The sequence below is a fragment of the Clostridium peptidivorans genome (genome assembly GCF_900205925.1).
In the GTDB taxonomy this organism is placed as follows: Bacteria; Bacillota; Clostridia; order Clostridiales; family Clostridiaceae; genus Clostridium_AK; species Clostridium_AK peptidivorans.
The window spans coordinates 1-43363 of record NZ_OAOD01000024.1 but is presented as its reverse complement, the minus strand read 5'-3'; the positions used below and the strand labels follow the sequence as shown (position 1 = coordinate 43363).

The following is a 43363-nucleotide window of genomic DNA, read 5'->3' as shown; positions in this document are numbered from 1 at the left end:
CCGGCACTCTAACCAACTGAGCCACTGGGCCATAATGTGGTGGGAACAACAGGGATCGAACCTGTGACCCTCTGCTTGTAAGGCAGATGCTCTCCCAGCTGAGCTATGCTCCCACATTAATGGTGACCCCTACGAGACTCGAACTCGTGTTACCACCGTGAAAGGGTGGTGTCTTAACCGCTTGACCAAGGGGCCTTATTTGCCGGGCGCTTCGCTTTGTTGTGTTAGCCACCCGACATAGAATATAATACAGGAAAGTCTCATAAGTGTCAACAACTTTTTCAAACTTTTTTTATATATTTTTTTATTTTTTGTTTTTATCCTGTTAAAGTGCTGATTTTACTATATTTCTACAGGTCCATATTTCTACAAAATTACACTTATTAAAATAAATTAATGATCTTTTGTTCCAATATAACCTATAGATTCCATTATTAAAAGTGCCGTATCTTCTATAGCTCTTTTTGTTACATCTATAACTTTACATCTTAATCTCCTCATTACTTTATCTGCAAATTCCAATTCTTGAAGTACTCTTTCCGCATTTGCATATTGTATTTCGGATGAAAGTTTGGCGAATTTATCCATTCTATGTTTTCTTATTTCTATTAATCTCATAGGTTCTATAGTAAGTCCCACTATCTTTTTATTATCTATTTCAAGTAACTCTTGGGGCATTGGGACTTCAGGCATTAAGGGAACATTTAACGCTTTTATACCCTTGTTAGCTAAATACATACATAATGGTGTTTTTGATGTTCTTGATAATCCAACTAATACTACATCTGCATGTTTTATACCACTATTGTCTTTGCTATCATCATATTGCATTGCAAATTCCATAGCCTCAATTTTTTTAAAATATTTAGCATCCATATCTCTAACTGCCCCTGGCTTGTAATCAGGAAGCTTATTTAAAATTCTAGAAGCAGTACTAATACAAGGTCCTAGTATATTTACAATACGTATTCCCTTTTCTATACACCTCTCAACCAAAAATTCTCTTACATCAACTAAAACTATAGTATTTATTATCATGCTATATTCAGGATCATTTATACTATCTATAAGCTCATCTACTGCCTCAAAAGTTTTTACATAAGTTATTCTCTTTACTCCTATATTTTCATTAAACTGCATTGCTGTAGCTCTTGCTACTTGCTCGGCAGTTTCTGCTATAGAATCTGATACCGCATAAATTGTAAACATTAAAATATCTACCTCTTTCTATTATAGTAGGAAAGTTCTACTAATGCACATCCCTCTATAGCTATAATACCGTTTTCTCTGCAAAAACTCAATATTTCTTCACTTTGTGCTCCTGGTTGAATTAATACCTTATCTATACCCAATTCCTTAGCTTCTATAAGCACTTTTTCACCTTGTATAGGATTGATGCATAAGTCTATAACATCAATGTTGTAAGGAACATTCTTTAATGATTTATATACACTTGCATCTTCACTATTAGGATGCACTCCTACAGCATTGAAATCATGCTCTTTTAAACTATTTAATATTCTATGAGCATACTTTTCACTATTTAATACATCTCCTACTACTACCCAATTTTTATATTCTAAAAGTTTTTGGCCATCCATAAAAAACTCCTCCTTAATTTTTATCATTTAAAATTATTATATGTTAAAAAATCATTGCTATAGTAATTATTTTTTACTATTTTTCAAAAAATATAATTGATAAAGTAAAATTTATGATTTACTATATTGATAAATAAACTTTAAAAGGAGAAAACTATCATGCATTATGATATTATAGTAGTTGGTGCTGGTGCTTCAGGTATTATGACTGCTATCACCTCTAAAGATCGTGGACTACAAGTAGCTATTTTAGAAGGAAACAACCGTATAGGAAAAAAAATACTCACCACAGGGAATGGTAGATGTAATATAACAAATAAATATTTAAATATAGAAAACTTTCACAGTTTAAATAATGTTTTTCCAAAAGATGTACTAAATAAATTTACAGTTAATAATACCTTAGATTTTTTTAAATCCATAGGTTTACCGCTAATAGAACTGGAAGAAGGAAAAATGTTTCCCTTATCCTTACAAGCTTCATCTGTATTAGATATATTAAGATTTGCCTTAGAAGAACGAAATGTACCTATACATTTAGATACGAAAATAAACAAAGTACAATATGAAAAAAGCATTTTTAAAATTTTTACAAAAGAATCTGAGACTTACACTTGTGACAAGCTTGTACTTAGCTGTGGAGGTTCATCTGCTCCAAGTACCGGTTCTGATGGAAGTGGATATACTCTAGCAAAAACCTTTGGGCATACTATAATCTCACCGGTTCCTGGATTGGTGCAATTAAAGCTTGATTATTCTAAAATAAAAGCTCTATCTGGTATAAAATTTCAAGGTTCCGTAGAGGCCTTTTCAAATAATAAGTTTATACGTAAAGAATGCGGAGAACTTCTTTTTACTGACTATGGAATATCAGGTCCCCCTATACTACAAATTAGCAGCTTTATTTCTAGAGATTTATATAATAAAAAACAAATAACATTAAAGATAGATATGTTCCCTCACATGAATTACCAAAGTATGAAAGACTTTCTTGATAATCATTTTGGGGTCTTTGGATATAGAAGTATTTCAGAATCTTTAATAGGGATATTGAATAAGAAATTGATACCTGTGCTTTTAAAAGAAGCCCAGATTAACGATATACATAAGCCTTGCTTTGACCTATCATGGAAAGAACGAGAAAATATATTAAATCTTATTAAATCATGGGAATTTAATGTATATGATACAAACTCTTTTGCAAACTCTCAAGTAACTTGCGGAGGAATAGATACTGCTGAAGTTAATTCTATTACTCTAGAATCTAAGAAAATAAAGAATTTATTCTTTACAGGGGAAATATTAGATGTAAATGCCGACTGCGGTGGATTTAATTTACAATGGGCTTGGAGTAGTGGCTATACGGTTGGAATGTCACTATAAAAAACAGATATCTTTAAGTAACTAGATACTAGTAACCAGTGGAACATATCTTATCAAAACATAACTACTGATTACTAGTTACTGGTTACTAAATTTCCTTTTCCCAAGTAGTTTCTGCTACAGTTAGCTTATTTCCTTCTTTATCTATAATTTTATGTTTACATATTGCTTTTCCATCTATCTCATGTACTTCAGCACAGGAATCTATAACTTCTCCATAAGTTGTTTCTTTTTCATAAGTTATAATTAAATTACTTAACATATATTCTGTCACTATATTTAATGGAACAGCTTCTAATATCCATGAGATATATTTAGAATTATTTACATGTCCATTTGTATCTATATCGCTATATCTTACATCAAAGGTTTTACAAAAATCATTTTCCTTAGGTGCTGTAATCTTTGGTATATCAATAACTTCATTATCATCTTTGCTTAAGCAGTAACCAGTATACATCTCCTCTTGTACCCTAACAGGCTTTCTAGTTTCAACATCTATTAAAAACCACAGTGAATCTGCCTCTACTAACACGTTTCCTTCAATATCTAATATGTAAAACTTTCTATATGCATAAAATTTCCTAAATGAATATGGAACTGTTCTTGCAGTAACCTTTTCTCTATAAGTTGGATATCTATGTACCTTTACATTCCATTTATAAAGCACCCAGGCCATATTGACTTTTTTGAGATAATCAAATCCCATATTTCTATCTTCAGATTGCTTACTTGATATATCTCCAAAATAATTCATTAAGCTAGTAAATAAGACTCTTCCCTTATAATCAACTTCATAAAAATGTATTTCATACTTTTTATCCGTTATAAGCTTACCCATTGTTATCCTCCCATTAACTAACTTTATTTTACAATAATTATATCACTAAAATATTCATATTTATAACTTTCTAATATAAAATTAATCTTTAAATAAATAATAAAAATACTCCTAGCTAATAGCTAGGAGTATTTTTATTATTTATTTAAAGCTTCCATTAACTGATTTAAATCTAATCCATGAACCATAGCAGCCTGTTCTACTGTTTCAGCTTGAGCTGATGGGCAAAATACACATCCCATTCCAAAGTTTGCTAACACTTCTGCAGCTTCTGGTTTATTTTTTATAACTTCACCTATAGTCATATCTTTAGTAATATTCATATTATTTACCTCGCTTTTGTTTAATTTATTTATTAAAGTATATAATAATAGTCTACTTTACTTAATTATATACAACTAAAATCGAAGTTTCAAGTACATATACTGAAATACTTATTAAATTTTAAAGCTCATTTACATTCATAGTTTGATCTCTCTTAGGCCCTACAGATACTATAGATATTTTAGTTCCTGTAAACTCTTCTATCTTTTTTAAGTATATCTTTGCATTTTCTGGTAGGTCTTCATAACTTCTAGCATTTTCAATACTTTCATCCCAGCCCTTAACTTCTTCATATATTGGTTCGCATTTTGCTAAATCTTCTAAACTTGCAGGAACATAATCTATTACTTTGCCATTAAAATTATATCCTATGCATACTTTTAAAGTATCAAGTCCTGCTAAAGTATCTATTTTAGTTACAGCAAAACTTGTAAGTCCTGAAACTCTAGCTGCAGTTTTTAATATAACTAAATCTAACCATCCGCATCTTCTTGCTCTTCCAGTAGTTACTCCATATTCATGGCCCTTTTCTCTTATCCATTCACCTGTTTTATCGGAAAGCTCTGTAGGAAATGGTCCTTTACCAACTCTAGTTGTATAAGCCTTTGCTATACCCACTGCATTAGTTATCATAGTTGGTCCAACACCTGCTCCTGTACATACTCCACCTGCAATGGTATTAGAAGATGTTACGTAAGGATACGTACCATAATCTATATCTAGTAGTGTACCCTGAGCTCCTTCAAATAATACTTCCTTTTTAGCCTTAATACTATCATATACTACTACGGAAGTCTCTGTAACATATTCTCTCATTTTTTCAGCATAATTCATATACTCTTCAAATACGCTATCAAAATCAAGAGCTTCTTCTCTGTATATTTTAGTTATAATATCATTTTTATCTTTTACATTTTCTTCAAGTTTTTCTTTAAACACCTCAGTATGCATTAAGTCACATACTCTTATGCCGCTTCTTTCCATCTTATCTGTATAACAAGGGCCTATTCCTTTTCCTGTAGTTCCAATATCCTTGCTTCCTCTAGCTCTTTCCTTTATACCATCTAATACTCTATGATATGGCATTATAAGCTGTGCTCTATCACTTATTAATAGATTTTTAGGTGTGATTTCCACTCCAAGTTCCTTTAAATATTCCATTTCTTCAAATAATGCCTTTGGATCTAACACTACACCATTTCCTATTATATTCAACTTATTTCCATAAAGTATACCTGATGGAATTAAATGAAGTTTATATTGTTTTTCTCCAACTTCTACTGTGTGTCCAGCATTGTTACCACCTTGATATCTAACAACTACGTCTGCATTTTCTGCAAGGTAATCTGTCATTTTACCCTTTCCTTCATCTCCCCATTGAGCTCCTAATACTACATATGCTGACATAAAAATTCCTCCTACTCCTTAATAAAAATTTTCTAAAGTTTTTTATCTATATCCCTAGCCACTACTACTCCTGTAACGGATGCTTGCATAAGTCCTCTGGTAATTCCAGCTCCATCACCTATTGTATAAAAGTTTTCTACATCAGTTTCAAAATGATTATTTGTTTCAAATTTACTTGAATAAAATTTTACTTCCACTCCATATAATAGAGTATTTTTACTATATAATCCTGGTGCTATTTTATCAAAAGCTTTTAAAGCTTGAACTATAGATGTCAGATGCCTTTGTGGTAATACAAAACTTAAATCTCCTGGTACAGCTGATTTTAATGTAGGAATTGTAGTTGATTTACTAAGTCTTGAAGCATCTGTTCTTCTTCCATTTAATAAATCTCCAAGTCTTTGAACCATAATTCCTCCACCAGTTAACATGTTGCCTAGCTTTGCAATATATTTTCCATAATCTATTGGTTGATTAAATGGTTCTGTAAATGTAGTGGATACTAATAACGCAAAATTAGTATTTTCTGTTCTAAGCTCTTTTTCTGAGTAACTATGGCCATTTACCACAGCTATATTTTCATCATAATGCTCCTCAGATACTACTCCTCCTGGATTCATACAAAAGGTTCTTACCTTGTTTTCAAATTCATCAGAATAATAAACAAGTTTTGCCTCATAAAGATCCTTTGTTAAGTGATCCATAATAGAATTAGGTACTTCTACTCTAACTCCTATATCAATTGCATTATTTTTAGTTTTTATATTGTGAGTCTTAGCTTGATTGTTAAGCCATTCTGCACCACCTCTTCCTGGTGCTGCTACAATATAATCTGCATATATAGTTTTTAATCCTTCTTTATTGTTAATAGTAATTCCTTTAATTTCTTCATCTTCAATTAATAACTCTTGAACTTCTGTTAACTCACTAAAGTCTGTGGTCGTATTATTAACTAGATGATAATACATAGCCCTTAAGACATTGTAAGCAAGCTCTGTACCTAAATGCCTTACAGGGCATTCAACAAGTCTTATGTTATGCTTACTTGCCTCATACTTTATTTTATCTACTTTCTCATTATTTAATCCATAAACTGTTTCATTTGCTCCAAATTTTAAATATATATCATCACAATATTTAATTAAGTTTTTACACTCTTCTTCACTAAAATATTCTAATATTCTTCCACCAACTTCAGGGCTTAAAGAAAGTTTTCCATCAGAAAAAGCCCCTGCACCAGACCATCCAAATGTTATTCCACAAGGATTGCAACTCACACATTTGCCTGTGATTCTAGCGGGACATGTTCTCTTTTCTATATTTCTTCCTTTATCTATTATTAGAACATTTACCTCTGGTCTTAATTTAGTAATTTCTAAAGCTGTAAATATTCCTGCAGGGCCAGCACCTATTACTATTATGTCATACTTATTTTTCATACTATCCCCTCCCGTATTATGGTAGCAAATTTAAAATCATCAGTCAATACATATACGAATATTTAACACAATATTTACTTTAAAATTCGCCAAAATCACCCATTACCACATTTCTTATATATTTTAAAAATTTATCTAATATTTTATGCAAATTCATTATCAATTATTATATACATTGTTATAATATTAATATAACCCTTATTAAAACCTACATTAATTATATAGGAGCGATATAAATGAATATTCCTAATTTACTTACGCTTTTTAGAATGTTTCTTATTCCAATATTTATTCTTATGTTTTTTTCAAATATAAATAATAGTTTTGCATATTCTATATATATTTTCTTTATAGCAGGATTTACCGATGTATTAGATGGATATATTGCTCGAAAACACAATTTGATAACTAAATGGGGAACAGTATTAGATCCCTTAGCTGATAAATTAATGTTGATTACAGTATTAGCTTGTCTTACATTAAAAAAATTAATTCCTAGTTCAGTTTTAATAGTTGTAACTATGAAAGAAGCCGCTATGATTATAGCAGGAGTTGTACTTTATAATAAGAACTTTATCATTCCTTCTAATATCTTTGGGAAAATCTCCACAGTTATCTTTTATTTAGCTATACTAGTTTTAAGCTTTAACATTTTATATGGAAAGTATCTTCTATATTTAGCGGTTATAAGTGCTCTTGTAGCATTTTTTAACTATTCAATACTTTATATTAAAAAAAGAGATGAAGCATAACTTGCAACATCTCTTTTACCATTTCACTAAATATTATTAATCCATAGCCACTAATTCAAGCTTTATTACATGATCCATGTCTCTAATTTCATCTAAAAATTCATTTAATTCTACATTTAAACTTGACATGTCAAATGTAATATTTACATTTGCTGTATTATTAATGGGAATCTCCTGATTTATGGTCAATATGTTTCCCTTGTAAAAAGCTACCTTATCTAATATTTTCGAAAGAGTTCCCGGTTCATGATCAAGGGTTAAGGCTATTATAACCTTTCTACTATTTAGGTTTTCTGAAACAGCAAATACATAATCTTTATATTTATAATAAGTACTTCTACTTATCCCAATAATTTTTACTGCTTCAGTTATTTCTTTTACTTTTCCTGATTTCATTAACTCTTTTACTTCTAAAACCTTTTCAAATACATCTGGCAATACACTAGTATGTATCATTAAAAATTTATTTGGCATAATTTCACCTCATCAATACTATAAGGATATGTTAATTATACAATAATGCTACCATATCTAAAATAAACATACAACAGCTTTATTTTATTTAGTATGAACAATTTAAGTTTAATTATAAGCTTTTTATTCATATATCCATCTTTAGATATTAAAACAAATTTGTCTGAATCAAAATAACACTTGTATTCACCAAATAAACACAAGTGGGTTTTTATATACTAAAAAAATGTTTAGATGTATAAAAAATGAGAGCAAATCTTGCTCTCATTTTTGTTTATATTATTTTAATCTTGTATTACTACTAAAGTATTACGTGGAATATTATCATACATCCATTTAATATATGCATCAGGTAATCTTATACATCCATGAGATGCTCTTGTCCCCAATTTTTTATATTCAGATGTCATTATAGAACCATCTAAGTTATGAAGTACACTATGGAACAAATAATCATAATTTATTCTAATAAAATTATAACATATATATCCTTTTTCTTGACCAAAGGATGGGCCTCTTCCCCCTACCAAATACTTTCCTGTAGGCGTAGGCGTATAATATCCTCCTGTTGAACATATAAAGCTTTTATAAAGCTGTCCTGCTTTATATATATATACCTTTTGATCACTTATATCTACTACTATGCTATATGAATTTACAGGAGTAGTCTTTCTAACGTAATCTTTTCTTATGTATCCCTTTATAATATTTGAGGTTTCATAATCTCTTGTTTGTACATAGTAGAAGTCCCCACTTGTACCCAATACATTTAATACTTGGGTACTTCCATAAACATATCCTAATATTTTAGAAGAAGTACTTGGACTTTGTCTTACATTAATTCGTTCAACTTCACTAGCATTACCTACATACACTGGCTCAATTTTAGGTGCTTCCGGATATGCTGGTTTAGGTGGTGCTGGTCTTTTTACAGCTTTTACATCATAACTTTGTAATGCATCATAATCTCCTAAGGAATCCTTATATTTTCCTGGTATATTAGCTTTTTTTACCCTAACTTGTATTTTATAATCTCCTAAAGCAAGCTTACCTGTTTCTATTTTTGCTTCTTGACCTCCCAAATATGCAGATGTATATGCTGAAGTTACTTCAGACCACTTTTTAGTACTATTTGAATATATAAAAACCTTATATTGAACATAATCATTAAAGTTAGAGGTTAACTTTAATGTTACTTTATCTCCTTCGTATACACTGCTTGAACTTAAAGTAGCCTTTAATTGTGGCAATATATCTTGCTCACATGTTATATCTAGTACTTTTAAATCCTCATATTTAACTTCTGTAGTTCCAATTTTCATGGATTTAGTTCCTTCTAAATTTAAAGGCTTTGCAAAAACATACAATTTATACTTGCCTGCTAAAAGTTGAGGCATTACCTTAACATAACTATCTTTAGCTTTAATACCTTCTGAATAATTAGGCGTAATGTCTGTCCATTCATTTTTATCTACGGACTGAAGTACAACCTTGTATTGAACTTCTTTCTCATAAGCAGATTTTATGATAAGTACTGCTCTATCCTTTTCAAAAATCCTTTGCTTGTCTATTCCTATTGTTGCATCTTTTAATATAGTATCTTCTTCTTTTATATCTCCCGGAATTTCTTCAGTAGTATTCGTTTCTTTAACATCATTAGTAATTACTGAACCTTCATTATCTTTTTCAGTATTATTTATAATTATTGTATTATCCTCTGCTGCTTTAACTTTATTAACAGGAAAATACATAATCATGCTAAATACCATTAAAATAATAAAAAATAAATTAATACGCTTTAACTCTTTAACCATACCCGGCCTCCATTTTTTATTTAAGTTAGTACAAGCTACGACTATATTATAATACAAAACTTAGCTTTTATGGTGATAAGTTTATATATTAAATTAAATTTAATAATTGCTTTATTGATAAAAATCACCCTAAAATTCTAATAACTTGGTGCTCCCGACAGGAATCGAACCTGCGACCTACTGATTACGAATCAGTTGCACTACCAACTGTGGTACAGGAGCATAATCTGTATATATATTTTATACCGCATTATTCCATTTATATCAATTGCTTAAAACACAAAAAAATATAAGTAGGTAAATCCCTACTTATATTTTTATTCTTGATGTATAACATCCAATCTTCCAAACTTACTATATTGTCCTAACCAAGCCAGTTTAACCGTTCCAGTAGGACCATTTCTTTGCTTAGCTATGATGCATTCTGCCACGTTTTTCTCTTCAGTTTCTTTATTATAGTACTCATCTCTATATAAGAACATAACTAAGTCAGCATCCTGCTCTATAGAACCTGATTCTCTTAAGTCAGATAACATTGGTCTATGATCTGTTCTTTGCTCAGGAGCACGAGAAAGCTGAGATAGTGCTATTACGGGGCACTGCATTTCTTTTGCTAGTGCCTTGATAGATCTCGATATCTCAGATACCTCTTGTTGCCTACTCTCGTTACCTCTACTTCCTGACATAAGCTGTAAGTAATCTACGAGTATTAAATCTATTCCATGTTCTATTTTTAGCTTTCTACACTTAGATCTCATTTCCATAACAGATATTCCTGCAGTATCATCTATAAATATCCTAGCAGTTGAAAGTGGACCTGATGCTTTTGCTATACTCTCCCAATCCTTATCCTCTAAATTTCCTGTTCTAAGCTTTAACATATCTACATTAGCTTGAGAACACAAGAGCTTATATGCTAGCTGCTCTTTGGACATTTCTAGTGAAAATACCGCTACACTTTTTCCTTCTCTAAGTGCTGCATACTCTGCTAAGTTAAGAGCAAAAGTTGTCTTACCCATAGAAGGTCTAGCTGCAATTAGCACCATATCTCCTCTTTGGAAACCAGAGGTTTTAGAATCCAACTCAGGAAAACCTGAAGGTACTCCTGTTACACCGCCTTTATTATTAAAGAGTCGTTCTATTTCTAAAAATCCTCTTTCAAGTACAGTATTCATAGCTTCAAAATCACTTGTATCTCTATTACTTCCTATATCAAAAATCTTTTTTTCTGCTATATCTACAACGGAAGCTACATCATCTTGCTTATTATAACTTTGTTCTATAATATCGGTAGATGCACGTATAAGTTTTCTTAGTGTAGATTTATTCTTAACAATCTTTATATAGGATTGAAGATTAGCTGTAGAGATAACTGAAGTACAAACCTGACTTATATAAGTTATCCCTCCAGCGCCTTCAAGTTTCTCATTTGATTGCAAATGTTCTGTGAGAGTTATTAAATCTACTGCTGTATCCTTTTGATACAAATCCATTATTGCATTAAATATTACTTCATGGGCATCTTTATAAAAATCTGAGGCTTGTAAAACTTCTGCTGATTGTGCTATAGAAGTTTTGTCTATAATCATGGAACCAAGCACACTTTGTTCTGCCTCTATATTATGGGGCATGCTTCTTAATACTGGTGTATCCAAACCTCATCTCTCCTTAGTCTTTAAACACTAACTTCATTAGTTCTTCTATATTTTCTACTGCTTTTACTTCTATATCTTTCAATCCAACAGGGACTTCCTTACTATTATCCTTAGGTATTATAATTTGTCTTATGCCCTTCCTTCTAGCACCATATATTTTTTCAAATATGCCCCCTACAGGTTTAATTTTCCCCCTTAAAGATATTTCTCCTGTTATAGCTATGTCTTGTCTTATAGGTTTATTTAACAGTGAACTTATTATACACATAGTAATAGCAGCACCTGCTGAAGGACCATCAATACGTCCTCCTCCTATTATATTTACATGTATATCATAATCACTCATATCTTTATCGGTTATTTTTCTTATTACAGATGCAGCATTAAATACTGAATCCTTAGCCATAGAACCTGCAGTGTCATTAAATCTTACCTTGCCTTGTCCTTTTTCTTTAGCATCAAATACAGCTGCTTCAATTTCAATGGTAGAACCTATATATCCACTAACTCCTAGCCCATAAATGTGGCCTACTTCATACTTATCTCCATTTTGTACTTCTTCATAAGGGGTAAGTCTGTTTATAGATATAACTTGTTTTAAATCCTCTAGTGATATACTTATTTTTTCATTAGCATCTATATTTTCCTTATATAATACATATCCATATACATCTGCAAGTATATTTACTGCTTTTCTTCCTTCTATAGTATATCTACTTATAGTTTCTGCTAATCCATCTTCCATTTTTATATTTAATTTTTTTGCTGCATTTTCAATTATAATTTCTATATCCTTTGGGGTTAATGGTTCAAAATATACCTCAGTACATCTTGATCTTAAGGCAGGATTTATTTCTTCAGGTTCCCTAGTGGTTGCCCCTATAAGTATAAAATCTGCAGGAGCTCCTTTATCGAATAAGTATTTAATATACTTAGGTGTATTTTCATCATCTGGATCATAATAAGAAGATGAAAAATCAACTCTCTTATCCTCTAAAACCTTAAGAAGTTTATTTTGAAGTATATTGTCTAGTTCCCCTATTTCATCAATAAATAAAACTCCTCCATGAGCCTCTGTTACCAGGCCTGGCTTTGGTTCAGGCACTCCGATTTCTGCTAAATCTCTCTTACTTCCCTGATATATAGGATCATGAACAGATCCAAGCAGTGGATTAGTGATTTCTCTAGGATCCCACCTTAAAGTAGTACCATCCACTTCAACAAAGTTTGACTCTTCTTTAAATGGAGTATTCTTCATTTTCTTTGCTTCTTCTAAAGCTAATCTTGCAGCAGTAGTTTTTCCCACTCCTGGAGGTCCATAAAGTATTATATGCTGAGGGTAAGGAGATGCAATTTTAGAAAGCAGTGACTTTATTGCTCTTTCCTGACCTACAATCTCATCAAAACACTCTGGTCTTAAAAGAGATTGAATATTTTTAGTAAGCTTTTGTGAATCTAAAACTTCTAACTCTGCATATTTTTTAAGAGTTTTTGCATTTTCTGGTCCTTTTTGCTTTTTTATTATTCCAAGTCTTATTTCATCTATATATTTTTCTTGCTTTTCATTTAAAAGAGTTTCTACTTCCTTTTCTATATTACTTTGAACATACCTTTTAGCAAGTACTTGTGATATCCATTCATTTGTATTTTGAAGGGCATCATATACACTTTTTTTATCTGGAATAATTTCTATACCTTTTCCATCACTTATTATTTTATTTAATGCATATAACCTTTTATATGCATCTCCACCACTAATACATTTTTGCAACTTATATTTTATTATTCGTGATTTTATAGTTTTTTCATCTACTATTTTTCCCAACATTTCCCATAGTACATTTACTTGTGTTTCCATGGATAGAGAATCAACTATATCTTTTTCAAATTCACCAACAAATTGAGATTTCAACTCATCTCCTCCTTATTGCTGGTCCACAACAACTTTAACCTTTGTAGAAATTTCAGGGTATATTTTTATTTCTACCTCATAAGTTCCTAACTGTCTTATAACATCAACTACTATTTTTTTCTTATCTATGTCTAGGTTGAACTTTTTCTTTAATTCCTCTGAAATATCTTTGCCTGTTATGGAACCAAATAATCTTCCATGTTCTCCAGTTTTAACTTTAATAAGTATTTCCTTACCTTGTATTTCTTTAGCTAATTTTTGTGCCTCTTCTATTTCTGCAGTCTTTTGTCTTCTCTCTGCTTCCTTTTTATTATTTAATACGTGCATATTAGAATCATTTGCCTCTATTGCTAATTTCCTTGGAAATAAGAAGTTTCTTGCATATCCGTCAGATGTATTAACTACATCTCCTTTCTTTCCTAACTTTTTAACGTCTTGTAATAATATTACTTTCATTTATTGTCACCCTCCCTTAAGTATTTATCTATAGCATTTTTTAATTTTTCTACAGCTTCTTCTATTGTATTAGACTTTAATTTAGCTCCTGCCATAGTCATGTGCCCACCACCACCTAAAGCTTCTAGTATTACCTGCACATTTATATCTCCTAAGGAACGACCACTTATGTGTATATCCTCTTCTATTTTAGCAAAAACAAAGGATGAATGAATACCTGTAATATTTAGTAGTTCATCCGCCGCTTGTGCAGCTAATACAATATTTTCCACTTCCGGTGGGCATATTGATATAGCAATTCCATTTATTACTTCAGCTGACTTTATTATCTCATATCTTTTCAAATAGGTGTCTAAGTCATCTGAAAATAATTTCTTAACATCTATGGTGTCAGCACCTAACTTTCTTAAAAAAGAGGCAGCTTCAAAGGTCCTCACCCCTGTTTTAAAATAAAAGTTTTTTGTATCTACACATATTCCTGCAAGCAATACTTCTGCTTCTAGTACCTTTAATTGTGGTTTGTCACTCATATATTGTATCATTTCTGTTACCATTTCCGAAGTGGATGAAGCATATGGCTCTATATAGCTAAGCAAAGCCCCTTCTACAAAATTAGAGGACTTTCTATGATGATCTATTATAACTATTTTCTTTGCCTTTTCTACTAATCTTATATCTTCCACATGCCCCTTACTATGAACATCTACTAATATAAGTAATGTATCTTCATCTAATTTATCCATAGCATCAATTGTGCTAATAAATGCATTATTATAATCCTTTTCATTTTCAAGTTTTCCCATTATTGTTTTAATACTGTTATTTACTTCATCTAATACTATATTACATTGCTTATTTAAAAAATTAACAGTACTATAAATACCAACTGCTGCCCCTAGGCAATCTATATCCATATTTACGTGACCCATTATAATAACTGTGCTACTTTCATTTATAAGATCTAAAAGGGCATGAGCTATAACCCTGGCACGCACCTTAGTTCTTTTTTCTACTTCCTTAGTTTTTCCTCCATAAAAAGAAAGTTTTTCTCCATTTTTTACAACTGCTTGATCTCCCCCTCTACCTAGAGCCAAATCTTTAGCTGATGCTGCAAACTTTTGATTTTCTATGGGATTTTTTCCACCTCGTCCTATGCCCATACTTAAAGTTACTGTAAGCTTATTTCCTATATCTATTTCTCGGATATTATCTAAAACATCAAACTTTCTTTCCATCTCGTTTTGAATATACTTGTTTTGCACAGATAACACATATTTATTTGAATCATACTTTTTTGACATAGCATTAAGGTTTTGAGAATAACTATTAATGCTTTTTTCTATTTCTGCTATTAAAATAGGTCTCTTATCTTCTTCAGTACTTTTTATTACTTCATCTAAATTGTCTACCTCAATAAGCATTACAGCTTCCTTATTTTCATCAACACTTGTCATCATATGATAAAAATCTGTTACATCATATAGGTATACAAGAATCATTTTTTCCTTATTGCTTACCTTATTTTCATTACCTTCAACTATATTAGTATAAATATCGAAGTAACTATCTTGTAATTTTACATATTTAAATGAATTTTTTTTACCTTCTAATACTTGCCTTATATTTAATTCCTTTATAAAATCATTTATATTTTTGTCTAATATATCTTGATCACTTAAAACCTGAGAAAAATTTTGATTATACCACAATATATTTCCCTTTTTTCCTATAATAAGCATTGGAAATGGGAGATTTACCAATGTATTTCTAGTAGCATTATCTAATTTAGAAGAAAAATTTTCTATAAACTTTATCCACTTGTTTTTCTTAGTTTTATTTGTTCTTATATTGTATACTATAAGACCAATATATATAAAACTAGCTATTAATCCTATCATAAAATTATAATAACTTATAAACATAACTAATATAGCTATCATTATCATATAAATTTTATTGGTAGTAAAAAAATAATTATAATTATTATCCATATGGGACCCCCATTAACTTGTTTTCCAAATCCTATTTGGGTCAAGCTTTCTAAAATCTGCAATGATATCTATTACTCCAAGTATTAAATACACAGTTACTAATTGAGAAACTGTTGTAAATATTATTATTGCAACAATAACTCCCTTGGATAAACTGAATTTATTACTAAGATAATACGTTACTAGTGCTATACCATCAAATAAAAATGCATATAAAAGCATTAATACCGAAGAAATTGATATATACTCACCTACAGTTATATTTAGCCTTATCAGTATTATTCCTATAAGCATTATTATAGCTAATATTGTTACAAATCTTATATCAACATACATTTTGGAAAACTTAGGCATTTGTTTTATATTATATCCTAATTTTCTAAGTATTAATCGAGTAATTATATAACTTAAAAACGCAAATATAACTGAAGAAATAATAAGAGCTGATGGTATAAGCTTTATCATATTATCTACTGTAAAAATGCCTATCATATCTTTAAATCTTTTAATTTGCTCTGCCGGCATTCCCATTTTCTCATAAAAACTTATACTCATATTCATAGATTCATTTATAGTCCTAACAATTTCACTCATAAACTTTGTTACACTTGTTCCACTAATTAATGTTATATATACAGTAAAATCAATAACAAAACCTATTAAAGATGCTAACGCTAAAATTATTATAGTGGTAGGTACACTTAATTCTCTTTTTATGCTATAACCCAATGCAATACCCGTAAGACCAAACATTATTGCACTAGTTAATCCAGATAACGGGTTGTTAATTAAAGAAATTAATATACCACTTGCAGCTAAAGCTGTGAATGTAATCTTTAAATTATGTCTTAGATATAATAATGTAACTGGAATTGGAAGAACAAACTTTAATACATATGAAAATATAGGCATGTATATATTTATTAACATTAAAATTAAAATAATACATGTCATAATTCCCGCTTCTACAGTACTTTTAGTAGCATATTTTTGATATTTCATATTATTTCCACCTTACTGCCTTTCCTTAAGATGAGAATATAATCTGCTTAAATCCTTATTTTCCTTTTCTACTTTATCTTCCTCAAGTATTCCCATCTTTAATTTTCTTTTCATATTTTCATCTACTGCAGTATAAGAATATCCAAGTCTTTCTGCTAATATATATAATACTGTTATTGCTCCTGCAATGCAGTCAAGTATAGCTTCTTGAGCTACATTACTTCCACGGGTTAATAATCTAAAAAAATCTCCTATTAAACATAACAATTCTGCCTTTAGTTCCTCTATTACTTTTATGTTATGCATTATATTAAAATCATCCTTTTTCATATTTTCACCTCTTTTAATTCCATTTTGTTAAAACCCACTTATCTAAAGTTATTCACATAATATAATTATAAGTTTACTATAAATATTTTACAATAATTATATTCTATTTTCCCATTTATAAACTTACATGTTTAAAATTACAGAATAAATAATGATTTAACATCTTTATATTGTGTATAAAAAAAAGAAAGGATAAATCCTTTCTTTAAGCAATCTATATAAACCTTATTATTCTGTTGTGAATGGTAATAAAGCTATGTTTCTTGCTCTCTTTATTGCATCTGTAAGCGCTCTTTGATGCTTTGCACAAGTTCCGGAAATTCTTCTTGGAAGAATCTTTCCTCTTTCAGTTACATATTTTCTTAATTTGTTTATATCTTTGTAGTCAATGCTTTCTGCTTTATCTACACAGAACATACAAACTTTTCTTCTTGATCTTCTCATTTTTCCAGAAGATCTTCTGTTTCCGTTATCTCTATCTCTATCTCTACCAGATTCTCTGCTCATTTTCAACCCTCCTTTATTATTAAAATGGTATCTCTCCATCATCTATAGGAGTGATATCATCGGAATAGGAACCATCAAATCCTCCTGGCATACCAGTCTGTGGGTAGCCTCCATTAGTTGGTTCTGCTGTGGATTGTCTGTTTCCCCATTCAAGAAATTGAACTTCTTCCGCAACTATCTCGGTTATGTACCTTCTAGTTCCGTCCTTAGCCTCATAACTTCTTGTTTGAATTCTACCACTAACCCCCATAAGCTTACCTTTGCTCATGTAATTAGCCGTAGATTCTGCTTGTTTTCCCCATACTACTACAGGGACAAAGTCCGCTTCTCTATTACCGTCTTTAGAAAATCTTCTATCAACAGCTAATGTAAAGGTGGCTACTGCTGTACCATTTCCAGGAGTAAATTTTAACTCTGGATCCTTGGTAAGCCTTCCTATTAAAACTACTTTATTCATCTTAGCACCACACCTTATTTTTCTTCTTTAACTATTATATGTCTTATAACTGAATCATTGATTCTAAATAATCTATCTAATTCTTTTGGTAATTCTGGGCCAGCACTAAAGTTAAATAGTGTATAGTAACCTTCGCTTATTTTATTAATTTCATAAGCTAATTTTCTTCTTCCCCAGAAATCAACATTTTCTACTGCTCCACCATTGCTTTCAATAACACCTTTAAATTTTTCCACAGTTGCTTTAACTGCTTCCTCATCTAATGATGGATTAAGTATAAATATAGTTTCATATTTTCTCATTAGATTTCACCTCCTCCCCTTGGACTTACGGCTGTGATTTTCACAGCAGGGACTACCGATATATTTTATCATCTATTTTTATAAAAATCAATAGTTTTTATCTCTATTTTATAATATCTTCTTTATTTTCTTCATTATTACATTTTACTACCTTCTTCATATCCTTCTCAAATTTACTTCTTGGAAGCATTATTATTCTTCCACATCCACAGCATTTTATCTTTATATCTGCTCCCATTCTTATAATTTCCCAATCCTTGCTTCCACAAGGATGATCTTTTTTCATTTCAACAATGTCTCCTAAATTAAAAATTTTAACCATTTTGTTCCTCCTTTATTATTTTCATCTTAGTATAAGGTCTCTTTATATTTTGTTTATCTAATAAATACATTACTTTTTCCCTTAGCTCTATTTCAACATCCCAATGTGTCAAAGGCTTAGCTTTGCCTGCCACTCTTATAGTAAATGAAGTTTCATTCATTGCTGTTACTCCTATAACCTTTGGGCCCTCTACTACATTTTTATTTTCTATTTTAAATTCCTTGCAAATTTCTTTTATCATATTCATTACATTATCTAAACTTTCATCATTTGAAATACTTATATCAAGCAAAAACCTTACATTTCCTCTTGAATGATTTGTTACATTGCTTACAGCCCCATTGGGAATTATATGTAAATCTCCATTAAAATCTCTTATTCGTGTTATTCTAAGTTCTATACTTTCTACAATACCAGCCTTGCCTTCTATAGTAACATAGTCTCCCACAGCATATTGATCCTCAAATAATATAAAAAATCCATTTATTACGTCTTTTATAAGATTTTGAGCTCCAAAACCTATGGCCACGCCACCAAAACTTGCAAACGTAATTCCTCTAATTCCAAATAATATCTCTACAATTATAAATATTCCTATAAAATATATGGAATATTTTAATATACTTTTAAGTATCGCTCCTAAGGTTTTAGATCTCTTTTCATTTAGTGAAAACCTCATACTACTTTGTTTATTTACAAATCTATCTATTGCACTATTACCTATCTTCCTTAATAGATACATTAAAATAATTATGATTAAAATCTTAATAGTTGTGTAAATTGCTCCATATATATTTAACTCATCTAAAAAACTACTTATATTGCTAAAACTATGCACTATATATTCCTCCCTGATAATTATAAAACATTATTCTTCATTATTATATATTCTTCTATATGCACTTTCCTCTCTTCCAAAGACAGTCTTTACTGTAAGTTTATTTTCTGTTATTAATTCTTTTATTTTATCTATATCATCTGGATTTATTTTAATACTTATGCCGCAGCTTTGAGTAATTCCTGTAGGGGTAGGCATTATAGTTATCTCTATACTATTATCTTTTAAAAATTTTTCTGCTTTTATTGAGTCAAGTGTATTTTTAAAAACTAAAATATAATACTGTGTCACTCTTATCACTCCATTTATAACTTTATCACTTTTGTAGAATTATTTATTTTCTCAACTATAAAATACATATTGGATATTTCACCTAATTTTAACTTTTCCTTTAAATTATAAAAATCTAAACATGTTCCACAACTTGAAATAACTATATCCTTTTTACTCATAGCCTCTAAAATATTTAATATTTGAGATCCTTCCGTTGTAAGAAAAACACCGCTGTTTAGAAATATTATATCCGTTGGAAGTTTGTCACTTTCTGAAAGGGCATAAAAATAACTTTTCATTAATATCTTTCCTAACTCCTCACTTCCCTCTCCTAATTTATCTGTAGTAACTAAAATAGTATACCCATCATTTAATAAATCCTTATCTTTTGTATTACCTGCTTCTTTAACCACTTTTATATAGTATAATTCACTTTCCTTCTTTATTATTTCTGATAAGTAATTATTATTTTTAGCAAACTTTATTATATTATTTTTAGCAACTTCATTATCTACTATTACTGTACCTTCTCCTTGATTAATAGAATCAAAATACTTTTTTGTATTAATTACAGGTTCTGGGCAATTAAGTCCCTTGCAATTTATTATATTATCCATTTTTTCACCTCTATCTTGTAAATTTAATAGTAATTACCTTATAATATATTTAACACTTTTATTATACTATAACTTTGTAAATAATTATTAATATCAATTTATTTTTACAAATATATTGACACAAAATTTATTAGATAATTAGGATGGTGATTACTATAAGTATATATTTAGATAATGCAGCTACAACCTTTCCAAAACCCAATGAAGTTACAGATTCTATGATAAAATACATGACTGAAATAGGAGGTAATCCTGGCAGAGGCGCTTATAAAAACTCAATTAAAAGTAGTGAAATTGTTTTTGATTGTAGATTAAAACTTGCTGAACTTTTTAACTTTGACAAGTTAGAAAATGTAGTTTTCACTCCAAATATAACTACATCATTAAATACTTTATTAAAATCATCTATAAAAGATGGCTGGCATATAATTACTACTTCAATGGAACATAACTCCATATTAAGACCTCTAGCATCTATGGAAAAATCCAAAAATATTCAGGTTGACATAATAAATTGCGATGAAAATGGAGTTATTGACATAGATATCTTAAAGGAATCAATAAGAGAAAATACTAAGTTAATTATCCTTTCCCATGCTTCTAATGTTGTAGGCAGTATACAACCTATTAAAGAAATAGGTGATATATGCAAAGAAAAGAATATATACTTTATTATAGATTCTGCTCAAACAGCAGGTAACTTATATTTAGATTTTAAAAATCTTAATTGTAGTGCATTAGCATTTACAGGACATAAATCACTATTAGGTCCCCAAGGAATAGGAGGATTTTTGCTTACAGATGAATTTAATGCGGAAATGACACCTTTCATAGAAGGTGGAACAGGTAGTGAGTCTTATAACACAGAACAACCTAACTTTTTACCAGATAAGTTTGAAAGTGGCACATTAAATATGCCTGGTATAGTAGGATTACTCTCTTCTCTAAAGTTTATAGAAAATTTTGGATTACGTAATATACAAAACACTGAACAGAGCTTATTTAAAATATTTATAGAAGAACTTTCAAATATGAATGATATAAGCATTATAGGATATAATAGTAACTTAAAATATGTCCCTACTATTTCCATAACCTCTTCCAAAGTTGATGTTTCTGAACTTGGTATGCTACTTGAAAGAGATTTTGGTATTATGACTAGAACTGGTCTTCATTGCGCTCCTTTAGCTCATAAAACAATAGGAACCTTTCCTACTGGAACTTTAAGATTTAGCTTAGGATTATTTAATACTAAAGAGCATATCGACTATACTATAAATTCATTATATAAACTTTTAAAAAGGGAGTGACATAATGGGACGGTTTTTACAACGATTTGATAGAACAATATTGTTCTTTATAATTTATACATTAATTTTTATAACTTTTTTTAAAACCTTGCAGTATACATTACCTTTTGTGCTAGCATTAATTTTTGCACTTATATTAAGAAAACCAAGTAAATTTATATGTGAAAAATTAAAGATAAAAAACTCAATATCTTCGTTGTTAGTTACATTGATTTTCTTTGCAGTAATTTTATTTCTCTTATATACTGTGATTTTTACTCTTACTAGAGAAGCTATACAATTAGCTAAAAATATTCAGCTATATTTAAATGCTAATAGTGATACCATAAACTACTTTCTTAAAAATTTAGAACAATATTATAATAATTTAGATTCATCTATCATAAATGTTATAGAAAAAAACTTATCATCTTATATATATAAGATTTCTAATTTAACTGTATTAATTACAGGGAAAATAATACAAGGAACTATATCATTTTTAAGTTATATACCTTATCTTTTTATGGTAGTATTATTCACCTTAATATCAACGTATTTTTTCACAAGAGACTTAGCCTCTGCCAAAACCAAATTTTTGCATGCTATAGAAAATGAGAATTCAGATAGATTGATTCATATATCTCATGAATCAAAAAAAATGCTTACAAATTATGCAATGTCATATTTGCTTGTAATCTCTATTACATTTATAGAAACATTAATTGGATTTACAGTTTTAAAAGTAAAATATGCTGGTATACTAAGTGTTATAGCTGCTATATTTGATATTCTTCCTGTGCTTGGAGTTGGTGGTATATATATTCCTTTAGCTTTAATCTACTTCTTTATAGTTAAAAATTACTTTACTGCCTTCGGAATATTAATATGGTATATAGTTGTAACTGTAGTAAGACAAATCGTTGAACCTAAAATAGTGTCTGCATCATTAGGCCTACATCCTGTATCTGTAATTGCTGCTATATTTATAGGTTTAAAAGTAAATGGTGTCTCTGGAATGTTTTTTTGTATCTTCTTAGTAGTTTTTTATAAAGTATTAAAATCTGTAGATGTATTGTAATTTATGTATAATAAACCTCCGTTTGGATATAATCCTAAACAGGAGGTTTTGCTTATATGGAAAAAAGAGTTATGTTTGATTCATCTGTTACATCTTCTATATTTTCTTTAAGAGATACCTTAAGTGAATTTTTAAGTCCTGTAGTTAAATCTAATAAAACTATTGTGCTATTATGTATAGGTTCTGACCGTTCTACAGGTGATAGTTTAGGTCCCTTAGTTGGACATAAGCTTAAATTCCTAACTAGAGAAAATTTTTATATTTATGGGAACTTAGAAAATCCAGTTCACGCTAAAAACTTATGTGAAACAATTGAAGAAATACATAAAAAATTTAAAAATCCATATATAATAGCTATAGACGCTTGTCTTGGGAGTATTCAAAACATAGGTAAAGTTTGCGTTGAAGAAAAGCCCTTGAGTCCTGGCTCAGCTATGAATAAAAATTTACCTGAGGTTGGGAATCTAAGTATAACAGGGATTGTAAATATTTCTGGTTCTCTAGAATTTATGGTTCTTCAAAATACTCGTCTTTATACAGTTATGCAATTAGCTGAAACCATATCTGAAGGTATATATCATTCTGTACTTAAAACCATAGGTGGTAAAAAATTCGAAAAAAGTAAAATGGTACTTTTAAACAATTAACATTTATAATTTGCTCTAAAAATGAGGAGATGCCTAATAATTTATGATAATTTATAATTTTGTTTTAATAATTATCATATATGATTTAAGCATCTCCTTATTTTAAATAATCTAAAATATAGAGCTATATGTTCTATTGTTAAGTATATATTCTATTTCATCAATATTTTTGCTTCCAAGGTCAATTATAAGGATCCCCTCATTTTTCAAAGTATGTTCCATAGTTAATTTACTTAATCCCCCATCCTTTAGATTGCATATAATAACATCACAACTACATTCTCCAAGGGATTTTATTATATTGTATCCTCTTTTTTTTAATTCATTTGATATATGATTAAGTTCTTCTGAAACACATATAACCATAGTAAAAAACCTCCTTTAAGGTAAATATTACCCTAAATGAGGTTTTTTATACTTATTCTTAAACACTATTCATTATCATTTATTGCATTTTTTAGTACTTGATTTTCTTCGTCAGATAATTCATATCTTGATATACCCTTATCTATTGGTTTCGCATAAGTTGTACTTTCATTTCTTCCATAAAGTCCAGTAAGAATTACTCCATTATTATTACTATCTAATAGGGCTATTGAATAGCTCAAATCACTTCCCACATCTTCAAATGCCCTATATCTTATAATTGAAAATTTTTGAATGCAGGTATTAATCTTAATACTTAACTCATTATACAGATCATTGATATATTCAGTTTTTTCTACAGATTCATCTATTTTATCTAAATAACTTGTTATTATTTTTTCTAAATTTTTATTGTCTACTCCTCTCATAAGTCTTTTATACTTTACTTCCAATCTACTTATTGCCTTCCCCTGTACAGTGATAGCTATAATTAATATAATTATAATTGCCACGAGAGTTATTATTATAAAGGGCTCAACTTCATTTAGTGCTGCAATTAAATTTTCCATATAATATCTCCTTTCATATTGTTTCACGTGAAACATTTTATAATTAATACTAAAGTTTTAATATATCTAATATTCTTTGAAGATCTTCTTCTGAATAATATTCTATTTGAATCTTTCCCTTATCATTATTACTATTTAAAAATACTCTTGTTCCAAATAATTCTTCTAACTTGTTTTTTATATCTTGATAATATTGATTAACTTGCTTATCATTTTTTTGTTTCTCTTTATCTCTATTTAGCGATTTTATTAATTTTTCAGTTTCTCTTACACTTAGCTTGTCATCAATAATCATCTGAGATATTTTATACTGTAATTCCTTATTTTCAATAGTAAGTAATGTTCTGCCATGGCCTTCAGTTAAAACTCCATCTATAACATAGTCTTGAACTCTTTCATCCAAATTTAAAAGTCTAATACAATTTGCAATGGCTGTTCTAGATTTACCTACTCTTTTACTTAATTCTTCTTGCGTTAACTTAAAATCTTCTAAAAGATTTTTGTATGCTTTAGCTTCTTCAATAGGATTTAAGTCTTGTCTTTGTATATTTTCTATTAATGAAATTTCTAAAATCTCTTTTTTATTTAGTTCCTTTATAATAACAGGTATTTCTTTAATTCCAGCAAGCTTTGCTGCTCTCCATCTTCTTTCTCCGGCTACAATTGTATATGTATGAACTTCCTCATCCTTTGTAATAAGTATAGGCTGAATAACTCCATATTGTTTTATTGACTCTGATAACTCCATTATCTTTTCTTCATCAAAACTTTTTCTAGGTTGAGTATTATTGGCTTTTATAAGTGAAATATCTATCTTTTGCATACCATTTAGCAAGGCATTATCTTCTGATATATCTTCAGGAATTAATGCACCTAATCCCTTCCCTAATCCAAATTTCTTGCTCATATTTTATTTCTCCTGCCTTTCTAAGAATTCCTTAGCTAGCTTTTCATATGCCTCTGCACCTTTGCATTTATTATCATATAACATTATTGGTAATCCAAAACTAGGTGATTCTGCCAATCTTATATTTCGTGGAATTGTTGTGCTATATACTTTGTTCTTAAAATACTTTTTAACTTCACTAACTACTTCATTTGAAAGATTAGTTCTGCTGTCAAACATACTTAAAACTACTCCTTCAATATCAATATTAGGATTTAATGACTTTTTAACAAGTTGAATAGTATTAACAAGTTGTCCAACTCCCTCTAATGCATAAAATTCACATTGTATAGGAATTAATACACTATTTGAAGCTGTTAAAGCATTAATAGTCAAAAAGCCTAATGATGGAGGACAATCAATAAACACAAAATCAAACTTTCCTTCTATATCCTTTATTTTTTCTCTCAATATTTTTTCTCTGTTAACTTTATCTATTATTTCTACTTCCGCTCCTGCTAAAGACATAGTTGAAGGAACTATGTAAAAATTATCTACAAATTCACACTTTACCATAGCCTCTTCTATAGATGTATCATCTGTAATTACATCATAAATAGATGTTTTGATTTTTCTCTTATCAAAACCTAATCCACTAGTAGTATTTCCCTGTGGATCTATATCTATAGATAAAACTTTGTATCCTTCCATTGCTAAGTAAGAACATAAATTAATATTGGTTGTGGTTTTGCCCACTCCCCCCTTTTGATTAAATACTGTAATTACTTTCACCATATTCACCGCCTCATAATAATACTTATAGTTTTATTATATAGTCATATAGTACATAAAAAAAGTACTTATTTAAAAAAGTTGTATAAAAATAAAAAACTATGTGCTAAAATGTTATTTTACATTATCACATAGTTTTTAATGTTTCACGTGAAACATTTATTATAAAATCATTTATTCTTTGGAATTGTAATCATAATTTGAATACTTTCTTCTGAATCTTGAGATGAATACTGTGCATTTAAACCATACTTATCAAATACTTGCCTAATAGTATTTATATAAACTTTAGGACTAAAAATACCTTTAATTTTTTTTCTTTCCTCTTTAGAAGAGCTCTTTTCTATTAGCTTATTTAATTCTTTTTCTATAAGTTCTTCTGATTTCTTTACGTTTAAATTCTTTTTAATTATAACGCTTAAAACCTTTTTTTGAAGTTCTTCTGCAGGTAATTTAAGAAGAGCTCTAGCATGCCTTTCTGTAAGATTATTTTCTATTAGAATTTTTCTAACTCCAGAAGTTAATCTTAATAGTCTTATTTTATTAGCTATAGTAGATTGCTTTTTACCTATTATTTCTGATAACTGATCTTGAGTATAACTATGTTCTTTTATTAAATTGTAATATGCCTCAGCTTCTTCTAAAAAATTTAAATCTTCTCTTTGTATGTTTTCTAATAAAGCTATTGCTGCTGAGTCCTTATCCGAGACATCAACAATTATAACAGGTACTTCTTGTAAGCCTGCCTTTTTTGCTGCTCTTAATCTTCTTTCTCCTGCTATTAGTTCAAACTTATCTTCACTAATCTTTCTTACAGATAAGGGTTGAATAATGCCATAAACTTTTATAGATTTTGATAATTCTTCTATGGCTTCTTCATTAAAAAATTTCCTAGGTTGATACACATTAGGAGAAATCAATTCAGTATTTACATAGCTAACTTTTTCTTCCATATTAACCCATCCCTCTTGTGCTTTCGTTTATTTAAAATTTCTCTATTAACCGTTAAAACTCCTTCTACATTAAACAAAATTTTTATAATAAATTATTTTAACTTTTATCTTAAAGGACTTTTAGTAACTAATCCAGCCTTTCTAGGATACTTACCTGGAGTTTCTTTTACTTTTTTTATAATAACTAAATTATGCTTTAAGTCACTTTCTTCTATATCAATCCCTATTATATCATCTATTTTCCCCCCTAAAGTACTTATTGCATTTTTAGCTTCCTTAATTTCTTCCTCTACCGCTGGTCCCTTCATTGCAATAAAGTATCCATTTAATTTTACAAATGGTAAGCAAAACTCACTTAATACACTCATATTTGCTACAGCACGAGAAACCACCCCATCAAAACATTCCCTATAACTTTTATCTTTTGCAACATCTTCTGCTCTTCCATGAATAGTTTCTATATTCTCTAGTTTAAGTGTATCAATAACTTCATTTAAAAAGTTTATTCTTTTATTCAATGAATCTAATAAAACTACTTGTTTCTTTTCATCAACTATTTTAATAGGCAGTCCAGGAAAGCCTGCTCCTGTTCCTACATCTATAATTTTTTTCATATCTTTTAAAGGAAAAAACTTATATATCTTTATGCTATCTATAAAATGTTTTTTTATTATTTCCTCATCATCAGTTATAGAAGTAAGGTTAATTTTTTCATTCCACTCTTTTAATAAATTTTTATACTGCATTAACTGGTTATACTTATTTTCATCAAAATCAACATTTATATCTTCACAAGAAGCCTTAAGTATATTGAAATATTGCATATTTATCCTCCATAAAGCACTTATATATGAATTTTATAATTCATATATAAGTGTAATTTAAAATTAATTTATTACTTTGAAAGTCTATATTTGTGTTCTAAATATATAAGAAGTACAGAAATATCTGCTGGAGATACTCCAGATATTCTAGATGCCTGACCTATACTCATAGGTTTAATTTTGCTTAATTTTTGTACTGCTTCAATTCTTAAACCATGTACTTCACTATAGTTGATTTCAGCTGGAATAAGCTTTTTCTCAAACTTCTTGAATTGTTCCACTTGCTCTAACTGCTTTTGTATATATCCTTCATATTTAGCCATAGTATTTACTTCATATTGTACTTCATATGGTAATTCAACTCTATCTTTATCTAATTCCTCTACTTTAAAATAATCTAATTCAGGTCTTTTTATAAGTTCATATAAGCTTATTGGTTTCTTTAATTCTGATGAATTTAAAGATATTAAAGTTTCATTTATCTCTTTTTTATTTGTTATCTGAAGAGCTTTTATACGATCTATTTCTCCTTCTATAGCTTCCTTTCTACTTATGAAGCTTTTGTATCTTTCTTCAGTAACAAGGCCTATTTTATGGCTCATTTCAGTAAGCCTCAAATCTGCATTATCCTGTCTTAATAATAATCTATATTCTGAACGTGAAGTCATCATTCTATACGGTTCATTAGTTCCCTTCGTAACTAAATCATCTATAAGAACTCCTATGTATGCATCAGACCTTTGTAATATAAAAGATTCTTGCCCTCTTACCTTTAAAGCAGCATTTATTCCTGCTATAAGTCCTTGTGCTGCAGCCTCTTCATAACCTGAACTTCCATTAACCTGACCTGCTCCAAATAATCCTTCTATTTCTTTAAATTCCAAGGATAATTTTAATTGTGTAGAATCAATAGAATCATACTCTATTGCATATGCTGTTCTTAAAAATTCTACATTCTCAAGTCCAGGAACACTACGATACATTGCAATTTGAACCTCTTCTGGTAAGGAGCTTGACATACCTCCTACATACATCTCTTCAGTATTTTCTCCTTCAGGCTCAATGAACACTTGATGCTTTTCCTTATCTGGAAATCTCATTACCTTATCCTCTATAGAAGGGCAATATCTAGGTCCTACGCCTTCTATAGAACCATTATATAACGGAGATCTATGTATGTTTTCCCTTATTATCTCATGAGTTTTCTCATTTGTATAAGTTAAATAGCATGAAACCTGATCTCTAGTTATTTCTTCACTCATAAATGAAAACGGAACTATTTTTTCATCTCCTGGTTGTTCTATCATTTTAGACAAATCTACTGTCCTTCTGTTTATTCTTGCTGGAGTACCAGTTTTAAATCTTCTTAAACTTATTCCTAAGTTTACAAGACTTTGTGATAAATCCTGTGCAGGAAATAATCCATTTGGACCACTGCTATAGCTTACATCTCCAATTATCACTTTACCTTTTAAGTATGTTCCTGTTGCAAGAATAACAGTTTTAGTCGCATAATATGCACCATTTTTTGTAAGTACACCTTTAATTTTACCATTTTCTACATCCAATGCAACTACTTCTATTTGTTTCATTGTTAGATTTTCTTGACTTTCTAAAACATTTTTCATTCTTTGAGAATATTTCTGCTTATCTGCCTGTGCTCTTAATGAATGTACAGCAGGTCCCTTTGAAGTGTTAAGCATTCTAGATTGAATATAGGTATTATCTATATTTATACCCATCTCTCCACCTAAAGCATCTATTTCTCTTACTAAATGTCCTTTTGCTGTTCCTCCAACATTAGGATTGCAAGGCATCATTCCTACACTATCTAAATTTATTGTACATACTAGTACTTTAGATCCCATTCTAGCAGCTGCAAGCCCTGCCTCACATCCTGCATGGCCTGCCCCTACTACTACTACATCGTAATCTCCTGCATAATACTTCATATATTCTCCCTACTTTCCTAAACAAAATTCTGAAAATATTTTATCTATAATATCTTCTTCTAATGTATCGCCTGTAATTTCCCCGAGCTTTGACCATGCATTTCTTATATCTATGGATGATAAATCTATTGCTAAGGTATTATTTAATGTATCTAGAGCTGAGCTTAAGCTTTCTTTAGCTCTAATCAATGCTTCTTTATGTCTAGCATTAGTTATAATTATATCTTGATTCTTTACTTCTCCTTTAAAAAACAATTCTTTTATAGAATCTTTAAGCTCATCTAATCCCTTACCACTTTTAGCTGAACTTTCAATTATATATTTTAAATTTAAGCCTATTAAGTCTTCCTTAACTACTTTATTTTCTAAATCACTTTTATTCAATAAAACAATATATTTTTTATCTCGTATATAATCCATTATTTCTTTATCTTGATCATCTAATTTCCTGCTTAAATCTATCATAAAAATTATTAAGTCAGCTTCCATTATTTTTTCTTTTGATTTTTCTACACCAATTTTTTCAACGATATCTTCTGTTTCTCTAATTCCTGCTGTGTCTATTATTTTAATAGGTACACCATCTAAATTTATATATTCTTCTATAACGTCTCTTGTAGTTCCTGGTACTTCAGTTACTATAGCTCTTTGTTCTTTTAATAAAGCATTTAATAAGGAGGATTTTCCTACATTAGGTTTACCTACTATAACTACATTTAATCCTTCTCTTAAAATCTTTCCTTCATCTGCTGTAATTAAAAGCTGGTTTACCTCATTTATTATATTTTCAATTTGAATACTAACTTGATTAGATGTAACTTCCTCCAAATCATCCTCCGGAAAATCTACTGTTGCTTCAATATGAGCTATGATTTGAAGTAGCCTATTTCTTAAAGAATTTATCTCTTTAGAAATTCTACCATTAGATTGAAGTACTGCTGACTTCATGGATAACTCTGTTTTAGCTCTTATTATATCTATAACAGCCTCTGCCTGACTTAAATCAATTCTTCCATTTAAAAAGGCTCTCTTTGTAAATTCACCTGGCTCTGCAACTCTTGCTCCTGCCTTTATAATTTCTTGAAATATTCTTTTAGTTGGTGTAACTCCACCATGACAATTTATCTCTACTGTATCTTCTGCAGTGTAACTTCTTGGTCCCTTCATATACGTTACCAAAACTTCATCTAATACATCTTCTGTTCCTTTTTCTATTATAAAACCATATCTCATGCTATATGGCTTTATATCTAATAAATTTCTATTATTTTTTCCTTTAAAAATACTATCTACAATATCTAAGCTCTTGCTTCCAGAAATTCTTATAATAGAAATACCGCCTTCACCTAACACAGTTGCAATTGCAGCAATAGTATCAAACTCTTTCATAAGTTTCACCTCATATTTAATAATGTTTAACTAATTAACTCATTTTACTATAAATTTAAAAAGAAAGCCATATTAGGCTTTCTTTAAATCTACTACAACTCTTCTATAAGGTTCTTCTCCCTCACTATATGTTTTTACTTCTGGGTCATTTTGAAGAACAGAGTGTATGACTCTTCTTTCGTAAGGATTCATAGGTTCTAGTTTAACAACCTTTCTTGTTCTTCTAGCCTTACTAGCTATCTTTAAAGCTAACCTTTTAAGAGTTTCTTCTCTTTTTTGTCTATAATTTTCCGTATCTAATATAACTCTTTTATATTCTTCTTCATGATCCTTATTTATAACAAGACTTACAAGATACTGCAGCGAATCCAACGTCTCTCCTCTATATCCTATAAGTAAACCCATTTCAGGGCCTGCAAGAATTATCTTTAAAGCATCCTGTTCTTCTCTAATTCTTATTTCAGCTTTTATCCCCATTGAATTTAAAACTTCTCTTAAGAACTCTCTTGCTTCACATGTATAGTCTTTTTTTACTGTTACTCTTATCTTTGCTGGTCTAGAACCAATTAAATTAAACAGACCCTTATTTCCTTTATCTAGAATATCTACCTTTACCTTATCTTCTGTAACATTTAATTCCTTTAAAGCATTTTTTGTAGCTTCAGCTATGGTTCTTCCAGTCATATCAATATATTTCATACCGTAGGCCCCCTTTTAAGCATTAAGTGCCTTATGTCTTTCCTCTAATTTCTTTGTAAGAATTGTCTGTCCCATTTGAATTACATTACTTATTACCCAATATAAAACTAAGGCTGATTTAAGCCTCCAGCTTATAAATATCATAAATAATGACATACTAATATTCATTGTGCTAGTTTGCTTAGCCTGAGGACTATCTCCTGGAGGTGCCATCAATAATGATGCATAGTATTGAGTGGCTCCAGCTAAAACTGCGAGTACTACATCTGGCTTCGCTAAATCTTTTACCCATAAAAAGCTTACACCATTTATTCCTGAAATATTATTAAATACATAATATAAAGCTATTAATATTGGCCATTGAATTAATATAGGTAAACATCCTCCTAACGGATTTATACCTCTTTCCTTGTAAAGCTTCATTACTTCTTGCTGGGATTTTTGTGGATCGTTTTTATATTTTTCTTGAATTTTCTTTGTTTCTGGCTGTATTTCATTCATTCTTACGCTAGAACGAATTGATTTAATATTTAAAGGTAATAATACTAATTTTATTATTAATGTAACTAATATAATGGCTATGCCATAGGAATAGTTAGGATTTGTAATCAAATTCGATATTAACTGATGAATGAAAACAAAGAATTGAACTAACGCGTTGTTTAACTTACTCATTATAAACCTCCAGTCAAATTATTCAACAGGATCATATCCGCCTTGATTAAAAGGATTACATCTTAAAATCCTTTTAACTGACATAAAACTTCCTTTTAATACTCCATATTTATTGATAGCATCTAATGCATATTGAGAACAAGTGGGGTAAAATCTACAACATGGTCTTTTAAGAGGTGAAATATACTTTCTATATGCTTTAATTACTAATATCATAATACTTCTCAATTCTTAATTAATCCTGCCTTTTCTAGCAAATTTAACAGAGATTTTTCTATAAGATGATAATTCTTATCTTTAGCGGGATTTCTTGCTATAATTACACAATCATATCCTTCTTTTATATTATTATATTTAAGACGTATATTCTCTCTAATTAACCTTTTAACTCTACTTCTTATTACACTTTTACCTACTTTTTTGCTAACTGATATGCCAAATCTACTATCTTTATTTTTATAATTTTTATACACATATAAAACTAATAATTCATTAGAAAAAGACTTTCCTCTTCTGTAGACCACTCTAAATTCTGCATTCTTTCTTAGCTTATACTTCTTCATATCTATTGCTCCTTTTTTGCGGTTGCAGAAAAAGGCCACAATATGCGGCCTTATGCTGTCAATCTCTTTCTACCTTTTTGTCTTCTTCTTTGAAGAACATTTCTTCCTGATTTAGTCTTCATTCTTTTTCTAAATCCATGTTCTTTCTTTCTCTGCTTCTTTTTTGGTTGGTATGTCATAAACATTTAGCTACACCCCCTTTTTGTATAATGTGTATAGCAATTAACTTACTACCTTATTTATAGTTTTACTATTAAATTATATATATACCTACCCTTTCTGTCAAGAAAAAGGGTTTGGGAATATTTTAAAATTATTTTTTGTGGATAACTTCTTGAATACCTATACACGTTTTGATATTATTAATAAAGGACTGTTAATAACCTTTATTAATATTGAACTTATCCACACTTGTGGATAAGTATGTGTATAAGTTGTTATATTTTTTCTTTTTATTTCCTATCATACATATTCTAGACTTGTTTTTACCTGATTATTCATATGTTGATAGTGTTATCAATTATTTATTAACACATGTTAATAAATAATTGAATAAAAAACTATGTACAAAAATATTAACATGTGAATATTTTTATTAATAATTGTCAACAACCTATAATGATGTGTATAAATTTGTAGATTTACTGTTAATTAGGGAATTTTCTATTTAAATTTAATATTTAATATTTTGAACTGGAGGATAAAATATGAATGCCCAATTAAAAGATATATGGGAAAATGCATTAACTATTATTAAAGGAGAACTTACAGAGGTAAGTTTTAATACTTGGATTAAAAGCATTGTTCCTTTAAAAATAGAAGCGGATTATTTTTATTTATGTGTCCCTAATGATTTTACTAAAGGCATTTTAAGTAGTAGATATAAAGATCTTATTATTAATGCTTTAAAACTTATAACTTCTAAAAGATATAATGTAGAATTTATAGTTTCTACAGAAGAAGTAATAGATTTAGAAAAAAGTCCTTCTAATAATATACCTGAAAAAAGTAATAATATAGTTGTAAGTGATGAAATGTCAGCTATGCTAAATCCTAAATATACTTTTAAATCCTTTGTCATAGGTAATAGCAATAGATTTGCTCATGCAGCATCTTTAGCAGTAGCTGAAGCCCCTGCAAAAGCTTACAATCCACTTTTTATATATGGAGGAGTTGGACTTGGAAAGACTCATCTAATGCATGCTATAGGTCATTATATTCTTGATAATAATCCTAACTCTAAAGTTGTATATGTTTCTTCTGAAAAATTTACAAATGAGCTCATTAATTCTATAAAAGATGATAGAAATGTAGAATTTCGTAATAAATATAGAAATATAGATGTACTTTTAATAGATGATGTTCAATTCATAGCAGGAAAAGAACGAACACAGGAGGAATTTTTCCACACATTTAATGACTTACATGAATCAAATAAACAAATAATTTTATCAAGTGATAGACCACCTAAGGAAATACCTACATTAGAAGATAGGCTTCGTTCTAGATTTGAATGGGGGCTTATTGCAGATATTCAAGCTCCTGATTTTGAAACTCGAATGGCTATATTAAAGAAGAAAGCAGATGTAGAAAATCTAAGTATTCCAAATGAAGTACTAGTATATATAGCCACTAAAATAAAATCTAACATAAGAGAACTTGAAGGAGCATTAATTAGAATAGTTGCCTTTTCCTCATTAACTAATAAAGAAATTAGTGTAGACTTAGCTTCAGAAGCACTTAAGGATATTATATCTAATAAACATTCTAAGCAAGTTACCATAGAATCTATACAAGATATAGTGTCTAGCTACTTTAATTTACGAGTTGAAGACTTCAAATCTGCAAGAAGAACACGTAATGTAGCTTTTCCAAGGCAAATTGCTATGTATCTTTCTAGAAAGCTTACTGATACTTCACTGCCTAAAATAGGTGAAGCATTTGGAGGAAGAGATCACACTACTGTAATACATGCATATGAAAAAATTTCTTCAAGTTTAAAGGAAGATGAATCTTTGCAAAACGCAGTTAGCGAGTTAAGTAAAAAAATAACTCAAAAATAGTTAACACTTGTGCATTATTTTTTTATTAATAGCTGTGGATAATAAAAAAAACTTTTATTTTTTATAATTATGTGGATAAAGTTAGTTGACGCAGAACAACTTATCCACAATTATTTTTTCTTATTTTTCGTTGATTTGTATAGCCTGATAGCACTTATTAACAAATCCACAGTCCCTACTACTATTACTACTATAAATATCTATTATATCTATTCTATCTAGAAAGATTATTTAGTGTTGATAATTAAGGAGGATTACATATGAAATTCACATGCGAAAAAAGCAATCTTCAAGAAGGTATATCTATTGCTCAAAAAGCTGTTACAGGAAAATCAACAATGCCTGTATTACAAGGTATATTATTAAAAGCTTCAAATTCATCTATTATATTAACAGGATCAGATATTGATCTAAGTATAGAAACTAAAATAAAAGCAGACATATTTGAAGAAGGGGAAATTGTTGTTGATTCAAAGATATTTGGAGAAATAATAAGAAAATTACCTAATGATATAATTGAAATAAGTACAAAGGACAATAATTCAATAGAAATAATATGTCAGAAATCTAAATTTACTCTAATACATATGAATGCAAAGGATTTTCCTGAACTACCAACTATAAATGAAAATACAATTTTTAAAATTCCACAAAACATATTAAAAAGTATGATAAAGTCAACCATATTTGCTGTAGCACAAGAAGAAACACGCCCAATACTCACAGGATTGTTATTTGAAATAAAGGATAAAAACCTTAATTTGGTTGCACTTGATGGTTATAGATTAGCAGTAAAATCTGAATACATTGATAGTGAAAGTACAATAAACGCTGTAATACCAGGTAAAACTTTAAATGAAGTATCTAAGATATTAGAAGAAAGTGAAGAAAAAGTTAATATAACATTTACCCCAAATCATATTTTATTTACAATAGGAGAAACTAAAATAATATCAAGACTTTTAGAGGGGGAGTTTATCAAATATAAGTCCATTATTCCAGATGAGTATAACCTCAAGGTAATAACTAAAAGATCTGAATTACTAGGATGTATAGAAAGAGCCTCATTAATGGGTAAAGACGGAAATACTAATTTAATAAAATTAGATATACAAGGAGAAAATATGATTATTACTTCTAATTCTCAATTGGGAATGGTAAGAGAAGAATTGAGCATAATTCTGCAAGGACAGCCGCTGCAAATTGCATTTAATTCAAAGTATTTAATAGATGCTCTAAAAATAATGGATGAAGAGGAAATCTCCATGGAATTATCTAGTAGCGTAACGCCTTGTATTATAAAAAATAATGAAGTAAATAATTGTACTTATCTTGTATTACCAGTTAGATTATTAAATAACTAAGGGGAATTAATGATATGATTGAAATAAAAATAAATACAGATATAATAAAGCTAGATGCTTTTCTTAAGTGGTGTGGTGCTATATCAACAGGTTCAGATGCAAAATATTTTATTCAAAATGAAATGGTGAAGGTAAATGGAGAAATTGAAACTAGAAGAGGAAAAAAGTTAACAAAAGGTGACAAAATAGAAGTAGATGGAGAAGAGTTTATAATAGTTTAATATAATTGGAGTTAAGAGAGTTTAAGATATATAAATAAAAGCTTTATTGAAGGCATAATTTTAGGCAGATCTTAACTCTTTTATTTATATTTAGGTGAATTGAAAATATTATGATATAATTGTATAATGGGTGTTTTGTATGTATATAAAGTATTTACAGTTAATTAATTATAGAAATTATAAAGAGTTAAGTATAGAATTAAGTAAAAATGTCAATGTTTTTATTGGAGATAATGCTCAAGGAAAAACCAACATTTTAGAAAGTATTTATTATTCCAGTATAGGAAAATCCCACAGAACAATTAGAGATAAAGAACTTATAAATTGGCAAGGAGAAAGTGCTTATATAAAACTTTACGTTGAAAAAGAAAGATTAGATAAGAAAATTGAAATAAAGATTTTTAAAGAGGGAAAAAAGGGAATTAATATAAATTCTATTAAGATAAATAAGCTTTCAGAGCTTTTAGGAGTATTAAATGTGGTAATGTTTTCTCCTGAAGATTTAAAAATTGTAAAAGAATCCCCGTCCTTTAGAAGAAAATTTTTAGATATAGAATTGTGCAAATTAAGTAAATCATATTATCATAACTTAGTTCAATATAATAAAGTTTTAAATGAAAGAAATATGATTATTAAACATAAAAGTGAATCTTTAATAAATATGTTAGATGTATATGATGAGCAACTGGCTAGTTATGGAACAGCTATTATAAGAGATAGAAAAAACTATATTAAAAATTTAAATAGTAAGGGCAAAATTATACATAAAGAAATAACATCTGGAAAGGAAGACATAAGTTTTTCTTATTGTTCATCTATAAATTTTAAGGAGTATAATAAAAATGAGTTTCTAGATGCAATTATAAGTAATAGAGAAAAAGATCTAGAAAAAAGAACTACTTCCTTAGGACCACATAGAGATGATTTTATTATTAAAATAAATAATATAGATGCAAGGAGTTTTGGTTCTCAAGGGCAACAAAGAACTTCAGTTTTAACTATAAAATTTGCATCCTTAGAAATAATAAAGGAAATTGCAGGAGAGTATCCAGTATTATTGTTAGATGATGTACTTTCAGAACTTGATTCTAAGAGACAAAAGTATATATTAAACTCTATTAATAATATACAGACAATAATAACATGTACTGGATTTAATGATATAAAGAATTATCTAATACAAGATGATTCAAAAATCTTTAAAGTAACTAATGGAAAATGTGTAGAAAAAAATCATACACTCTAGGTTAAGGAGGAATATTTGTGTTTTTACATTTAGGTGAAAATGTTGTAGTGCCCTTAAAAGATGTAATAGGTATTTTTGATATAGAAACTTGTATGTATAGTTCAGATACAGCACAATTTTTAAGAATGGCAGAAGAAGATGGATTTATATATCGCATAACTAAAGAAAAGCCAAAATCATTTATTATTGCAGAGGTAGATAAGAAGAGTAAAATATATCTATCTCCAATTTCATCGTCTACTTTAAATAAACGATCAGAAGTAATATATTATGAACCTTAAGGCTAAGGAGGATATATATGGAACAAAACAAGAATCAAGCATATGATGAAAGTCAGATACAAGTCTTAGAAGGGTTAGAAGCAGTAAGAAAAAGGCCTGGTATGTACATAGGAAGCACAAGCCTTAGAGGTTTACATCATTTGGTATATGAAATAGTAGATAACAGCATCGATGAGGCTCTAGCAGGGTATTGTGATGAAATAAATGTACTTATACATGAAGATAATTCTATTACAGTTAAGGATAATGGTAGAGGGATGCCTGTAGGTATGCATCCTAAAATGCAAAAACCAACAGTAGAGGTCATTATGACTATATTACATGCAGGAGGTAAGTTTGGTGGAGGAGGATATAAGGTTTCAGGAGGCCTTCATGGAGTTGGTGCTTCTGTTGTAAATGCTCTTTCAGAAACTTGTGAAGTTACGGTTTCAAGAGAAGGATATGTATGGAGACAAAGTTATGAAAGAGGTAAGCCAGTTACTGGGCTTGAAAAGCTAGAACCTACAGATGACCACGGAACTAGGACTTATTTTAATCCAGATCCAGAAATTTTTGAAGAAATTGATTTTGATTATGATACATTAGCTCAAAGACTAAGAGAGCTAGCATTTTTGAATAAGGGAATTAAAATTATATTAATAGATGAAAGAGTAGATAAAGAGAATGAATTCCATTATGAAGGAGGAATAAAATCCTTTGTAGCTTATTTAAATAGAAATAAAGAGGCTTTACATGATGAACCTATTTATATAGAAGGCAGTAAGGATGATTATATAGTAGAAATAGCCCTTCAATATAATGATAGCTATACAGAAAATATATTTTCTTTTGCAAACAATATAGATACTGTAGAAGGGGGAACCCATTTAACAGGTTTTAAAAATGCATTAACAAGGGTGTTTAATGATTATGCTAAGAAATTTGGATTTTTAAAAGAAAATGATAAAAATTTTTCAGGTGAAGATATAAGAGAAGGCCTTACAGCAGTAATTTCAATTAAACTAACTGATCCACAGTTTGAAGGACAAACAAAGACTAAGCTTGGAAATAGTGAAGTTAGAGGCATAGTTGACAATATAGTAGGTGAAGGTGTATCTATTTTCCTTGAAGAAAACCCTCAAATTTCAAAAACAATAATAGATAAATCATTAATGGCTTCTCGTGCAAGAGAAGCAGCAAGAAAGGCACGAGAACTTACTAGAAGAAAGTCTGTTTTAGAAAATACAGCATTACCAGGAAAATTGGCAGATTGCTCTTCAAAGGATCCAAGGGAATGTGAAATTTATATAGTAGAGGGAGACTCAGCAGGAGGATCTGCAAAACAAGGAAGAAATAGAGCATTTCAAGCTATTTTACCTTTAAGAGGAAAGATAATGAACGTAGAAAAGCAAAGACTAGATAAGATACTTAATTCAGATAGTATTAGATCTATGATAACAGCTTTTGGGGCGGGAATAGGAAAAGACTTTGATATTTCAAAAATAAGATACCATAGAATAATAATAATGACAGATGCAGATGTAGATGGTGCACATATAAGAACACTACTACTTACTTTTTTCTATAGATATATGAGAGAGTTAGTGGAGCAAGGGCATGTTTATATAGCGCAACCACCGTTATATAAGGTGACTAAGAACAAAAAAGAGCAATATGTTTATTCAGATAAGGAATTAGAAAAAATACTATTTGATATAGGTGGAAGGGATAATAATACAGATATTCAAAGATATAAAGGTCTTGGAGAAATGAATGCTGAGCAGCTTTGGGAAACTACTATGAATCCAGAACAAAGAATTTTACTTAAAGCAACGGTAGAAGATGCTATGGCAGCAGACGAAATATTTACTATACTTATGGGTGATAAGGTAGAGCCTAGAAGAGAATTTATACAAGAAAATGCTAAAAAAGTTAGTAACCTTGATATATAGTTGGAAGGTGAGAGATGAATGTTCAATGAGGGTAAAGTTTTAGAAGTAGATATAAAACAAGAAATGAAAAGATGCTATATTGATTATGCTATGAGTGTTATAGTAGGCCGTGCGCTTCCTGATGTGCGTGATGGTTTAAAACCTGTGCACAGAAGAATATTATATTCCATGTATGAATTAGGTCTTTCTCCAGATAAAAGCTATAGAAAGTGCGCAAGAATAGTTGGAGATGTATTAGGTAAATATCATCCTCATGGTGATTCTTCTGTTTATGATGCTTTAGTAAGAATGGCTCAAGACTTTTCTATAAGATACATGATGGTAAACGGTCATGGTAATTTTGGTTCTGTAGATGGTGATTCTGCAGCAGCTATGAGATATACTGAAGCTAAAATGAGTAAAATTGCTGTAGAAATGTTAAGGGATATTAATAAAAATACTGTAGATTTTACGCCAAATTTTGATGGTTCTGAAAAGGAACCAGAAGTAATTCCTTCACGTTTTCCTAATCTTTTAGTTAATGGGTCATCAGGAATAGCGGTAGGTATGGCTACAAATATACCTCCTCATAATTTAGGAGAAGTAATAGAAGGAATAGATCTATTAATAGATAATCCTGATACTACAGTATTAGATTTAATGTCTAAAATAAAAGGCCCGGATTTTCCAACGTCAGGAATAATACTTGGAACTAGTGGAATAAGAGAGGCTTATGAAACTGGTAGAGGAAGAGTAATTATAAGATCTAAGGCAGAAATAGAAGAAGAAGAAAAGGGAAGACAAAGAATTATAGTAACAGAATTGCCTTATCAAGTAAATAAAGCAAAGCTTATAGAAAATATGGCTGAATTAGTAAAAGATAAGAGAATAGAAGGAATTTCTGATATTAGGGATGAATCTGATAGAGATGGTATGAGAATAGTAATAGAAATTAAAAGAGATGCTAATGCTAATATTGTTTTAAACCAACTCTATAAACATACAAAAATGCAGGATACCTTCGGAATAATAATGTTATCACTTGTAAATAATGAGCCTCAAGTTTTAAATTTAAAGCAAATGTTAGTTTATTATATAGAATTTCAAAAAGAAGTAATTAGAAGAAGATGTAAGTTTGAGCTAGATAAAGCAGAAGCACGTGCTCATATTTTAGAGGGATTAAGAATAGCATTAGACCACATAGATGAAGTAATAAAAGTAATAAGAGGTTCTAAAAACACCGAAGAAGCTAGAAATGGACTTATAACTCAATTTGGATTATCTGAAAAACAAGCTCAAGCCATTCTTGATATGAGGCTTCAAAGACTTACAGGTCTAGAAAGAGCTAAGATAGAAGAAGAATATGCAGAGCTCTTAAATACGATTAATCATTTAAAAGAGATATTAAATAGTGAAGAGATGGTTCTAAGTATTATAAAAGATGAACTAAATGAAATAAAAAACAAATATGGAGACGAAAGAAGAACTCAGATTGAAAAGAGAATAGATGAAATAGATATAGAAGATCTAATACAAGAAGAAGAAGTGGTTATAACTTTAACTCACTCAGGATACATAAAGAGAATTTCTTCTGATGCATATTCCTCACAAAAAAGAGGGGGAAAAGGAATTCAGGCTATGACCACTAAAGAAGATGATTTTATAGAAAGAATATTTGTAACATCTACTCATAGTAATTTACTATTCTTCACTAATTTAGGTAGAGTATATAAACTTAAAGGTTATGAATTACCTGATGCAGGAAGAGTAGCAAAAGGAATTAATCTTATTAATCTTATACCATTAAATCCTAATGAAAGTGTTAGAGAAGTTATATCTATAGAGGATTTAAATGATGAGGGATATTTGATAATGGGTACTAAAAATGGAGTCATTAAGAAAACTCCATTAAGGGAATTTTCTTCTATAAGAAAAAATGGATTAAATGCTATAAACTTAAGAGAAGATGATGAATTACTAAAGATTAAGAAAACAAGAGGAGATGCAGAGATATTTATAGTAACTGCAGATGGATTTGCCATAAGATTTAGTGAAAAAGATATAAGACCTATGGGAAGAACAGCTACAGGAGTAAGAGCTATTACCTTGAGAAAAGGTGATATAGCTGTAGGTATGGATATAGTGGAAGAGGATAAAGATGTATTGGTGGTTAGTGAAAATGGATTTGGAAAAAGAACGCACCTATCCGAATATAAGGTTCAAAGTAGGGGTGGTAAAGGACTAATCACTTATAAAGTTACGGAAAAGACAGGTAAGATAACTGCAGCAAGAATTGTAAAAGATGAAGATGAAATTATGCTTATTAATAGTAGTAATATTGCTATAAGAATATTAGCTTCAGATATAAGCATAACAAGTAGAAATGCTATGGGTGTTACCTTGATGAAAACAGAAGAAAATGAAAAGGTATTGGCAATTGCAAAAATAAATACCTCTATAGAAACTGATATAGAAACTGAATAATTTAAATATAAAAACGTCCTTTAATCTAATTAAAGGACGTTTTTATATTTAAATTCAAGTACAACTTTTTCTGGTGTATCAATATGAGAAAAATCAAGAAAAAGTAAGAAAAATAATGAAATATAAGTATATTAATCTATAACAACGGATATAATAATAGAAGAATAGTGTATAGATGATAAAATAACACATGTCGTCACAAAAAACGACAGACAAGTCGACAAAGTTTTTTAAAAAAGATTTTAAAAAGTTGTTGACAAGAAGAAACAGAAATGTTACTATATAAAAGTCGGTTGGAGCGACAGGGTCTTTGAAAATTGAACAGAGAATAGAAACCAGTCAATTACTTAACAGTTAAATGTTAAGAAACGCGATGAGCGAAACAGATTAAACTTTTAAATTGAGAGTTTGA

Annotated in this window: 45 protein-coding genes, 3 tRNA genes and 1 pseudogene; 12 read left to right on the top strand and 37 right to left on the bottom strand. The window is 29.4% G+C overall.

Annotation, left to right across the window (positions count from 1 at the left end; all coding sequences use genetic code 11):
• Positions 1–37: 37 nt before the first annotated feature.
• The 4 genes from CRN98_RS15110 to CRN98_RS15095 all read right to left on the bottom strand — a co-directional run bounded on the left by CRN98_RS15110 (position 38) and on the right by CRN98_RS15095 (position 1601).
• Positions 38–113, bottom strand: a tRNA-Val gene (locus tag CRN98_RS15110).
• A 7-nt stretch (positions 114–120) separates the two neighbouring features.
• A tRNA-Glu gene (locus CRN98_RS15105) sits at positions 121–195 on the bottom strand.
• A gap of 198 nt (positions 196–393) precedes the next feature.
• On the bottom strand, positions 394–1209 hold the full coding sequence (locus CRN98_RS15100) for a pyruvate, water dikinase regulatory protein (RefSeq protein ID WP_097028260.1): 816 nt from the start codon (positions 1207–1209) through the stop codon (positions 394–396).
• An 8-nt stretch (positions 1210–1217) separates the two neighbouring features.
• Positions 1218–1601 carry a CoA-binding protein gene (locus CRN98_RS15095; protein WP_097028259.1) on the bottom strand — a complete coding sequence of 128 codons (384 nt, stop codon included), beginning with the start codon at positions 1599–1601 and terminating at the stop codon, positions 1218–1220.
• A gap of 159 nt (positions 1602–1760) precedes the next feature.
• Between CRN98_RS15095 and CRN98_RS15090 the strand changes: the two genes are divergently transcribed.
• Positions 1761–2984, top strand: a complete 1224-nt coding sequence (locus tag CRN98_RS15090; RefSeq protein ID WP_097028258.1) for a BaiN/RdsA family NAD(P)/FAD-dependent oxidoreductase — start codon at positions 1761–1763, stop codon at positions 2982–2984.
• 88 nt (positions 2985–3072) lie between these two features.
• Here the strand turns inward: CRN98_RS15090 and CRN98_RS15085 are convergent, their stop codons facing one another.
• The 4 genes from CRN98_RS15085 to CRN98_RS15070 all read right to left on the bottom strand — a co-directional run bounded on the left by CRN98_RS15085 (position 3073) and on the right by CRN98_RS15070 (position 6995).
• Positions 3073–3825: an acyl-[acyl-carrier-protein] thioesterase gene (locus CRN98_RS15085; protein ID WP_097028257.1), complete on the bottom strand. Its 753-nt coding sequence runs from the start codon at positions 3823–3825 to the stop codon at positions 3073–3075.
• 137 nt (positions 3826–3962) lie between these two features.
• Positions 3963–4148 carry a DUF1858 domain-containing protein gene (locus tag CRN98_RS15080; RefSeq protein ID WP_097028256.1) on the bottom strand — a complete coding sequence of 62 codons (186 nt, stop codon included), beginning with the start codon at positions 4146–4148 and terminating at the stop codon, positions 3963–3965.
• A gap of 121 nt (positions 4149–4269) precedes the next feature.
• Positions 4270–5556 carry an adenylosuccinate synthase gene (locus CRN98_RS15075; RefSeq protein ID WP_097028255.1) on the bottom strand — a complete coding sequence of 429 codons (1287 nt, stop codon included), beginning with the start codon at positions 5554–5556 and terminating at the stop codon, positions 4270–4272.
• 32 nt (positions 5557–5588) lie between these two features.
• Positions 5589–6995 carry an NAD(P)/FAD-dependent oxidoreductase gene (locus tag CRN98_RS15070; protein WP_097028254.1) on the bottom strand — a complete coding sequence of 469 codons (1407 nt, stop codon included), beginning with the start codon at positions 6993–6995 and terminating at the stop codon, positions 5589–5591.
• Positions 6996–7231: 236 nt separating this feature from the next.
• Between CRN98_RS15070 and pgsA the strand changes: the two genes are divergently transcribed.
• Positions 7232–7747, top strand: a complete 516-nt coding sequence (pgsA, locus tag CRN98_RS15065; RefSeq protein WP_097028253.1) for a CDP-diacylglycerol--glycerol-3-phosphate 3-phosphatidyltransferase — start codon at positions 7232–7234, stop codon at positions 7745–7747.
• 36 nt (positions 7748–7783) lie between these two features.
• On the opposite strand, the gene CRN98_RS15060 is transcribed toward pgsA, so the two are convergent.
• The 16 genes and pseudogenes from CRN98_RS15060 to yedF form a co-directional block, all read right to left on the bottom strand.
• Positions 7784–8221: an ACT domain-containing protein gene (locus CRN98_RS15060; RefSeq protein ID WP_097028252.1), complete on the bottom strand. Its 438-nt coding sequence runs from the start codon at positions 8219–8221 to the stop codon at positions 7784–7786.
• Positions 8222–8505: 284 nt separating this feature from the next.
• Entirely contained in the window at positions 8506–10035 is a 1530-nt protein-coding gene (locus tag CRN98_RS15055) for a L,D-transpeptidase family protein (protein WP_097028251.1), read from the bottom strand.
• A 146-nt stretch (positions 10036–10181) separates the two neighbouring features.
• Positions 10182–10257 (bottom strand) — tRNA-Thr (locus CRN98_RS15050).
• Between the two features lie 95 nt (positions 10258–10352).
• Positions 10353–11690 carry a replicative DNA helicase gene (locus tag CRN98_RS15045; RefSeq protein ID WP_097028250.1) on the bottom strand — a complete coding sequence of 446 codons (1338 nt, stop codon included), beginning with the start codon at positions 11688–11690 and terminating at the stop codon, positions 10353–10355.
• A gap of 13 nt (positions 11691–11703) precedes the next feature.
• A complete protein-coding gene (lonC, locus tag CRN98_RS15040; protein WP_179632185.1) occupies positions 11704–13548 on the bottom strand; it encodes a Lon family ATP-dependent protease in 1845 nt (614 codons plus the stop codon).
• A 66-nt stretch (positions 13549–13614) separates the two neighbouring features.
• Positions 13615–14058, bottom strand: coding sequence for a 50S ribosomal protein L9 (gene rplI, locus CRN98_RS15035; RefSeq protein ID WP_097028248.1), 444 nt, complete (start codon positions 14056–14058; stop codon positions 13615–13617).
• Positions 14055–16049 (bottom strand): DHH family phosphoesterase, encoded by a 1995-nt coding sequence (locus tag CRN98_RS15030; protein WP_097028247.1) that lies wholly within the window; start codon positions 16047–16049, stop codon positions 14055–14057. The genes rplI and CRN98_RS15030 overlap by 4 nt, the downstream gene beginning before the upstream one ends.
• 12 nt (positions 16050–16061) lie before the next feature.
• Positions 16062–17051 carry a YybS family protein gene (locus CRN98_RS15025; RefSeq protein ID WP_097028246.1) on the bottom strand — a complete coding sequence of 330 codons (990 nt, stop codon included), beginning with the start codon at positions 17049–17051 and terminating at the stop codon, positions 16062–16064.
• Between the two features lie 12 nt (positions 17052–17063).
• Positions 17064–17381 (bottom strand): MazG-like family protein, encoded by a 318-nt coding sequence (locus CRN98_RS15020; protein ID WP_097028245.1) that lies wholly within the window; start codon positions 17379–17381, stop codon positions 17064–17066.
• A gap of 228 nt (positions 17382–17609) precedes the next feature.
• Positions 17610–17888, bottom strand: a complete 279-nt coding sequence (gene rpsR / locus CRN98_RS15015; RefSeq protein ID WP_097028244.1) for a 30S ribosomal protein S18 — start codon at positions 17886–17888, stop codon at positions 17610–17612.
• Positions 17889–18026: 138 nt separating this feature from the next.
• Positions 18027–18345, bottom strand: a pseudogene (locus tag CRN98_RS15010) (single-stranded DNA-binding protein); the annotation flags it as partial.
• A gap of 14 nt (positions 18346–18359) precedes the next feature.
• On the bottom strand, positions 18360–18647 hold the full coding sequence (rpsF, locus tag CRN98_RS15005; protein ID WP_097028242.1) for a 30S ribosomal protein S6: 288 nt from the start codon (positions 18645–18647) through the stop codon (positions 18360–18362).
• A 103-nt stretch (positions 18648–18750) separates the two neighbouring features.
• Entirely contained in the window at positions 18751–18969 is a 219-nt protein-coding gene (locus tag CRN98_RS15000) for a DUF951 domain-containing protein (protein WP_097028241.1), read from the bottom strand.
• Entirely contained in the window at positions 18962–19807 is an 846-nt protein-coding gene (locus CRN98_RS14995) for a mechanosensitive ion channel family protein (protein WP_242960999.1), read from the bottom strand. Before CRN98_RS14995 ends, CRN98_RS15000 begins: the two co-directional genes overlap by 8 nt.
• Positions 19808–19837: 30 nt before the next feature.
• Entirely contained in the window at positions 19838–20098 is a 261-nt protein-coding gene (locus CRN98_RS14990) for a putative Se/S carrier protein (RefSeq protein ID WP_097028240.1), read from the bottom strand.
• A 14-nt stretch (positions 20099–20112) separates the two neighbouring features.
• On the bottom strand, positions 20113–20697 hold the full coding sequence (gene yedF, locus CRN98_RS14985; RefSeq protein ID WP_097028239.1) for a sulfurtransferase-like selenium metabolism protein YedF: 585 nt from the start codon (positions 20695–20697) through the stop codon (positions 20113–20115).
• A 155-nt stretch (positions 20698–20852) separates the two neighbouring features.
• Here yedF and CRN98_RS14980 point away from each other — a divergent pair, with 155 nt between their 5' ends.
• Genes CRN98_RS14980 through yyaC form a run of 3 tightly spaced genes read left to right on the top strand, consistent with a single transcriptional unit; the run spans position 20853 to position 23714 of the window.
• Entirely contained in the window at positions 20853–22007 is a 1155-nt protein-coding gene (locus CRN98_RS14980; RefSeq protein WP_097028262.1) for an aminotransferase class V-fold PLP-dependent enzyme, read from the top strand.
• Positions 22008–22011: 4 nt separating this feature from the next.
• On the top strand, positions 22012–23067 hold the full coding sequence (gene ytvI, locus CRN98_RS14975) for a sporulation integral membrane protein YtvI (protein WP_097028238.1): 1056 nt from the start codon (positions 22012–22014) through the stop codon (positions 23065–23067).
• Between the two features lie 56 nt (positions 23068–23123).
• Positions 23124–23714 (top strand): spore protease YyaC, encoded by a 591-nt coding sequence (gene yyaC / locus CRN98_RS14970; protein ID WP_097028237.1) that lies wholly within the window; start codon positions 23124–23126, stop codon positions 23712–23714.
• Between the two features lie 111 nt (positions 23715–23825).
• Here the strand turns inward: yyaC and CRN98_RS14965 are convergent, their stop codons facing one another.
• From CRN98_RS14965 to rpmH, 13 genes are all read right to left on the bottom strand, one after another.
• Positions 23826–24080, bottom strand: a complete 255-nt coding sequence (locus tag CRN98_RS14965) for a YkuS family protein (RefSeq protein ID WP_097028236.1) — start codon at positions 24078–24080, stop codon at positions 23826–23828.
• A gap of 65 nt (positions 24081–24145) precedes the next feature.
• Positions 24146–24649 (bottom strand): DUF4446 family protein, encoded by a 504-nt coding sequence (locus CRN98_RS14960; RefSeq protein ID WP_097028235.1) that lies wholly within the window; start codon positions 24647–24649, stop codon positions 24146–24148.
• A gap of 49 nt (positions 24650–24698) precedes the next feature.
• A complete protein-coding gene (locus tag CRN98_RS14955) occupies positions 24699–25556 on the bottom strand; it encodes a ParB/RepB/Spo0J family partition protein (protein ID WP_097028234.1) in 858 nt (285 codons plus the stop codon).
• A gap of 3 nt (positions 25557–25559) precedes the next feature.
• The gene (locus tag CRN98_RS14950) at positions 25560–26327 is read right to left on the bottom strand and encodes a ParA family protein (protein ID WP_097028261.1); all 768 of its coding nucleotides are present in this window, start codon (positions 26325–26327) and stop codon (positions 25560–25562) included.
• A 170-nt stretch (positions 26328–26497) separates the two neighbouring features.
• On the bottom strand, positions 26498–27280 hold the full coding sequence (locus tag CRN98_RS14945; RefSeq protein ID WP_097028233.1) for a ParB/RepB/Spo0J family partition protein: 783 nt from the start codon (positions 27278–27280) through the stop codon (positions 26498–26500).
• A gap of 104 nt (positions 27281–27384) precedes the next feature.
• Positions 27385–28104 carry a 16S rRNA (guanine(527)-N(7))-methyltransferase RsmG gene (gene rsmG, locus CRN98_RS14940; protein WP_097028232.1) on the bottom strand — a complete coding sequence of 240 codons (720 nt, stop codon included), beginning with the start codon at positions 28102–28104 and terminating at the stop codon, positions 27385–27387.
• A 71-nt stretch (positions 28105–28175) separates the two neighbouring features.
• Positions 28176–30056 carry a tRNA uridine-5-carboxymethylaminomethyl(34) synthesis enzyme MnmG gene (mnmG, locus tag CRN98_RS14935; RefSeq protein WP_097028231.1) on the bottom strand — a complete coding sequence of 627 codons (1881 nt, stop codon included), beginning with the start codon at positions 30054–30056 and terminating at the stop codon, positions 28176–28178.
• 9 nt (positions 30057–30065) lie between these two features.
• Complete coding sequence (gene mnmE / locus CRN98_RS14930) at positions 30066–31445, bottom strand: tRNA uridine-5-carboxymethylaminomethyl(34) synthesis GTPase MnmE (RefSeq protein ID WP_097028230.1); 1380 nt, start codon at positions 31443–31445, stop codon at positions 30066–30068.
• Positions 31446–31517: 72 nt separating this feature from the next.
• On the bottom strand, positions 31518–32144 hold the full coding sequence (gene jag / locus CRN98_RS14925) for an RNA-binding cell elongation regulator Jag/EloR (protein ID WP_097028229.1): 627 nt from the start codon (positions 32142–32144) through the stop codon (positions 31518–31520).
• 15 nt (positions 32145–32159) lie between these two features.
• Complete coding sequence (locus tag CRN98_RS14920) at positions 32160–32819, bottom strand: membrane protein insertase YidC (protein ID WP_097028228.1); 660 nt, start codon at positions 32817–32819, stop codon at positions 32160–32162.
• Positions 32820–32837: 18 nt separating this feature from the next.
• The gene (gene yidD, locus CRN98_RS14915) at positions 32838–33035 is read right to left on the bottom strand and encodes a membrane protein insertion efficiency factor YidD (protein ID WP_423237106.1); all 198 of its coding nucleotides are present in this window, start codon (positions 33033–33035) and stop codon (positions 32838–32840) included.
• An 8-nt stretch (positions 33036–33043) separates the two neighbouring features.
• Positions 33044–33382: a ribonuclease P protein component gene (gene rnpA, locus CRN98_RS14910; protein WP_097028226.1), complete on the bottom strand. Its 339-nt coding sequence runs from the start codon at positions 33380–33382 to the stop codon at positions 33044–33046.
• Positions 33383–33432: 50 nt separating this feature from the next.
• A complete protein-coding gene (gene rpmH, locus CRN98_RS14905; protein WP_035310078.1) occupies positions 33433–33567 on the bottom strand; it encodes a 50S ribosomal protein L34 in 135 nt (44 codons plus the stop codon).
• A 522-nt stretch (positions 33568–34089) separates the two neighbouring features.
• On the opposite strand from rpmH, the gene dnaA reads away from it, so the two are divergent.
• The 7 genes from dnaA (at position 34090) to gyrA (ending at position 42951) form a co-directional block, all read left to right on the top strand.
• Positions 34090–35445: a chromosomal replication initiator protein DnaA gene (gene dnaA, locus CRN98_RS14900; protein WP_097028225.1), complete on the top strand. Its 1356-nt coding sequence runs from the start codon at positions 34090–34092 to the stop codon at positions 35443–35445.
• Positions 35446–35705: 260 nt separating this feature from the next.
• Entirely contained in the window at positions 35706–36809 is a 1104-nt protein-coding gene (gene dnaN / locus CRN98_RS14895) for a DNA polymerase III subunit beta (protein ID WP_097028224.1), read from the top strand.
• A 14-nt stretch (positions 36810–36823) separates the two neighbouring features.
• Positions 36824–37030 carry a S4 domain-containing protein YaaA gene (yaaA, locus tag CRN98_RS14890; RefSeq protein WP_097028223.1) on the top strand — a complete coding sequence of 69 codons (207 nt, stop codon included), beginning with the start codon at positions 36824–36826 and terminating at the stop codon, positions 37028–37030.
• Between the two features lie 139 nt (positions 37031–37169).
• Entirely contained in the window at positions 37170–38276 is a 1107-nt protein-coding gene (gene recF / locus CRN98_RS14885) for a DNA replication/repair protein RecF (protein ID WP_097028222.1), read from the top strand.
• A 17-nt stretch (positions 38277–38293) separates the two neighbouring features.
• Positions 38294–38557 carry an extracellular matrix regulator RemB gene (gene remB / locus CRN98_RS14880; RefSeq protein ID WP_097028221.1) on the top strand — a complete coding sequence of 88 codons (264 nt, stop codon included), beginning with the start codon at positions 38294–38296 and terminating at the stop codon, positions 38555–38557.
• Positions 38558–38574: 17 nt separating this feature from the next.
• Positions 38575–40488, top strand: a complete 1914-nt coding sequence (gene gyrB / locus CRN98_RS14875) for a DNA topoisomerase (ATP-hydrolyzing) subunit B (RefSeq protein WP_097028220.1) — start codon at positions 38575–38577, stop codon at positions 40486–40488.
• A gap of 18 nt (positions 40489–40506) precedes the next feature.
• Positions 40507–42951 carry a DNA gyrase subunit A gene (gyrA, locus tag CRN98_RS14870; protein ID WP_097028219.1) on the top strand — a complete coding sequence of 815 codons (2445 nt, stop codon included), beginning with the start codon at positions 40507–40509 and terminating at the stop codon, positions 42949–42951.
• The last annotated feature ends 412 nt before the right edge of the window (positions 42952–43363 follow it).

Coding starts and splice junctions, on each gene's coding strand:
- yedF (WP_097028239.1), bottom strand. CDS start 20,697: ATGGATAATATAATAAATTGCAAGGGACTTAATTGCCCAGAACCTGTA.
- rsmG (WP_097028232.1), bottom strand. CDS start 28,104: ATGCAATATTTCAATATACTTAAGGCTTCTTGTGAAGATATAAATGTT.
- lonC (WP_179632185.1), bottom strand. CDS start 13,548: ATGGAAACACAAGTAAATGTACTATGGGAAATGTTGGGAAAAATAGTA.
- CRN98_RS15000 (WP_097028241.1), bottom strand. CDS start 18,969: ATGGTTAAAATTTTTAATTTAGGAGACATTGTTGAAATGAAAAAAGAT.
- CRN98_RS15080 (WP_097028256.1), bottom strand. CDS start 4,148: ATGAATATTACTAAAGATATGACTATAGGTGAAGTTATAAAAAATAAA.
- recF (WP_097028222.1), top strand. CDS start 37,170: ATGTATATAAAGTATTTACAGTTAATTAATTATAGAAATTATAAAGAG.
- CRN98_RS14945 (WP_097028233.1), bottom strand. CDS start 27,280: ATGGAAGAAAAAGTTAGCTATGTAAATACTGAATTGATTTCTCCTAAT.
- CRN98_RS15095 (WP_097028259.1), bottom strand. CDS start 1,601: ATGGATGGCCAAAAACTTTTAGAATATAAAAATTGGGTAGTAGTAGGA.
- CRN98_RS15020 (WP_097028245.1), bottom strand. CDS start 17,381: ATGAAAAAGGATGATTTTAATATAATGCATAACATAAAAGTAATAGAG.
- dnaN (WP_097028224.1), top strand. CDS start 35,706: ATGAAATTCACATGCGAAAAAAGCAATCTTCAAGAAGGTATATCTATT.
- yidD (WP_423237106.1), bottom strand. CDS start 33,035: ATGATATTAGTAATTAAAGCATATAGAAAGTATATTTCACCTCTTAAA.
- gyrB (WP_097028220.1), top strand. CDS start 38,575: ATGGAACAAAACAAGAATCAAGCATATGATGAAAGTCAGATACAAGTC.
- CRN98_RS14920 (WP_097028228.1), bottom strand. CDS start 32,819: ATGAGTAAGTTAAACAACGCGTTAGTTCAATTCTTTGTTTTCATTCAT.
- mnmG (WP_097028231.1), bottom strand. CDS start 30,056: ATGAAGTATTATGCAGGAGATTACGATGTAGTAGTAGTAGGGGCAGGC.
- CRN98_RS14955 (WP_097028234.1), bottom strand. CDS start 25,556: ATGAGCAAGAAATTTGGATTAGGGAAGGGATTAGGTGCATTAATTCCT.
- CRN98_RS14965 (WP_097028236.1), bottom strand. CDS start 24,080: ATGGTTATATGTGTTTCAGAAGAACTTAATCATATATCAAATGAATTA.
- rpsF (WP_097028242.1), bottom strand. CDS start 18,647: ATGAGAAAATATGAAACTATATTTATACTTAATCCATCATTAGATGAG.
- dnaA (WP_097028225.1), top strand. CDS start 34,090: ATGAATGCCCAATTAAAAGATATATGGGAAAATGCATTAACTATTATT.
- gyrA (WP_097028219.1), top strand. CDS start 40,507: ATGTTCAATGAGGGTAAAGTTTTAGAAGTAGATATAAAACAAGAAATG.
- jag (WP_097028229.1), bottom strand. CDS start 32,144: ATGAAATATATTGATATGACTGGAAGAACCATAGCTGAAGCTACAAAA.
- CRN98_RS15055 (WP_097028251.1), bottom strand. CDS start 10,035: ATGGTTAAAGAGTTAAAGCGTATTAATTTATTTTTTATTATTTTAATG.
- CRN98_RS15030 (WP_097028247.1), bottom strand. CDS start 16,049: ATGGATAATAATTATAATTATTTTTTTACTACCAATAAAATTTATATG.
- rplI (WP_097028248.1), bottom strand. CDS start 14,058: ATGAAAGTAATATTATTACAAGACGTTAAAAAGTTAGGAAAGAAAGGA.
- CRN98_RS15025 (WP_097028246.1), bottom strand. CDS start 17,051: ATGAAATATCAAAAATATGCTACTAAAAGTACTGTAGAAGCGGGAATT.
- yaaA (WP_097028223.1), top strand. CDS start 36,824: ATGATTGAAATAAAAATAAATACAGATATAATAAAGCTAGATGCTTTT.
- CRN98_RS15060 (WP_097028252.1), bottom strand. CDS start 8,221: ATGCCAAATAAATTTTTAATGATACATACTAGTGTATTGCCAGATGTA.
- CRN98_RS15085 (WP_097028257.1), bottom strand. CDS start 3,825: ATGGGTAAGCTTATAACGGATAAAAAGTATGAAATACATTTTTATGAA.
- CRN98_RS15070 (WP_097028254.1), bottom strand. CDS start 6,995: ATGAAAAATAAGTATGACATAATAGTAATAGGTGCTGGCCCTGCAGGA.
- rpmH (WP_035310078.1), bottom strand. CDS start 33,567: ATGTTTATGACATACCAACCAAAAAAGAAGCAGAGAAAGAAAGAACAT.
- mnmE (WP_097028230.1), bottom strand. CDS start 31,445: ATGAAAGAGTTTGATACTATTGCTGCAATTGCAACTGTGTTAGGTGAA.
- pgsA (WP_097028253.1), top strand. CDS start 7,232: ATGAATATTCCTAATTTACTTACGCTTTTTAGAATGTTTCTTATTCCA.
- CRN98_RS15090 (WP_097028258.1), top strand. CDS start 1,761: ATGCATTATGATATTATAGTAGTTGGTGCTGGTGCTTCAGGTATTATG.
- CRN98_RS15075 (WP_097028255.1), bottom strand. CDS start 5,556: ATGTCAGCATATGTAGTATTAGGAGCTCAATGGGGAGATGAAGGAAAG.
- rpsR (WP_097028244.1), bottom strand. CDS start 17,888: ATGAGCAGAGAATCTGGTAGAGATAGAGATAGAGATAACGGAAACAGA.
- CRN98_RS14960 (WP_097028235.1), bottom strand. CDS start 24,649: ATGGAAAATTTAATTGCAGCACTAAATGAAGTTGAGCCCTTTATAATA.
- CRN98_RS15100 (WP_097028260.1), bottom strand. CDS start 1,209: ATGTTTACAATTTATGCGGTATCAGATTCTATAGCAGAAACTGCCGAG.
- rnpA (WP_097028226.1), bottom strand. CDS start 33,382: ATGAAGAAGTATAAGCTAAGAAAGAATGCAGAATTTAGAGTGGTCTAC.
- yyaC (WP_097028237.1), top strand. CDS start 23,124: ATGGAAAAAAGAGTTATGTTTGATTCATCTGTTACATCTTCTATATTT.
- ytvI (WP_097028238.1), top strand. CDS start 22,012: ATGGGACGGTTTTTACAACGATTTGATAGAACAATATTGTTCTTTATA.